The sequence below is a fragment of the Kribbella sp. NPDC020701 genome (assembly GCF_055562215.1).
In genome coordinates, this window is the sequence record NZ_JBVHFT010000008.1 from 219,917 (window position 1) to 273,396 (window position 53,480).

54 protein-coding genes (1 of these 54 cut by a window edge) are annotated in these 53,480 nt (G+C 69.1%); 31 read left to right on the plus strand and 23 right to left on the minus strand.

Annotated elements, in window-relative coordinates; all coding sequences use genetic code 11:
- Both ACZ3HV_RS21010 and ACZ3HV_RS21015 read left to right on the plus strand, forming a co-directional pair.
- Window positions 1-168, plus strand: partial view of a sugar-binding transcriptional regulator gene (locus tag ACZ3HV_RS21010; RefSeq protein ID WP_465686659.1) — the 3' portion only. 786 nt of this gene lie to the left of the window's left edge; 168 of the gene's 954 nt are visible here — the last part of the coding sequence; the start codon falls outside the window, past its left edge; it ends in the stop codon at window positions 166-168.
- Window positions 169-174: 6 nt separating this feature from the next.
- Window positions 175-963 carry a phosphotransferase gene (locus ACZ3HV_RS21015; RefSeq protein WP_465686660.1) on the plus strand — a complete coding sequence of 263 codons (789 nt, stop codon included), beginning with the start codon at window positions 175-177 and terminating at the stop codon, window positions 961-963.
- An 85-nt stretch (window positions 964-1,048) separates the two neighbouring features.
- Here the strand turns inward: ACZ3HV_RS21015 and ACZ3HV_RS21020 are convergent, their stop codons facing one another.
- Together ACZ3HV_RS21020 and ACZ3HV_RS21025 are read right to left on the minus strand one after the other, a co-directional pair.
- Complete coding sequence (locus ACZ3HV_RS21020; protein WP_465686661.1) at window positions 1,049-2,308, minus strand: sensor histidine kinase; 1,260 nt, start codon at window positions 2,306-2,308, stop codon at window positions 1,049-1,051.
- Entirely contained in the window at window positions 2,305-2,997 is a 693-nt protein-coding gene (locus tag ACZ3HV_RS21025) for a response regulator transcription factor (protein ID WP_360363263.1), read from the minus strand. Before ACZ3HV_RS21025 ends, ACZ3HV_RS21020 begins: the two co-directional genes overlap by 4 nt.
- A gap of 124 nt (window positions 2,998-3,121) precedes the next feature.
- Here ACZ3HV_RS21025 and ACZ3HV_RS21030 point away from each other — a divergent pair, with 124 nt between their 5' ends.
- From ACZ3HV_RS21030 to ACZ3HV_RS21060, 7 genes are all read left to right on the plus strand, one after another.
- On the plus strand, window positions 3,122-3,373 hold the full coding sequence (locus ACZ3HV_RS21030) for a hypothetical protein (RefSeq protein ID WP_465686662.1): 252 nt from the start codon (window positions 3,122-3,124) through the stop codon (window positions 3,371-3,373).
- Window positions 3,370-4,356, plus strand: coding sequence for an AAA family ATPase (locus ACZ3HV_RS21035; RefSeq protein ID WP_465686663.1), 987 nt, complete (start codon window positions 3,370-3,372; stop codon window positions 4,354-4,356). The genes ACZ3HV_RS21030 and ACZ3HV_RS21035 overlap by 4 nt, the downstream gene beginning before the upstream one ends.
- A complete protein-coding gene (locus tag ACZ3HV_RS21040; RefSeq protein ID WP_465686664.1) occupies window positions 4,356-5,294 on the plus strand; it encodes a DUF58 domain-containing protein in 939 nt (312 codons plus the stop codon). The genes ACZ3HV_RS21035 and ACZ3HV_RS21040 overlap by 1 nt, the downstream gene beginning before the upstream one ends.
- Window positions 5,291-6,229: a VWA domain-containing protein gene (locus tag ACZ3HV_RS21045; protein WP_360381236.1), complete on the plus strand. Its 939-nt coding sequence runs from the start codon at window positions 5,291-5,293 to the stop codon at window positions 6,227-6,229. The genes ACZ3HV_RS21040 and ACZ3HV_RS21045 overlap by 4 nt, the downstream gene beginning before the upstream one ends.
- Before the next feature lie 18 nt (window positions 6,230-6,247).
- Complete coding sequence (locus ACZ3HV_RS21050) at window positions 6,248-7,189, plus strand: S1C family serine protease (RefSeq protein ID WP_465686665.1); 942 nt, start codon at window positions 6,248-6,250, stop codon at window positions 7,187-7,189.
- Between the two features lie 108 nt (window positions 7,190-7,297).
- Entirely contained in the window at window positions 7,298-7,987 is a 690-nt protein-coding gene (locus ACZ3HV_RS21055) for a neutral zinc metallopeptidase (protein ID WP_465686666.1), read from the plus strand.
- 39 nt (window positions 7,988-8,026) lie between these two features.
- Window positions 8,027-8,533, plus strand: a complete 507-nt coding sequence (locus ACZ3HV_RS21060) for a YkvA family protein (protein ID WP_465686667.1) — start codon at window positions 8,027-8,029, stop codon at window positions 8,531-8,533.
- A gap of 249 nt (window positions 8,534-8,782) precedes the next feature.
- On the opposite strand, the gene ACZ3HV_RS21065 is transcribed toward ACZ3HV_RS21060, so the two are convergent.
- Window positions 8,783-9,526: a sulfite exporter TauE/SafE family protein gene (locus ACZ3HV_RS21065; protein WP_465686668.1), complete on the minus strand. Its 744-nt coding sequence runs from the start codon at window positions 9,524-9,526 to the stop codon at window positions 8,783-8,785.
- Between the two features lie 82 nt (window positions 9,527-9,608).
- On the opposite strand from ACZ3HV_RS21065, the gene ACZ3HV_RS21070 reads away from it, so the two are divergent.
- Window positions 9,609-10,484, plus strand: a complete 876-nt coding sequence (locus ACZ3HV_RS21070; RefSeq protein WP_465686669.1) for a LysR family transcriptional regulator — start codon at window positions 9,609-9,611, stop codon at window positions 10,482-10,484.
- Here ACZ3HV_RS21070 and ACZ3HV_RS21075 read toward each other — a convergent pair.
- Window positions 10,481-11,185, minus strand: a complete 705-nt coding sequence (locus ACZ3HV_RS21075; RefSeq protein WP_465686670.1) for a TetR/AcrR family transcriptional regulator — start codon at window positions 11,183-11,185, stop codon at window positions 10,481-10,483. The genes ACZ3HV_RS21070 and ACZ3HV_RS21075 overlap by 4 nt on opposite strands.
- Window positions 11,186-11,267: 82 nt before the next feature.
- Between ACZ3HV_RS21075 and ACZ3HV_RS21080 the strand changes: the two genes are divergently transcribed.
- From ACZ3HV_RS21080 to pepN, 3 genes are all read left to right on the plus strand, one after another.
- Entirely contained in the window at window positions 11,268-12,359 is a 1,092-nt protein-coding gene (locus ACZ3HV_RS21080; RefSeq protein ID WP_465686671.1) for an FAD-dependent oxidoreductase, read from the plus strand.
- Window positions 12,360-12,593: 234 nt separating this feature from the next.
- Entirely contained in the window at window positions 12,594-12,983 is a 390-nt protein-coding gene (locus ACZ3HV_RS21085) for a hypothetical protein (protein WP_360377864.1), read from the plus strand.
- Entirely contained in the window at window positions 12,961-15,402 is a 2,442-nt protein-coding gene (pepN, locus tag ACZ3HV_RS21090) for an aminopeptidase N (RefSeq protein ID WP_465686672.1), read from the plus strand. The genes ACZ3HV_RS21085 and pepN overlap by 23 nt, the downstream gene beginning before the upstream one ends.
- Here pepN and ACZ3HV_RS21095 read toward each other — a convergent pair whose 3' ends face one another.
- Window positions 15,403-15,942, minus strand: a complete 540-nt coding sequence (locus tag ACZ3HV_RS21095; protein WP_465686673.1) for an RNA polymerase sigma factor — start codon at window positions 15,940-15,942, stop codon at window positions 15,403-15,405.
- 56 nt (window positions 15,943-15,998) lie between these two features.
- Between ACZ3HV_RS21095 and ACZ3HV_RS21100 the strand changes: the two genes are divergently transcribed.
- Both ACZ3HV_RS21100 and ACZ3HV_RS21105 read left to right on the plus strand, forming a co-directional pair.
- Window positions 15,999-17,015, plus strand: a complete 1,017-nt coding sequence (locus tag ACZ3HV_RS21100; protein ID WP_465686674.1) for a serine/threonine-protein kinase — start codon at window positions 15,999-16,001, stop codon at window positions 17,013-17,015.
- 17 nt (window positions 17,016-17,032) lie between these two features.
- Window positions 17,033-17,284: a hypothetical protein gene (locus tag ACZ3HV_RS21105; protein WP_465686675.1), complete on the plus strand. Its 252-nt coding sequence runs from the start codon at window positions 17,033-17,035 to the stop codon at window positions 17,282-17,284.
- Window positions 17,285-17,801: 517 nt separating this feature from the next.
- On the opposite strand, the gene ACZ3HV_RS21110 is transcribed toward ACZ3HV_RS21105, so the two are convergent.
- From ACZ3HV_RS21110 to deoC, 4 genes are read right to left on the minus strand one after another with little or no spacing between them, the layout of a single operon-like run.
- Complete coding sequence (locus ACZ3HV_RS21110; protein WP_465686676.1) at window positions 17,802-18,815, minus strand: S66 family peptidase; 1,014 nt, start codon at window positions 18,813-18,815, stop codon at window positions 17,802-17,804.
- Window positions 18,816-18,854: 39 nt separating this feature from the next.
- Complete coding sequence (locus ACZ3HV_RS21115; RefSeq protein ID WP_465686677.1) at window positions 18,855-19,730, minus strand: aldehyde dehydrogenase family protein; 876 nt, start codon at window positions 19,728-19,730, stop codon at window positions 18,855-18,857.
- A complete protein-coding gene (locus ACZ3HV_RS21120; RefSeq protein WP_360377845.1) occupies window positions 19,720-21,156 on the minus strand; it encodes an aldehyde dehydrogenase family protein in 1,437 nt (478 codons plus the stop codon). The genes ACZ3HV_RS21115 and ACZ3HV_RS21120 overlap by 11 nt, the downstream gene beginning before the upstream one ends.
- A 3-nt stretch (window positions 21,157-21,159) precedes the next feature.
- Complete coding sequence (gene deoC / locus ACZ3HV_RS21125; protein WP_465686678.1) at window positions 21,160-22,116, minus strand: deoxyribose-phosphate aldolase; 957 nt, start codon at window positions 22,114-22,116, stop codon at window positions 21,160-21,162.
- A gap of 46 nt (window positions 22,117-22,162) precedes the next feature.
- On the opposite strand from deoC, the gene ACZ3HV_RS21130 reads away from it, so the two are divergent.
- The 4 genes from ACZ3HV_RS21130 (at window position 22,163) to ACZ3HV_RS21145 (ending at window position 25,293) form a co-directional block, all read left to right on the plus strand.
- The gene (locus tag ACZ3HV_RS21130) at window positions 22,163-22,723 is read left to right on the plus strand and encodes a PH domain-containing protein (protein WP_465686679.1); all 561 of its coding nucleotides are present in this window, start codon (window positions 22,163-22,165) and stop codon (window positions 22,721-22,723) included.
- Complete coding sequence (locus ACZ3HV_RS21135) at window positions 22,723-23,625, plus strand: alpha/beta hydrolase (RefSeq protein ID WP_465686680.1); 903 nt, start codon at window positions 22,723-22,725, stop codon at window positions 23,623-23,625. Before ACZ3HV_RS21130 ends, ACZ3HV_RS21135 begins: the two co-directional genes overlap by 1 nt.
- A 111-nt stretch (window positions 23,626-23,736) precedes the next feature.
- Window positions 23,737-24,672: a neutral zinc metallopeptidase gene (locus ACZ3HV_RS21140; protein ID WP_465686681.1), complete on the plus strand. Its 936-nt coding sequence runs from the start codon at window positions 23,737-23,739 to the stop codon at window positions 24,670-24,672.
- A 168-nt stretch (window positions 24,673-24,840) separates the two neighbouring features.
- Window positions 24,841-25,293 carry a hypothetical protein gene (locus tag ACZ3HV_RS21145; RefSeq protein WP_465686682.1) on the plus strand — a complete coding sequence of 151 codons (453 nt, stop codon included), beginning with the start codon at window positions 24,841-24,843 and terminating at the stop codon, window positions 25,291-25,293.
- A 37-nt stretch (window positions 25,294-25,330) separates the two neighbouring features.
- Here ACZ3HV_RS21145 and ACZ3HV_RS21150 read toward each other — a convergent pair whose 3' ends face one another.
- Together ACZ3HV_RS21150 and ACZ3HV_RS21155 are read right to left on the minus strand one after the other, a co-directional pair.
- Window positions 25,331-26,968 carry a phospho-sugar mutase gene (locus ACZ3HV_RS21150; protein WP_465686683.1) on the minus strand — a complete coding sequence of 546 codons (1,638 nt, stop codon included), beginning with the start codon at window positions 26,966-26,968 and terminating at the stop codon, window positions 25,331-25,333.
- 13 nt (window positions 26,969-26,981) lie between these two features.
- Window positions 26,982-27,443, minus strand: a complete 462-nt coding sequence (locus tag ACZ3HV_RS21155; protein WP_360377827.1) for a gamma-glutamylcyclotransferase — start codon at window positions 27,441-27,443, stop codon at window positions 26,982-26,984.
- A 31-nt stretch (window positions 27,444-27,474) separates the two neighbouring features.
- Between ACZ3HV_RS21155 and ACZ3HV_RS21160 the strand changes: the two genes are divergently transcribed.
- From ACZ3HV_RS21160 to ACZ3HV_RS21170, 3 genes are read left to right on the plus strand one after another with little or no spacing between them, the layout of a single operon-like run.
- Window positions 27,475-28,866 (plus strand): NAD(P)H-quinone dehydrogenase, encoded by a 1,392-nt coding sequence (locus tag ACZ3HV_RS21160; RefSeq protein ID WP_465686684.1) that lies wholly within the window; start codon window positions 27,475-27,477, stop codon window positions 28,864-28,866.
- Window positions 28,863-29,141 (plus strand): muconolactone Delta-isomerase family protein, encoded by a 279-nt coding sequence (locus ACZ3HV_RS21165; RefSeq protein WP_465686685.1) that lies wholly within the window; start codon window positions 28,863-28,865, stop codon window positions 29,139-29,141. Before ACZ3HV_RS21160 ends, ACZ3HV_RS21165 begins: the two co-directional genes overlap by 4 nt.
- A 46-nt stretch (window positions 29,142-29,187) precedes the next feature.
- Window positions 29,188-29,607 (plus strand): helix-turn-helix domain-containing protein, encoded by a 420-nt coding sequence (locus tag ACZ3HV_RS21170; RefSeq protein WP_465686686.1) that lies wholly within the window; start codon window positions 29,188-29,190, stop codon window positions 29,605-29,607.
- Here ACZ3HV_RS21170 and ACZ3HV_RS21175 read toward each other — a convergent pair.
- The 9 genes from ACZ3HV_RS21175 to ACZ3HV_RS21215 all read right to left on the minus strand — a co-directional run bounded on the left by ACZ3HV_RS21175 (window position 29,559) and on the right by ACZ3HV_RS21215 (window position 37,372).
- Complete coding sequence (locus tag ACZ3HV_RS21175) at window positions 29,559-30,251, minus strand: DUF6390 family protein (RefSeq protein ID WP_465686687.1); 693 nt, start codon at window positions 30,249-30,251, stop codon at window positions 29,559-29,561. The two genes, ACZ3HV_RS21170 and ACZ3HV_RS21175, sit on opposite strands and share 49 nt — an antisense overlap.
- A complete protein-coding gene (locus tag ACZ3HV_RS21180; RefSeq protein ID WP_360377814.1) occupies window positions 30,248-30,466 on the minus strand; it encodes a HypC/HybG/HupF family hydrogenase formation chaperone in 219 nt (72 codons plus the stop codon). Before ACZ3HV_RS21180 ends, ACZ3HV_RS21175 begins: the two co-directional genes overlap by 4 nt.
- 105 nt (window positions 30,467-30,571) lie before the next feature.
- Window positions 30,572-31,078 carry a hydrogenase maturation protease gene (locus ACZ3HV_RS21185; protein WP_465686688.1) on the minus strand — a complete coding sequence of 169 codons (507 nt, stop codon included), beginning with the start codon at window positions 31,076-31,078 and terminating at the stop codon, window positions 30,572-30,574.
- A complete protein-coding gene (locus tag ACZ3HV_RS21190; protein WP_465686689.1) occupies window positions 31,075-32,361 on the minus strand; it encodes a hypothetical protein in 1,287 nt (428 codons plus the stop codon). Before ACZ3HV_RS21190 ends, ACZ3HV_RS21185 begins: the two co-directional genes overlap by 4 nt.
- On the minus strand, window positions 32,358-32,990 hold the full coding sequence (locus ACZ3HV_RS21195) for a DUF6084 family protein (protein ID WP_465686690.1): 633 nt from the start codon (window positions 32,988-32,990) through the stop codon (window positions 32,358-32,360). Before ACZ3HV_RS21195 ends, ACZ3HV_RS21190 begins: the two co-directional genes overlap by 4 nt.
- Window positions 32,983-33,654 carry a DUF5947 family protein gene (locus ACZ3HV_RS21200; protein WP_465686691.1) on the minus strand — a complete coding sequence of 224 codons (672 nt, stop codon included), beginning with the start codon at window positions 33,652-33,654 and terminating at the stop codon, window positions 32,983-32,985. The genes ACZ3HV_RS21195 and ACZ3HV_RS21200 overlap by 8 nt, the downstream gene beginning before the upstream one ends.
- Window positions 33,651-34,490, minus strand: coding sequence for a NifU family protein (locus ACZ3HV_RS21205; protein ID WP_465686692.1), 840 nt, complete (start codon window positions 34,488-34,490; stop codon window positions 33,651-33,653). The genes ACZ3HV_RS21200 and ACZ3HV_RS21205 overlap by 4 nt, the downstream gene beginning before the upstream one ends.
- 1 nt (window position 34,491) lies before the next feature.
- The gene (locus ACZ3HV_RS21210; RefSeq protein ID WP_465686693.1) at window positions 34,492-36,297 is read right to left on the minus strand and encodes a nickel-dependent hydrogenase large subunit; all 1,806 of its coding nucleotides are present in this window, start codon (window positions 36,295-36,297) and stop codon (window positions 34,492-34,494) included.
- 4 nt (window positions 36,298-36,301) lie between these two features.
- Window positions 36,302-37,372 carry an NADH-quinone oxidoreductase subunit B family protein gene (locus ACZ3HV_RS21215; RefSeq protein ID WP_360377798.1) on the minus strand — a complete coding sequence of 357 codons (1,071 nt, stop codon included), beginning with the start codon at window positions 37,370-37,372 and terminating at the stop codon, window positions 36,302-36,304.
- Between the two features lie 185 nt (window positions 37,373-37,557).
- Between ACZ3HV_RS21215 and ACZ3HV_RS21220 the strand changes: the two genes are divergently transcribed.
- The 5 genes from ACZ3HV_RS21220 (at window position 37,558) to hypE (ending at window position 42,884) form a co-directional block, all read left to right on the plus strand.
- Complete coding sequence (locus tag ACZ3HV_RS21220; RefSeq protein WP_465686694.1) at window positions 37,558-38,022, plus strand: helix-turn-helix domain-containing protein; 465 nt, start codon at window positions 37,558-37,560, stop codon at window positions 38,020-38,022.
- Window positions 38,023-38,102: 80 nt separating this feature from the next.
- Window positions 38,103-40,379, plus strand: coding sequence for a carbamoyltransferase HypF (hypF, locus tag ACZ3HV_RS21225; protein WP_465686695.1), 2,277 nt, complete (start codon window positions 38,103-38,105; stop codon window positions 40,377-40,379).
- A gap of 15 nt (window positions 40,380-40,394) precedes the next feature.
- Complete coding sequence (locus tag ACZ3HV_RS21230; RefSeq protein ID WP_360377791.1) at window positions 40,395-40,709, plus strand: HypC/HybG/HupF family hydrogenase formation chaperone; 315 nt, start codon at window positions 40,395-40,397, stop codon at window positions 40,707-40,709.
- Window positions 40,706-41,824: a hydrogenase formation protein HypD gene (hypD, locus tag ACZ3HV_RS21235; protein WP_465686696.1), complete on the plus strand. Its 1,119-nt coding sequence runs from the start codon at window positions 40,706-40,708 to the stop codon at window positions 41,822-41,824. Before ACZ3HV_RS21230 ends, hypD begins: the two co-directional genes overlap by 4 nt.
- Window positions 41,817-42,884: a hydrogenase expression/formation protein HypE gene (gene hypE / locus ACZ3HV_RS21240; RefSeq protein WP_465686697.1), complete on the plus strand. Its 1,068-nt coding sequence runs from the start codon at window positions 41,817-41,819 to the stop codon at window positions 42,882-42,884. The genes hypD and hypE overlap by 8 nt, the downstream gene beginning before the upstream one ends.
- Here the strand turns inward: hypE and hypB are convergent.
- Window positions 42,881-43,669: a hydrogenase nickel incorporation protein HypB gene (gene hypB / locus ACZ3HV_RS21245; RefSeq protein WP_465686698.1), complete on the minus strand. Its 789-nt coding sequence runs from the start codon at window positions 43,667-43,669 to the stop codon at window positions 42,881-42,883. The genes hypE and hypB overlap by 4 nt on opposite strands.
- A gap of 1 nt (window position 43,670) precedes the next feature.
- Entirely contained in the window at window positions 43,671-44,000 is a 330-nt protein-coding gene (locus tag ACZ3HV_RS21250) for a hydrogenase maturation nickel metallochaperone HypA/HybF (protein WP_360377779.1), read from the minus strand.
- Window positions 44,001-44,296: 296 nt separating this feature from the next.
- On the opposite strand from ACZ3HV_RS21250, the gene ACZ3HV_RS21255 reads away from it, so the two are divergent.
- A complete protein-coding gene (locus ACZ3HV_RS21255; RefSeq protein ID WP_465686699.1) occupies window positions 44,297-48,406 on the plus strand; it encodes a S8 family serine peptidase in 4,110 nt (1,369 codons plus the stop codon).
- A gap of 65 nt (window positions 48,407-48,471) precedes the next feature.
- Here the strand turns inward: ACZ3HV_RS21255 and ACZ3HV_RS21260 are convergent, their stop codons facing one another.
- On the minus strand, window positions 48,472-49,308 hold the full coding sequence (locus tag ACZ3HV_RS21260; RefSeq protein WP_465686700.1) for a hypothetical protein: 837 nt from the start codon (window positions 49,306-49,308) through the stop codon (window positions 48,472-48,474).
- 162 nt (window positions 49,309-49,470) lie between these two features.
- Here ACZ3HV_RS21260 and ACZ3HV_RS21265 point away from each other — a divergent pair, with 162 nt between their 5' ends.
- The 3 genes from ACZ3HV_RS21265 to ACZ3HV_RS21275 all read left to right on the plus strand — a co-directional run bounded on the left by ACZ3HV_RS21265 (window position 49,471) and on the right by ACZ3HV_RS21275 (window position 53,309).
- The gene (locus ACZ3HV_RS21265; RefSeq protein WP_465686701.1) at window positions 49,471-50,859 is read left to right on the plus strand and encodes an N-acetylmuramoyl-L-alanine amidase; all 1,389 of its coding nucleotides are present in this window, start codon (window positions 49,471-49,473) and stop codon (window positions 50,857-50,859) included.
- Window positions 50,856-52,079 carry a SpoIID/LytB domain-containing protein gene (locus ACZ3HV_RS21270; RefSeq protein WP_465686702.1) on the plus strand — a complete coding sequence of 408 codons (1,224 nt, stop codon included), beginning with the start codon at window positions 50,856-50,858 and terminating at the stop codon, window positions 52,077-52,079. Before ACZ3HV_RS21265 ends, ACZ3HV_RS21270 begins: the two co-directional genes overlap by 4 nt.
- A gap of 78 nt (window positions 52,080-52,157) precedes the next feature.
- Window positions 52,158-53,309, plus strand: a complete 1,152-nt coding sequence (locus tag ACZ3HV_RS21275; protein WP_465686703.1) for a glycoside hydrolase family 76 protein — start codon at window positions 52,158-52,160, stop codon at window positions 53,307-53,309.
- Window positions 53,310-53,480: the final 171 nt, after the last annotated feature.

Genomic DNA, 53,480 nt, shown 5'->3' on the forward strand with positions numbered 1-53,480 from the left:
GTGATCGCGATCAACGCCGAGCAGATGGACAAGATCGACGAGGTGATCGCGATTCCGTACGGCCTGGCGAAGGTCGACGCGGTCCGGGCCGCGCTGCGCAGCGGCCTGGTGAACGGGATCGTTACCCACTCACCCCTGGCGAAGGCGCTCCTCGACGAGACACACTGACCGGCGATGCCCTCTCAGGTGGAGACCCCGCTGCTCGGCGGTACCGCGAACCGCGGGTTGGTCGTGCGGGTCGGCGATACAGTCCGCCGGCCGCTGCGCGCCAGTAGCACCGCCACCCACGCGCTGCTGCAGCATCTGGAACGGGTTGGATTCACCGGTGCGCCGACGTTCCTGGGCATCGATTCCCAGGGGCGCGAGGTGCTGTCGTATCTGCGCGGGGAGACGGTCACGGCGCCGTACCCGGCCTGGTCGATGACGGATGAGGCGCTCGACAGTGTCGCTGTGCTGCTGCGCTCGTACCACCAGGCGGTCGCGGACTTCACGCCGTCCGGGCTGGACTGGGCCGAGCCGGTGCCGTCGGCGTACGTGTCCGGCCTGATCAGCCACAACGATCCGAACCTCGACAACGTCGTCTTCCGGGACGGCGTCGCGATCGCGCTGATCGACTTCGACCTGGCCGGCCCGGGGTCGGTGCTGTGGGACGTCGCCACCGCGGTCCGCCTGTGGGCCCCACTTCGGCCCGACGCCGACATCGCCGACGTACGACGAGGCCGCACGGTGACCCGCCTCCGGCGTTTCGCGGACGCGTACGGCCTGACCGAATCCGACCGCCGCCGCCTGGTCGATGCGGCCGCCCACAACCACGTCTGGTGCATGGACTACGTCCGCCGCGGCGCCGAAACCGGCCACCCCTGGTTCCGCCTACGCTGGACCACCGGCGAAGCCGAACTCACCGACCGAACCAACCACTGGTTCAAGACCCAGGCGGATGCGCTTCGTCAGGCTCTGCTCTGACAGCCGCGATCTCCCGCTCCGCGTCGGCGACGCCGTCGTAGTACGACTCCTGCTGCCTGCGGATGAAGTGGGGGGTTGGCGTTACTCAGGCGCGCGGGCCTAGGGGGTCTTCGTCGGGTGGGGTGGGGGTGCGGCGGGTGGTGTTGGTGAGGGAGCGTTCGGGGAGCCAGAGGATGAAGGTGCTGCCGACGCCGAGTTCGGAGTGGAGGGCGACGGTTCCACCGTGGGACTCGGCGATCTGGCGGACGATGGCGAGACCGAGGCCGGCCCGCCGCTGACCCGTCGACGGGACGGTCGCGGGATGTTGCCGTTGGCCCGCGCGGAAGAAGCGGTCGAAGACCCGGTCGGCGTCGTCGGCCGCGATGCCCGGACCCTCGTCGCGGACCGCGATCCAGGCCCAGCCGTTGCGACTGCCGACGGCCAGGACCAGTTCGCTGCCACCGCGGGCCAGCCGGACCGCGTTCGAGAGCAGGTTGTCGACCGCGCGCCGCAGCGCCGACGCGTCCCCGGCCGCGGTCGGTCCGGGGGAGAGACGTCGTACGACGTGCAGCTCGCGATCGGCCGCGAGCAGTTCGTACTCCTCGGCCGCTTCGCCCGCGATCGCGGCCAGATCCACGTCCGCGTCGACGAAAGCCGGTGACGACCGCCGCGCCGAGGCGAGCAGATCCTCGACCAGCCGCGTCATCCGCTGGATCGCGCGGCTCACGATCGCGGTCGCCTGGGCGCGGTCCTCCGGTGGGGTGTCGTCATGCGCGAGTACGGCGTCGACGTTCGCCTGGATGACTGCCAGCGGGTTGCGCAGCTCGTGGGACGCGTCGTCGACGAGTTGGCGTTGCGCCACGAATGCGGATTCGAGCCGGCCGAGCATGTCGTCGACGGTGTCGGCCAGGTTCCGCAGTTCGTCCCGCGGTCCGTCCAGCGCGATCCGGCGGGACAGATCGGTCGCCGAGATCTCCTGGGCGGTCGCGGTGATCCGCCGTACCGGCCGGAGCGCCCGCCCCGACAACCACCAGCCAGTGCCGAGGCTGACCAGGAACAGACCGGCCATGCCCGCGGCCGAGTAGTTCCGCAGGCTCTGCAGGGTCTGGTAGTTCACCGCGGACTGGAGGCTGGAGATCTCGGCGGCCTGGATCACCTGGCCCTGCTTGAGATGGAGATTGCCCTGCGGATCCTTGTAGTACTTCTGGACCTCGATCTGGTTCAGCGGCTTCGGGTCGAGAATCTGCGACAGCGCGAGGTACACCCCGCCGAGCAGCAACGCCGAGAGCACGATCAGTACGGCGGAATACGTCACCGTGAGCCGGAACCGGATCGTCTGGGTCCACGGCGGCCGCTTGAGTTTCATGCGTCACCTCTGAGTCGGTAGCCGCGGCCGATGACGGTTTCCAGCACGGGTTCTTCGCCGTCCTGGGTGAGTTTGCGGCGCAGGGTGCCGACGGTCACCCGGACGCTCTGGGTGAACGGATCGGCGTTCTCGTCCCAGACGTGCTCGAGCAGTTCCTCGGCCGAGACGACGTGACCAGGCCGCGACATCAGATACCGCAGTACGCCGAACTCCTTCAACGTCAGCGGGAGCTCGCGACCGGATCGGGTGGCGAGGTGGCGGGACGAGTCCAGGACGAGGTCGCCGACGTGCAACTGCGTGCTGCCGTTGGTCACGTCGCGGCGGAGCAGCGCGCGGATCCGGGCGAGCAGCTCGACCAGTGCGAACGGCTTGGTCAGGTAGTCGTCCGCGCCTTCATCGAGCCCGCGGACCCGGTCGGCGAGGGAGGCACGGGCGGTCAGCATCAGCACCCGCAGCTCCCGGCCGGACGCCACCTCGATCTCGCCCCGCCGGACCGCGCGGCACAGGTCCAGGCCGTTGGTGTCCGGCAGCGTGATGTCCAGGATCGCCAGGTCGTACGCCGTGGTCGCGAGCTTCTCCATCGCCTCGGCCCCGGTCGTCGCCGCGTCGACGGCGTACCCGGCCCGGCCGAGTCCGGAGCGCAACGCGCTGACCAGGCCTTCCTCGTCCTCCACCACCAGTAGTCGCACGCAACCAAGGTAGCGAAGCGGCCCTCGTGATCCGGCCTGCTCTTTCGGCGGACTTTCGATCTGCTTTCCGGTCGTTTTCGCACCCACTTGATGAGCTGAGCACCAATCGATCGAAGGAGATCCGATGAAGAAGCTCATCCTCGGTACAGCAGTCGTCGTCGCAGCTCTCGGTGCCGGTGGGGTCGCCTACGCGGCCGGCAACGACCCGGCACCCGAACAGGGGTACGTCACCGTCGACGAGGACGCCACCACACCGTCGCCCCAGCAGCAGAACGGGACTCGGGAGGACTGCCCCGAGAAGAACGGCGGTCAGGGCCAGGGCACCCAGGGCGAGCAGCCGGCCCAGCCTGAGCAGAACCCGGCCGGGAACGCATGACAGCGGCAACGCTCGAACATGCGTTGTTCGAGGTGAAGAAGGTCGTTGTCGGCCAGGATCACCTGGTCGAGCGGATGCTGGTCGGTTTGCTCGCCCGCGGACACTGTCTGCTCGAAGGTGTGCCCGGTGTCGCGAAGACGCTCGCCGTACGGACGCTGGCGGAGGTGATCGGCGGGAAGTTCGCACGGCTGCAGTTCACGCCCGACCTGGTGCCCGGCGACATCACCGGCACCAGGATCTGGCGGCCGTCGGCCGAGGGGTTCGACACCGAGCTCGGCCCGATCTTCGCCAACCTGGTGCTCGCGGACGAGATCAACCGCGCACCCGCCAAGGTGCAGTCCGCCTTGCTGGAGGCGATGGCCGAGCACCAGGTCAGCATCGGCGGCACCACCTACCAGTTGCCCGAGCCCTTCCTCGTCCTCGCGACGCAGAACCCGATCGAGTCCGACGGCGTCTACGCGCTGCCCGAAGCGCAGCGGGATCGGTTCCTGCTGAAGATCACGGTCGACTACCCGAGCCCGCTCGAGGAGCTGACCATCCTGCAACGGATGAGCGCGCACCGGCCGCACGCCAACGCCGTACTCAGTCCGGAGCAGGTCGCACAGTTGCAGGAGGCAACGGACGACGTCTTCGTCCACAACGCCGTGGCGGAGTACGTCGTACGCCTGGTGCATGCGACCCGGGTGCCGGCGCAGTACGGGATTGACGATCTGGCCGGCGTACTGGAGTTCGGCGCGAGCCCGCGGGCCACGCTCGGCCTGGTCGCGGCCGGGCGGGCGCTGGCCTTGCTGCGCGGTCGGGACTACGTCCTGCCGGCCGATGTGTACGACGTCGCCCTCGACGTGGTGTCACACCGGCTGGTGCTGACGTTCGATGCGCTCGCCGACGGGGTCGACCCGCGCGCGGTGGTCGCCCGGATCCTGCACACCATCGAACAACCCCACGTGGTTCCGGCCGACGACGCGCAGGGCTCCGCGGCGTGATGAGCGGTCCTGATCTGCTGGCCGGTCGCGAGCGGGCGTTGCGTGCGCTGGAGTTGTCGGTGAAGCGCAAGCTGGAAGGGTTCCTGCACGGCGAGATCACCGGCCTGCGCAGCGGTCCCGGCACCGAGCCCAACGAGGCGAGGCCGTACCAGGCGGGCCAGGACGACGTACGACGGATGGACTGGAACGTCACCGCCCGCTCACTGGAACCGCACGTACGGGCGCCGTTGGCCGAGCGTGAGCTGGAGACCTGGGCGCTGCTCGACGCGTCCGCGAGTATGGACTTCGGCACCGCGCTCAGCGAGAAGCGGGATCTCGCCATCGCCGTGGTCGGGGCGGTCGGGCTGCTGGCCGATCGCCCCGGCAACCGGCTCGGCGTACGCGTTGCGTTAGGCAACGAGCTGCGCCGGCTTCCGGCCGCCGGCGGCGCTGTGCAGCTCCGGCGGTCGTTGCGGACCTTGCTGTCGTTGCCTAGGGCAAGTCCGGGCGAGTATCCGCGGACCGACCTCGGCGCCGCGATCACCCGGCTGAACCGTGAGCATCCCCGCCCCGGGCTGCGGGTCGTCGTGTCCGACTTCCATGAGGACGGCTGGGCGGAACCGCTGCGCCGGCTGGCGGCGCGGCACGAGGTGATCGCGGTCGAGGTGCTGGACCCGCGCGAGCTCGAACTGCCCGAGGTCGGCCTGCTCACGCTGGTCGATCCGGAGACCGGCCGGCGGCGCGAAGTCCAGACCGCCGGCAAGAAGCTGCGGCGCCGGTACGCCGAGGCGATGACCGCGCACCGTGAACAGACCAATCAGGCGATCCGGGCCGCCGGTGCCGCGCATCTCGTACTGCGCACCGACACCGACTGGGTCCGTGACGTCGCCGCCTTCGCCACCGCCCGCCGGCGGGCCGGCACCCGGCGGCACCCGACCGGGAGGACCGGTATCCGATGAGATTCGAGCAACCACTGTGGCTCTGGCTGCTGGTGCTGGTCGCCGCACTGGTCGCGGCGTACCTGATCGCCCAGCGCCGGCGGACCAAGTACGCCGTACGTTTCGCGACCCTCCCGATGTTGGAGAAGGTCGCCCCTACGCGGCCCGGCTGGCGCCGGCACGCGCCGGCCGTGGCCTTCCTCGCGGCACTGACCGTGCTGACGATCGCGATCGCGCGGCCGGTCGCGGACATCCGGGTCCCGCGGGAGCGCGCGACCGTGCTCGTCGCGATGGATGTGTCCAACTCGATGGCGGCGACCGACGTGGCGCCGAACCGGTTCGAGGTCGCCAAGCAGGCGGCGGTGGAGTTCGTCCAGGACCTGCCGGCGAAGTTCAACGTCGGGCTGGTGTCGTTCGCCCGGACCGCGACGGTGGTCGCGGCGCCGAGTACGAACCACCAGGCGACCGTGGACGCGATCAACCGGCTGGAGCTGAGTGACAGCACCGCGATCGGGGAGGCCGTCATGACGAGCCTGCAGGCGGTCCGGACGATCGATCCGGACGACCCGCCGCCGAGCCGGATCGTGCTGCTGTCCGATGGCGGCAACACGGCCGGGCGGCCGATCGACGAGGCGGCTCAGGCGGCGGAGCAGGCCGGCGTACCGGTGTCGACGATCGCGTACGGGACGCCGCAGGGCACCGTGAACCTCGAGGGCCGGACCATCCCGGTCCCCGCCGATACCGAGGCGCTGCAAGGCCTCGCCGACGCGACCAGCGGGTCCTTCTACGCCGCCGAGAGTGACGAGCAACTACGCGACGTGTACTCCGATCTGCAGTCCTCCATCGGCTGGACCACCGAACCGCGCGAGATCACCAACCTGGTCGCCGGCATAGCCCTGGCCGCAGCCCTCCTGGCCGCCCTCGCCTCCCTCCTCTGGTTCTCCCGCCTCCCGTAAGCCGTGAAGGAGCCAGCCATGAGCCCTCACCTCGGAAACCCGTTCCGCGGCCCGGATTACGTCCCCGGCCCGCCCCCGGCTTCGCCGTCGTCCGGCTCGCCGGCGACCCCTCCGCCCACCTTCCCCGTCACCCCGGTTGCCGCTTCGGCTCCCCCCTCTCCGGCGGCGGCACCTCCGGCCGGGGTGACGGCCCCTCCCTTCCCTCCCACCCCGGCGAAGCCGGGGCGCCGCGGTGGCCTTGTCGTCGGCACGCTTGCTTTGGCCATCGTCGCGGGTGGGCTGGCCGGCGCGGTGACCGGTTCACGGGATCCGCAGTCCGGGGTGGAGTTGCCGCAGGTGGGGGCTCCGCCGGCGGCGGCGGAAGGGTCGATCTCGGCTGCGGCGGCGAGTGTGTTGCCGGGCGTGGTGTCGGTGCGGGCCGGGCGCGCGACCGGGTCGGGGTTCGCGATCGACCAACAGGGGCACGTAGTCACGAACGCGCACGTGGTGGAAGGAGCGAGCGATGTATCCCTGGTCCTGTCGAACGGACGTACCGTCGACGCGGATGTCATCGGATCCGACGAGAACAACGACCTCGCCGTACTCCAGGTCCCGGCAGCCGACACCGAGGGACTGCGTGCGCTCACGCTCGGCCGGTCCGCACAGTTGCGGGTCGGTGACCCGGTGCTGGCCGTCGGGTCACCGCTCGGGCTGGAAGGGACGGTGACCGCCGGCATCGTCAGCGCGGTCGACCGCCAGGCCCGCTTCGGCGACAACGGCACCCGGCAGTCGGCGATCCAGACCGACGCCGCCATCAACCCCGGCAACTCCGGCGGCCCGCTCGTCAACGCCGCCGGTCAGGTCGTCGGCGTCAACACCGCGATCGCGACCCTCGGCACCTCCCGCTCCGGCAACATCGGCATCGGCTTCGCCATCCCGGTCGACCGGATGACCACGATCGTCGAGGACCTGTTGGACTGACAGCCGCCGGGATCGGACATCTCGTCCTGCGCGGGTGACGCCGGGGCGCCGGATGGCCAGCACAGTGGGCCGGTAACGGCTCGACCAAACCCGGAGGGCGAGATGGGGATGCGCAGGTTCGCATGGCTGCTCCTGGTACCGGCCGCCGTGGGTTGCCAGATCACGACCCCGACCGCCGAAGAGCCCGCGCCCGTGCAGACCACGCCCGCGCCGACCACACCCGCGTCGCTCGACGAGGTCGATCGCGGGGCGATGACCGAGGACGAGCGAGCGGCGGTCGACGCGGTGGACGGATTCTGGCGACGGCACTCGGCCGAAATCCTCGACGAGCCGTATGTCGCGCCGCGCGTCGCCGGTGCGTACGTCGGCACCGACGGACCTTCGTGCGGCGGCGAGCCGTCCGTGGCCTTCAACGCGTTCTACTGCCACCCGGGCGACTTCCTCGCCTGGGACGAGAACCTGATGGCGGCCGGTTACAACCAGATCGGTGATGCCTGGGTCTATCTGATCATCGCCCACGAGTGGGGACACGCCATCCAGGCACGGCTGAACTCCGACCTGGTCTCGGTGCAGGCGGAGCTTCAGGCGGACTGTTTCGCCGGAGCCGCGCTGCAGGGTGCGGCCGACGACGGAGTGCTCACCTTCGAACCTGGCGACGCCGAAGAGCTCGCTCAGACGCTCGCGGCGGTCGCGGATGATTACCCCTGGACGACGGAGCGAGATCACGGCAACGTGCAGCAGCGGACGCAGGCGTTCAGTACTGGCGCCACCGGCGGAGTCACCGCCTGCATTCCGTGATACCCGGCGCGTTCAGGCCGTGCGCCCTACAGTTGGAGGATGGTGTACTTCGGTGGAGTGCTGGGGCTGATCGGGATTCTGACCCTGGTGTTCCGGGACGGGGATGTTGCCGGGCTGCCGGCCGCCGGGGTCGGCGGAGGCCTGCTGGTGCTGGGCCTCGGGATCGGCGCCCTGGGAGTGGTCTGGCGGCGGCGGGCGCGGCGGAAGAAGATCGCGCGGGGCGAACCGGTGCCGGAGGGGGACATCTTCCAACGGGCCCGGGCGCTGCCCCGGCTGCTGCGAGACGTCCGGCAGGGGACGTACGCCGACCTGCCGAAGAACCGGACGTTCCTCTGGGTGCTCGCGATCGTCTACCTGATCTCGCCGATCGACATCCTCCCGGACCTGCTGCCGATCATCGGTGTGACCGACGATGCCGGCGTGCTGGTCTGGCTGCTCACGAGCGTGTCGACGGCGACGGGTCTCTATCTCCACAAGGAACGCGAACGTCAGCGGGAAGGTCTGCCGGGTCCTCGGGATTTCGGTAGCGGCGGAGCCAGTCGGTGATGTCGGCCGCGGCCTCCTCGGGGTGCTCGTAGGCGAACGACTGCAGCGGATCCGTCGACGCCACGGGCTCGACGAGCCGGGCCGCGGCGGGCTCGCCGAGCCGCGTCGCGGCGGCCAGGAGTCTGCCCGCCGCCGCGAGTACCCGCTCGGCCTGGGCCAGCGCCTCGGCCGGATCGTCAACGCTCACAGCGGAAGCGGCCAGATCGGCGACCTCGCAGGCTTGATAGGCCATCGCCAACTGCGCCCGGTTCATCGGAACGCCCGGACGAAGAACAGCGCGGTCATGGCGACGGCCGTGATCAGAACCAGCGTCCGAAGGAAGGGCGCGGGGAGGCGCCGGACCAGGTGGGCGCCGGCGTAGCCGCCGAGGACGGCGCCGGCCAGCAGGGCCACCAGCTGGACAGGTTGGGCGAGGACGTCGGCGGCGAAGACGAAGATGATGGCCGCGGTCAGGTAGACGGCCGCGACCTGGATGACGCGCAGCGGGTTTCCCCGGGCCGGGTCGAGTGACGTGGTCGCGGTCCAGAACGCCAGCATCATCAGGCCGACCGCGCCACCGAAGTACCCGCCGTAGATCGACAGCACGAACTGCCCGGCCAGGATCGCCGCCGGCCCCGGCGTACCGAGCCGCAGCGCTTGGGTCAGTCGCTTGCCGAACGCGAGGACGACGGTCGCGAACGCCAGCAGCCACGGGACCGCGGCCTCGAAAGATGCCGATGGCAACAATAACAGCAACCCGGCGCCGATCGCCCCGCCGAGCACGCTTGCCAGGGTCAGCCGGAGCGGAGATGGCCGGGCGAAGCCCTCCACCTCACGCCGGTAGACCCAGGCGCTGGTCGCGTTACCCGGCAGCAGCGCGACGGTCGTGGTCGCGTTCGCGGTGACCGGCGGCATCCCGGCCGCGACCAGGGCGGACAGGGCCACGAAGCTCCCGCCACCGCCGACGGCGTTCAGCGCGCCGGCCGCGACACCGGCGAGGAGGATCAGCAGCATCCTTCGAGGATCACGGCTCGGCGCGTACTCCACAATGCGCGATCCCCGTAGCCAGCCTCAGGCTGAGACGTAGGCTGAACGCATGCGGTACGACCTGGACGACCTCCGGCTCTTCACCCACGTCGCGGCGGAAGGCTCGATCACCGCCGGCGCGCGGGTGATGCACCTCAGTCTGCCTTCGGCCAGTGCGCGGGTCAGAGCGCTCGAAGCACAGGCCGGCGTACCCCTGCTGGTCCGCGAACGCCGTGGCGTCCGGCTCACTCCCGCGGGCGCCACCCTGGCCCGGCACGCCCGCGAGGTCCTCGCGGAGACGACCCGGCTCGACAGCGCGGTCGCGTCGTACGCCGTCTCCCGGTCCGCACCGATCCGCCTGGTCGCCGGCGGGTCCGCGATGCACCAACTCGTCCCGGTCGCGCTCGCCACGTTCCTCCGCGACCATCCGGAGTACGACGTGAACGTCAGCGAACGCCGCACAGTTCGCAGCGTCCGCATCCTCGCCGCCGGCGAGGCCGACCTCGGCGTCATCCTCGACGACGAACCGACGCCCCTCCCGACCGAACCGCTCGCCGACGACTCCCTGGTCGTGATCGGCCAGGCCGGCGGCATCCTCTCCGGCCGCACCTCGATCGCGTACGCCGAAGTCGCCGAACACCCCCTGGTCGGGCTCGACCGCAACTCCCCACTCACCCAGTGGATGGACGAACGCCTCGGCCCGCACGCCCCGGCACCCCGCTACCGCACCGTCGTACCCACCCTGCACACCCTGATCACGCTGGCGACCGCCGGCGCGGGTCTCGCGATCGTGCCTCGCCGAGCCGTCGACGCCAACACCGCCGTCGAGATCTGCCCGCTGCAGGATTCGTGGTCCACCCGGGCACACCTGCTCTGCTACTCCGCGAACGCTCCTGAGTCCGCCCACCTCCTGGCCGACCACCTGCACGCGGCGGCAAGCCGCTAGCGCTGGAGGCGGCGCGCCATGCCGTCCAGGAGGTAACCCAAACCCAGCTCGAACACCTCGGCGGCGGACCGGTGGCGGGCGTCGTGGATGACCTTCTCGAGGGTGGGGTAGTGCCCGGCCGCGAACGCCCGGGCCAGGTAGGGGAAGGTCTTCGCCTGCCATTCCCGCTCGTCCTGGCCGGTGGCGCGTTCGGCCCTGCGCTCGGTGATCTCCTTGCGCACGGCGCCGATCAGGTAGAGGTCGAGCGCCTCGAGCACGCCCATCATGGTGTCGAGGTCGTCGATCCCGGCGGTCCGGAGCGCGGCCAGGGAGCTCTCGGTGTGCGCGAGGGTCGCCGGGCCGAAGTGCGGGCGGCCACCGAGCAGGTCGGCGAACCACTCGTGCCGCAGGGCAGCGTCCCGGATCCCGTTCGCGATCGACCACAGCACGTCGGCCCAGGTCGGACCCGTCGGCGCCGGGAGCTCGCCGTACACGGCGTCGACCATCAGCTCGAGCAGCTCTTCCTTGGTGTCGACGTACCGGTAGAGCCGCATCGGGCCTGCGTCGAGCGCGCCGGCGACCTTCCGCAGTGACACCGATTCCAGGCCCTCGGCATCGGCCAGCGTGATGGCGGCACGCACGATCCGCTCCCGGCTCAAGGGGCTCGGTGCACGTCGCTCCGGCGGCTCGGGCCGCTCCCAGACGAGTGGGCTGTCTGTCACCTCATACCTCCGAGCCTTGAACAATACACCGCCTCAAGCGATACAGTGTATCGAAAAATACGGCGTATCGAACGGAGTCATCATGATCGCGATCATCGGAGGTGGCCCCGGCGGCCTCACCCTCGCGCGGGTTCTGCACGTCCACGGCATCGACGCCGTCGTGTTCGAGCGCGACGCCGGACCTGAGGCCCGTGCCCAGGGCGGCATGCTCGACCTGCACACCGACACCGGCCAGGCCGCTCTGCGCGCCGCCGGCCTCGAGCAGCAGTTCCTCGCGGTGGCGCGCCGCGAAGGCCAGGACATGCGGCTGCTGGATCACACCGGCACGCTGCTGCTCCAGGAGGACACCCCGGACGATGCGCCGATGGCCCGCCCGGAGATCGACCGGGCGGATCTGCGAGACCTGTTGCTCGCCTCGCTGCCGCCCGGCAGGGTGCGCTGGGGCAGCGCCTTCGACCGCGCGGAAGCACGGGCCGGTGGGTACGTCGTGTTCCTCGACGACGGCAGCGAGGTCGAGTGTGACCTGCTCGTCGGTGCGGATGGCGCCAACTCCCGCGTTCGCCCGCTGGTCACCGATGCCCGGCCCGTCTACGGCGGCAGCACTGCGATCGACAGCGCCATCCACGATGCCGACCGCACCCAGCCCGAACTAGCCGCGATGGTTGGCCGCGGCAACTACTGGGTGTTCGGCCAGGACCGGCACCTGGCCGCCCAGCGCAACGGCGACGGCACCATCCGGGTCGGCATCTCGCTCCAAGGCACTCCCGATCTCGACAGTGACCTGCTCGACGGCTGGCATCCTCGGTTCCGTCGACTGTGGGCCGCTCGTGACGAGCCGGTCGTGGTGCGGCCGGTCAACGTGCTGCCGATCGGCCTGACCTGGCCGCGCCGGCCCGGTGTCACCCTGCTCGGCGACGCCGCCCATCTGATGCGACCGGTCGGCCAGGGGGCCAACCTGGCCATGCTGGATGCCGCCGACCTCGGCCGGGCCATCGCAGCACACCCGGGCGATCCGGATGCCGCGGTGGCGGACTACGAACCGGCGATGCTGTCCCGCGCCGCCGAGACCGCGAAGCGGTCGGCAGCGGTCTCGGAGCTGATGATCGGCCCGGACGCAGCGCAGAACATACTGCGATTCTTCCAGCCGGACCCGTCGACTAGCGTGCAGGCATGACTGTGTCATTGCCGCGCCTCCGGCGCGGCGGGTCATGGGGCTTTGACTCCCGCCCTTCCCTCGTCGCTCCAGTCGCTGCGCTCCCTACGCTCCTCAGTCCAGGGCGGGAGGCCCCATGACCGTGTCATTGCCGCGCCTCCGGCGCGGCGGGTCATGGGGCCTTGACTCCCGCCCTTCCCTCGTCGCTCCAGTCGCTGCGCTCCCTACGCTCCTCAGTCCAGGGCGGGAGGCCCCATGACCGGGGACATCCCCTTGCAGGCGTTCAGTGTGTTGCTGCACAGCAGCAACATCGCCACGGTCTGCCGGGCGCTGAACATGTACCAGGTGGCCGCGGCCTACACGCGGTTGAGCGGCGGGAACCCGCTGGAGCCGCTCGGCGGTGAGGTACGGGTGGTTGCCCGGGAGATCTTGTCCCGCCCACCGGCGGATGACCCGGATATCCAAGCGGGGTTCGACCATCAGAGTGCGTTGAACGTGCTCACGAGTCTTGCGCAACCCGAGGACGCCGAACTGATCGCTCACGTCCTCGAAACCACTACCAGCGCCGAGGTCAAGGCAGTCGCACAGCTCGCCGCCGCGGCCGTACCCACCGAGGAGAACCATGCCCGCCCTGACAGTGAGTGAAGCCCGCGAGCGCGCGGCCGGAGTGACCGTGCGCTCGGCCGAGGTCGCCTTCGATCTGACCGATGGCGGGACGACCTTCGGCGTGGTGAGCACGCTGAAGTTCGCGGCCACGGCCGAGGTGAGCTGGGTGGACGTGAAGCCGGAGCGGCTGATCAGTGTCGTGCTGAACGGGCGGAAGTTGGACCCGAAGCTGTTGGACGACGGCCGTTTTCCACTGAGCGGGCTGCAGGCGGAGAACGAGCTCGTGGTGACTGCCGAAATGAGGTACTCCGCGGACGGCGAAGGCTTGCAGCGGTCCGTCGACGCCGCTGACGGGCGGGTCTACACCTACGGCATGTCGTCGCTGGAGTCGGCGCCGCGCTACTTCCCGTGTTTCGATCAGCCTGATCTGAAGGCGCCGTACGCGATCTCGGTGACGTGCCCCGAGGACTGGGTGGTGATGGGCAACGGCGCTGCCACCCGGACCGCTCCGGGGGAGTGGACGCTCGCGGAGACCAAGCCGCTGTCGACGTACTTCGTCACGATCGTCGCCGGCCACTACCACCAGATCAGGAGCGAGTACGACGGGATCCCGCTCGGACTCGCCTGCCGACAATCGCTGAAGGAGTCCCTCGAGCGGGACGCGGACGACCTGTTCCGAACCACCCGGGAGGCTTTCGACGAGTACCACCGGATGTTCCGGCAGCGGTACCCGTTCGGTGAGTACTGGCAGGCGTTCGTACCGGACTTCAACCTCGGCGCGATGGAGAACCCGGGCTGCGTGACGTTCGCCGACCACCTGGTCTTCCGCAGCCAGGCGACCGAGGCCGAACGCAGTACCCGCGCCCGGATCATCGTCCACGAGATGGCGCACATGTGGTTCGGTGACCTGGTCACGATGAAGTGGTGGAACGACATGTGGCTGAACGAATCGTTCGCGGAGTACATGGCGCACCGTGTGTCGGAGGACGCGACCAGCTACGGCGGCAACTGGACAGACTTCGCCTTCGTGCGTAGGTGGTGGGGACTGCAGACGGACCAGAGCAGCTCGACGCACCCGGTCGCGCCGGACAGCCTGAAGGACGCGCGCCAGTCGCTCGACGACTTCGACGGGATCTCGTACGCCAAGGGCGCCGCAGTGCTCAAGCAGCTGGCCAAGTACCTCGGCGACGACGTGTTCCTGAAGGGTGTCAACGCGCATCTCGAGGCCCACGAGTACGGCAACGCCGACCTGCACGAGTTCATCGAGAAGCTCACCGAGGCCGGCGCGAAGGACTTGGACAACTGGTCCGCGCAGTGGCTGCGGACGTCCGGCCTGGACACGATCACGGTCGAGCGCACAGCCAAAGGCGGCGTCCTGCACCGCGAGAGCCCGGACGGCTCGCGCCGGCTGCACAAGCTGAGCGTCGGCGGGTACGACGAGAGCGGGGCCGCGTCGATCGTCGACGTCGTCCTCGACCAGGATGCCGTGGAAGTTGCGCTCGGCAACGATCTCGCGGTGATCGTGCCGGACGCGAACGACGACACCTGGGCGAAGATCCGGCTCGATGCCACGAGCCTCGCGAACCTCCCGGCCGTGCTGCCGAAGATCGCCGACGGCACCACCCGCGCCGTGATCTGGAACGCGATCCGTGACTCCACGATGAGCGCCGAGCTGGACCCGCGCCAGGCCCTCGAACTGTTCATCACGGCACTGCCGCACGAGGACAGCGACATCGCCGTCGGCTCGCTCGCCCGCTGGGTCGAAGAGCGGCTCCTCGGCAGCTACCTTCCGTACGACGAATTTCGCGGCCCGGTCGCCGATGCCCTGAGCAGCAAGCTGGCGAGCACCGCGCCAGGCAGTAGCCTGCAGCTGGTCACCGCGCGCGGGGTCATCGCGACCACGGACGACGCGGACCTGCCGAGGTCCTGGCTCGAGGGCTTGGAGGTCCCGGCCGGCCTGGAGATCGACGCGGATCTTCGCTGGTCGCTGGTTCTTCGGCTCGTGCAGCTGGGGGCGTACGGCGCGGCGGAGATCGATGCCGAACTCGCCCGCGACACGTCGACCGAGGGCGTCAACCAGGCCGCCCGGTGTCGGGCCGCCTTGCCGGACGGCAAGGAAGCCGCGTGGACGCGGATCATGACGGACCCGGCGATCGGGGTGAAGGAGTTGCTGGCCACGGCCGAGGGCTTCTGGCACCCGGGTCAGGCCGCGATCACCGCGCCGTACGTGCAGCGGTTCTTCACCGACATCCCGCGGACCGTCGAGATCCGGTCCGGCATGGTGGTCGGGCTGACGGTGCACCGGATCGCGCCGCGGTACGCGATCGACGCGGACCTGATCGCCCCGGCCGAGGCACTGATCTCCGACGAGAGCGTCGGTCCGGCCATCCGCCGGCAGACCGCCAACTTCCTCGACGATCTGCGCCGGGCGGTGGAGGTACGCCGTACGTTCGGTTAGTCAGCGCACCGTGAGGCGTTCGGCGACGGCCTTGCGGGCCTGGTGGATCCGGGCCTTGACCGTGCCGAGCGGGACATCGAGCTCGTCCGCGATCTCGGCGTACGTCAACGCGCCCAGGTCGCGCAGTACCAGCGGCTGGACCAGCTGGGGATGGCTGGACTCGAGCGACTCCAGCGCCTCCAGCAGGTCCAGCCGGGAGCCCGCGATCACCGAGGTCGTCCGTGGGTCGGCGGACTCGGGCAGGACCTCGGCGGACTGCTCGACCGAGCGCCGCTTCAGCGAGCGGTAGGTCTGCCGGGCCTGGTTGGTGGCCACGATGGTGACCCAGCCGGCGAACGTGCCGGTGCCCTTGAAGGTGTGGATCTTGTTGGCCACCTGGAGCAAAGTGTCCTGGACCGCTTCCTCGGCGTCCTCGCGGTACGGCAGGAACTTGGCCACCCGGCGCTGCACCTGCGGCCGGATCGCCTGCAGGAGTTGCGGCAGGACGGTCTGATCCCCCGTGGCGGCACGGGTGGCCAGATCTTCCAGCTCCTCGTTCATGCTCCCCCAGTGTCTGTTCCCACCAATGAACTCGGCTGTGCACGACAATAGCCGGGATGGATGCCATCGGCAGGTACCGGCTGCGGGACCAGATCGGCGCGGGCGCGTTCGCGACCGTGTGGCGTGGGTACGACGACGACCTCGACGTGGACGTGGCCGTCAAGATCCTCGCGGACAACTGGGCGTCGCGTGCCGACGTGCGGGAACGCTTCCTGTCCGAGGCGCGGCTGATGCGCCGGATCGCGAGCGACCGCGTGGTCCGGGTGTTCGACCTCGGGAAGCTCCCGGACGGACGCCCGTACTTCGTGATGGACTACGTCGGCGGTGGCACGCTGGGCGACGTTCTGCGGCACGGACCGTTGGACCCCGTGGACGCGTTGTGGTGGGGTGCGGACCTGGCTCGCGCGGTGGCGGCCCTGCACAGCGAGGGCGTCGTACACCGCGACGTCACCCCGGCGAACTTGCTGCTCCGGCCCAACCAGGGCGACGAGTCCGGTGGTGGTACCCACCGGATCGTGCTGGCCGACCTCGGGCTGGCGAAGCGGGCTGCCGAGGCGTCCGGGCTGACCCAGGCCGTCGGCACGCCGTCGTACATGGCTCCTGAGCAGGGGCGCGCCGATGGCGGGTTCGACGAGCGGGCGGACATCTACGCGGTCGGTGCGGTGACGTACGCATTGATCACCGGGCATCCGCCGTACGCCGCTGCCTCGATCAGCGATGTGCTCAATCGCGACCCGGACCTGCCGCCGCCGAGCTTGCGGACCGCGCTGCACGACTCGATCGGGCAGGTCGACGACATCATGGCCCGGGCGCTGGCGTATCGGGTCCCCGAGCGGTGGGAGCGAGCCGACACGCTCGCCGACCGGCTCGAGGCCGAGGCGTACCGGCTGGAGCAGGAGGCGCCGCTGCGAGCGGTGGAGCGGACCAGCATCACCGACGACGAGCTCCCGACGATCGTCGCCGCCGACCCGCCGGTACGTCGCCGGCGGCGGAACCGGGCGTGGTTCCTGCTCGCGCTGCCGGTCGTCTTCGTGCTCGCCGGCGCGGGCGGCTGGTTCCTGTTCGGCCGATGACTGCATAGAGTAGTTTCGTGGCTACTTACCGCAGTCTTGTGGTTCTTGCCCTCCTCCCACTGCTGGTCGTCGTCTCTGGAGCCGAGGCGGCCGTGCCTACCGCGAGCTATGCCTGCCGCGCGAACACCAAGTTCGGTCAGCACACGCTGTCGTTGCGGCAGGCGGTGGATGCGAAAGCGCCGACTGCCGTGGGTCCCAACACCCGTTTCACGATCGCGGTCGACCTCAAGCCCGGCTCTACCAGCTGCCGACACTCGCTGTCCGGCTGAAATCCGGCCGCCGCGGCACGACCATCGAGACCAGGCTCAAAGGCACCAGCTACGACGACCCCGGCCTGACCCTCCAAGCCAAAATCAAATGGAAATTCCTCACCACCACCGCCCCCATCACCTGCTACCCAAACCCGAATCCCGCCCTGACCACCACGCTCATCCGCTCACCGGCAGCCGGAAGCGCGGCCGTCGTGGGGGGCTTGGACAGGTTGTGGTGGGGTTGGACCTGTTATTACTTGTCTCCGGCCACCGGTGGGGGTCCTGGCCCACGGCGGTTGGCCTCGTTGGTCCGGATGGCGGGACTGCCGGTCTCGCGGGTCGGCAGTCACTTGAAGCTCGGACGACTGCGGGGGTCGGCGGTTGGGTGGTGTACCGACGGACGGGTAGTGGTGTGCCTGGCGGCAGGTGGACGGCGGGTGCCGCCCAGCGGGAGCGGTGAGGTGAGCGACCACTACCCGTTGTTCGGTACGTGCGAGCACGCGGACGACCCGAGCTGGGGTGCTGGGTGTTGGGGTTAGTAGGTGACGGTGATGCGGTTGGTGGCTGGGGTGATCTGGGCTTGGCCGCCGTAGGGGAGGACTTGCTGGGGGTCGGTGTGGCCTATGTCCAGGCCTTTGACGACGACGGCGGTTGGGTTGTACTCCGTGAGGGCTCGGTCTACCGCTAGGTATTGGGCGGTGACGTAGGCGACGGATTCCGCTGGGGTGAAGTGGTGTTCCAGGGACCAGGACTTCGGGCGGCCCCACAACACTGCGTCGAAGCGTTGGAGGAGGCCGCGTTCGCCGAAGGTGCGGAGGATCCGGTAGACCGTTTCGGCGGTGGGGAGTTCTTCGCTGGTTTCGAGGAAGAGGATGCCGTCGTAGGAGTCCGTGGGGAGCATCCACCGGTTGGCGGAGAGCTGCCAGTCGAGGATCTCCAAGTTGCCGCCCCACAAGCGCCCGCTGACGGGTTGCGTACCTTGCCAGGTCCAACCCGTGCCGGGGAAGAGTGGTGGCTCGGTCTCCAGGTTGGCGGGGACGGCCCAGTCGTGGTCGTGGTCGGTCCAGGCCTCGGCCGGCGTCAGCTCGAACTCGCCGGGAGTGAAGAGCGCGGCGCGGAGGGAGCGCTCGGAGTCCGGGTGCATGGCGCCGCCGCGGCCGAACTGGACCATCACGCTGCCGCCGTGAAAGGCCGGCAAACCCAACGAATACAGGAAGTTGAGCAGGTTCGTGTTGTCGCTGTACCCGAAGAAGGGCTTCGGGTCTGCCTGGAAGACTGCGGGGTCGAGGTGCTTCAGCACGGTGAGCTGGTCGTCGCCGCCGATGGTCGCGAGCACCGCGCGGATCGACGGGTCTGACCAGGCTGCGTGCAGGTCGGCGGCCCGCGCCTGCGGGCTGGCCGCGAGCACGCGGGTCGTCGGGTACTCGACCGGGATCAGGCCGAAGTCGTCGCGCAACCGTCGCAGGCCGAGCTCGTACGGGCCCGGGAAAATCTCCGGCAGACCACGCGACGGCGAGACGATTGCGACCTTGTCACCAGGCTGGACCATGCGGCGACTGTACGACGCCTCCGGCCTGAACCCGAGTGATTAAACGCCGATCGGGTGCCAGACCGTCTTCAGTTCCAGGTACTGCGTGAGGCGGGACAGGCCCGGGGACTCGGTCCAGTCCTCCTCGGCAGGACGGCGTACCCGCTTGAGGTTGTCGGCCGCCGCGGCCTCCAGGTCGCGGGCCTCGTCCAGGTCCTCGATGCCACAGAGATCGATGGCGTTGACGTCCATGTGCGAGGCCAGCCACGGGCCGATCTCCGACGCCGATCCGGTGAGGAGGTTGACCACGCCACCCGGTACGTCGGAGGTCGCCATCACCTCGCCCAGCGTGATCGCCGGCAGCGGACGTTCGTACGACGAGACTGCGACGACCGTGTTGCCGGAGACGATCGCGGGGGCGATCACGCTGGTCAGGCCGAGCAGGCTGGAGTCCTGGGGCGCCAGCACCGCGACCACCCCGGTTGCCTCGGGCAACGAGAAGTCGAAGTACGGGCCGGCCACCGGGTTGCTGGAGCCGACCACCTGGGCCAGTTTGTCGGCCCAGCCGGCGTACCAGACCCAGCGGTCGATCGCCGCGTCCACGACCGCGCGGGCCTTGCTGATCGACAGGCCCTCGGACAGCGAGACCTCCGAGCTGAACTGCTCGTGCCGGCCCTCCATCACCTCGGCGATGCGGTAGAGCACCTGGCCGCGGTTGTACGCCGTGCGGGCCGACCAGCCGCCGAAGGCCTTACGGGCGGCCACGACCGCGTCCCGGGCATCCTTGCGAGAGGCCTGCGACGCGTTGGCGAGAAACTTGCCCTTGGCATCGGTCACCACGTAGGAGCGGCCCGACTCGCTGCGCGGGAAGGCGCCGCCGATGTAGAGCTTGTACGTCTTGCGCACCTCGAGCCGCACTCCATCCTTAGTGGGCAAGGTAGGCCTCCAGACCATGGCGGCCGCCCTCGCGGCCGTAGCCCGACTCCTTGTAGCCGCCGAACGGCGAGGTCGGGTCGAAGCGGTTGAACGTGTTGGCCCAGACCACGCCGGCGCGCAGTTGGTTGGCCATCCAGAGGATCCGGGAGCCCTTGTCGGTCCAGATCCCCGCCGACAGCCCGAACGGGGTGTTGTTCGCCTTCTCGACCGCCTCGGCCGGGGTCCGGAAGGTCAGCACGGACAGCACCGGGCCGAAGATCTCCTCGCGGGCGATCCGGTGCGCCTGGGACACCCCGGTGAACACGGTCGGCGGGAACCAGTACCCCTGCGGCGGCAGCTCGCACTCCGGCGACCACCGCTCGGCGCCCTCGTCCTCGCCGATCTGGGACAGCTCGCGGATCTTGGCCAGCTGGGCGGCGGAGTTGATCGCGCCGATGTCGGTGTTCTTGTCCAGCGGGTCACCGACCCGCAGCGTGCCCATCCGGCGCTTCAGCCGGGACAGGACCTCGTCGTACACACTCTCCTGGACCAGCAGCCGCGAACCCGCGCAGCAGACGTGACCCTGGTTGAAGAAGATGCCGTTGACGATGCCCTCGATGGTCTGGTCGATCGGCGCGTCCTCGAAGACGATGTTCGCCGCCTTGCCGCCGAGCTCCAGCGTGATCGCCTTGTCCGAGCCCGCGACCGACTTCGCGATCGCCCGGCCGACGGCCGTCGACCCGGTGAACGCGACCTTGTTCACGTCCGGGTGCTCGACCAGCGCCTGCCCGGTCCGGCCGGCGCCGGTGACGATGTTCACCACGCCCGGCGGCAGGTCCGCCTGCTGGCAGATCTCCGCGAACGCCAGCGCGGTCAGCGGAGTCGTCTCGGCCGGCTTCAGTACGACGGTGTTGCCGGCGGCCAGCGCCGGGGCGATCTTCCACGCCAGCATCAGCATCGGGAAGTTCCACGGGATCACCTGACCCGCGACCCCCCACGGCTGCGGGTCGTCGCCGACCCCGGCGTACTCGAGCTTGTCCGCCCAGCCGGCGTAGTAGAAGAAGTGCGCGGCCACCAGCGGGATGTCGACGTCGCGGGACTCGCGGATCGGCTTGCCGTTGTCCAGCGACTCCAGCACCGCCAGCTCACGCGACCGCTCCTGGATCAGCCGCGCGATCCGGAACAGGTACTTGGCCCGGTCCCGGCCGGCCATCGGCCCCCAGACCTTGTCGAACGCCTTCCGCGCGGCGCGCACCGCCTTGTCCACATCCGCGGGACCGGCTTCGCTGACCTCGGCGAGCACCTCCTCCGACGCCGGCGACACGGTCTTGAACGGCTTCCCGTCCGTCGCGTCGGTGAAGGCGCCGTTGATGAAGAGCCCGTACGACGACTTGATGTCGACGATGGCCCGTGATTCCGGGGCCGGTGCGTACTCGAATCTGCTCATGCCTCAGTCCAGCGTGAAGTAGTCGGGGCCGGGGTAATGCCCGGTGGCCAGCTTGGTGCGTTGCATCAGCAGGTCGTTCAGCAGGCTGGAGGCGCCGAAGCGGAACAGCTCCGGGTCCAGCCAGTCCGGTCCGGCCGTCTCGTTGACGGTGACCAGGTACTTGATCGCGTCCTTCGCGGTCCGGATCCCGCCGGCCGGTTTGACGCCGATGTGCAAGCCGGTCGACTCGTGGTAGTCGCGGACCGCCTCCAGCATCACCAGCGTCACCGGCAGCGTGGCCGCCGGGGACACCTTGCCGGTGGAGGTCTTGATGAAGTCCGCGCCGGCCAGCATCGCCAGCCAGGACGCGCGCCGGACGTTGTCGTAGGTGACCAGCTCGCCTGTTTCCAGGATCACCTTCAGGTGCGCGTCGCCGGCCGCCTCACGGATCGCGGTGATCTCGTCGAAGACCAGGCCGTACCGCCCGGACAGGAAGGCACCGCGGTCGATCACCATGTCGACCTCGTCGGCGCCGGCCGCGACCGCGTCCTTGGTGTCCTGCACCTTGATCGCGAGGCTGGAACGCCCACTGGGGAAGGCGGTTGCGACACTCGCCACATTGATGCCGGAGCCGCGCAGTTCGTGCTTGGCCGTGGCCACCAGGTCCGGGTAGACACAGACCGCGGCGACCTGCGGCGCGCTCGGATCGGCCGGGTCGGGCCGCTTCGCCTTCGCGCACAGGGCCCGCACCTTGCCGGGGGTGTCCTGCCCCTCCAGCGTGGTCAGGTCGATCATGCTGATCGCCAGGTCCAGCGCGTACGCCTTGGCGGTGGTCTTGATCGACCGGGTGCTCAGCGTGGCGGCCCTGGCCTCGGCGCCGACCTGGTCGACGCCCGGCAGGCCGAGCAGGAACCGGCGCAGCCGGTCCTCGGACGAGGTCACGTCGGCCAACGAGTCGACGCCGCTGTCGAGAGTGGTCACCCTGGGCAGTCTAGTGCTGTTCTGGACGGCCAGTTACTTTGTGCTGGTGAAGTCGAAATCGCCGGACACCGAGCGGTACCTGTCCACGACCAACCGGATCACCGGAGGGCTGGTGGTGGCGGTCGGCGTGCTCGGGCTGCTCGACATCGTGGTGGAGTGGCGTACCGCGAGCGGTCTGCTGGTCGCGGCTGTGATCGGCATCCTGATGATGCTGGCCTACGTCGGCCTGATCCGCCCGAGCGTCACCCTCAGCCCCGAGCACATCCTGCTGCGTAACCACCTGCGCGACCACGAGATCCCGTGGGGCAAAGTGAGTGGCGTCGATGTCACCGACATCCTTCGCGTGCACGCCGGCGACAACAAGTTCCGCGCTCCCGGCGTCGTACTCGTCATGCGTGACCTTCGCAAGCAACGGGTCGGCGGTGGCAGGCTCGGGCCGGAGAGCTCGGTCTCCCGCGCGGACTTCGTGGTCGACCGGATCGAGTCCCACATGGAGCAGTACGGCGCCAAGTCCGACGGCGACGTGCGTACCACCTGGGCCCGCCCGGAGCTGATCGTCATCGGCGTACTCGCGGTCGTCGCCATCGTGGCGGCCGTGCTTCGCTGATGCCGTTGGTGTCCCGCCGGGCGCTCCTTCGCACGGCGGCGGCCGCGACTGTGACGGGCGCCGCCGCCGTTGCCGCGTTGGAGACCGGTGTGGTCCCCGGCCGCGCGCGAGTCCACGACGTCCTCGGCCTGACCGGCCCGGACGGCGTCGTACCGGATGTCCCACCCGGCCCAGTCGTGTCGGGCACCTTCGCCTCGGCAGCACGTCGTACGACGGTCGGCTACAGCGTCATCTATCCCCACGGGCACTCGCCATCCGCGCAGTTGCCCGTCGTGCTGGTGCTGCACGGACGGGGTGGCGATCACACGTCGGCCGTCAACGACCTCGGCATCGATCGCTACCTGACCGCCGCCGTGCAGGCCGGTACGTCGCCCTTCGCGCTGGCAACCGTGGACGGCGGGCGGGACAACTACTGGCATGCCCGGGCGAACGGGGACGACCCGGTGTCCATGCTCGACCAGGAACTGCTGCCGCTGCTGGCGAAGCGAGGACTGCGCACCGAGAGATATGGCCTCCTTGGTTGGTCGATGGGTGGATTCGGCGGCCTGCTGTTCGCGACGAGCGACTTCTTCCAGCGGCAGGTCCCGGCAGATCGGACGGCGGTCGCGGTAGGCGCGATGAGCCCGGCGCTCTACCGGCACTTCGAGGACGCGACGGCTGGTGCGTTCGACGGCGCGGGGGACTTCACGGACAACCAGGTGCTCGGCCGCCGCGACGACTTCAAGGATGTTGCTGTGCGCATCGATTGTGGGCGGGACGATCCCTTCGCGGGGGCGGCGAAGGAGTTGCGGGAGGAGTTGCGTGCGGCGGGTGGGGAGCAGGCCGGGGCGCACACCGCTGGTTACTGGCGGCGCATGCTTCCTGACCAGTTGCGGTTTCTCGGCGGGAAACTCGGAGGTTGAGGGGAACTCCTTCGCGGATCCTGGCGTCAGAGCCCCTGTCCGCCCCGGATTGACACCCTGTTCACTCCAGGATGGGCACGCAACGTCCCTTCATCATCGAGAGTGGAGCTCATGGTCAATCTCTCCCGTACCACCCTGCGTGGCCTGGCCGGTGTCGCCGCCCTGGCCAGCCTCGCAGTCGCGGCGCTGCCGAACGCCCAGGCCGCGTCCTCGGCGTCCGGTGCGGTCGTCCCGCCGACCCCGGTAGCCGGCAAGACCGCCGAGGTGGTGACGAACCCGCCGAAGGCCGACGGCACCGTCACGGCGCTCAGCTCGACGACGAACGTCGTCCGCTACAACCGGCTCTACACGACTCCGGCGATCACGCCGTCGAGGTGCAAGGAGGTCAACGTCTCCCTGCGCACCACCGAGGGCGTCGTGGCCTACGACACCCAGCTGTGGAACTGCCTGTACTGGTCCTGGGCCAACACGCTGTTGGCGGCCGGCGCGGCCCCCAAGGTGAAGCCGCAGCTGATCATCCACAACCACACCAAGCTGACCACCTACTGCGGAGTGATCAGCGGCGGCAACTCCTACTACTGCGGCTACGGGAACGGCTACATCTACATCCCGGCTTACACCATCGTGAACATGTGGAAGCAGAACCCGACCTACGCCAGGGCGTACGCGACCAACACGATCGCGCACGAGTACGGTCACCACATCCAGTACCTGACCGGCATCCTGAACGCGTCCTGGGCGCGCCAGCGGGCCTTCACCACCAACGACGCGAAGCTCGAGGAGAGCCGTCGCCGGGAGCTGCAGGCGTCCTGCCTCGGCTCGGCCTCCATCGGCGCGAACAAGCGCTACTACCCGATGAGCGGCGGCCTCTACACCCAGTGGGTGTACCTGGTCGACCACTCCGGTGACCAGCCGGGCTACCCGCGCGACCACGGTTCGCTGAAGAACCACAGCTTCTGGTCCAAGGCCGGCTTCTACGCGGAGAGCACGAAGACCTACGCTGGCCGCTGCAACACCTTCAAAGAGCCCTCGGTGTACGTCGCCTGAGCTCGTTCGGTGTCCTGACGTAACTCAGCTGCCCGGTACGCGTTGCCGTACCGGGCGGCTGTTGCGTTTTGGAGACACCTGCACGATCTGCGATCGTGTGGTTACTTGTTTCGGGCCGCACGCCTTAGAGTTTCCGAGTCGAGCGTCGAACGGCAGGAGTCAAGGACAGTGAACTACGACGAGTTCAACACCGAGTACGCGAAGGTGCTGGACAAGATCAAGAGCGGCCGGTGCAGCTGGTCGGAGCTGTCGGGTCACGTCACCCGGCTGCGCCAGGCGACCGCCGGGATCACCGGGCCGGTGGAGCGGACGCAGGTCGACCACGACCTGGCCGCGCTGAGCCAGATGGTCGACATGTCCCGGCGTACCAACGACAAGGAGGACGTCTGGACGGTCACGTCCGACGCGATCCGCCGGGCCAGCAGCCAGGAGGGTTCGGTCGCGGACCGGATCGCCCGGATCGAGGGGAGCATCAACGAGATCTCCAACCTCGCCAACCGGAACCCGGACGAGCGGGACGCGCTGATGCAGTCGACCAGCACCCTGCGGATCCTGCACTCCTCGCTGCAGAGCTCGCTGCGCGCCGAAGAGGCCGAAGCCGCGGCGGCCGCGGCCCGCTGACACCCTCCGGGGAGCTACCCGCCAGGTGCCCCCGGAGTCAGATGCCGAGCGCCGTGGAAAGCGCCTGCTTGATGCCGGTCAGGTCTTCTCCTGCCCGGCGTCGAGCACTCGCGACATCGGTGCCGGTCACCGGGACGACGACCTCCAGGTAGCACTTCAGCTTGGGTTCCGTGCCCGACGGCCGGACCACCACGCGAGCACCCTCGGACAGCGTGTAGCGCAGGCCGTCGGTCGGCGGCAGTGTCTCCGTACCCTCGCTCAGATCGTCGACCCGCTCGACCGTGTGACTGCCCAACGAGATCGGGGGAGTGCTGCGGAGCCCGTTCATCGCGGTCTGGATCAGGGACAGATCCTCGACCCGCACCGAGAGCTGGTCCGTGGCGTGCAGGCCGTACTTGACCGCCAGGTCGTCCAGCAGATCCAGCAGCGTGCGCCCCTCGGACTTCGCCAGCGCGGCCAGCTGCAGCACGCGCACCAGCGTGGAGACCCCGTCCTTGTCCTTCACAGCCACCGGGTCGACGCAGTACCCGAGCGCCTCCTCGTAGCCGAAGACCAGGTCCGGGACCCGCCCGATCCACTTGAACCCGGTCAGCGTCTCGACGTACCGGACGCCGTACGACGCGGCGATCTTGCCGAGCAGGGACGACGAGACGATCGAGCACGCCGCGACTCCGTCCGGCTGTGACGACAGCAGGAACTCACCGAGCAGCCCGCCCAGCTCGTCCCCGCGCAGCATCCGCCAGCCGCCCTCGGCCGAGGCATCGGGAACGGCGACCGCGCACCGGTCCGCATCCGGGTCGTTCGCGACCGCGATATCGGCGTCCACCGACCGGGCCAGCTCGAGCGCGGCGTCGATCGCGCCCGGCTCCTCCGGGTTCGGGAAGGAAACGGTCGGGAAGTCCGGATCCGGGTCCGCCTGCGACGCCACCACCGCCGGTACGGCGAACCCCGCGCGGGCCACCGCGTCCTCGACCAGCGTCCGTCCGACCCCGTGCAGCGGTGTGTAGGCGACGTTCAGCTCGCGTGGCGCGTCAGCCGGGACCAGCTCGGCGATGCGGTCCAGGTAGGCGTTGAGCAGGTCGTCGCCGGTCGTCTGCCAGTCCTCGCCGCGCGGGACCTCCGCCAGCGGCCCGACGGCGGCGATGGCGGCCGCGATCTCCGCGTCGGCCGGCGGCACGATCTGCGAGCCGTCGCCCAGGTAGACCTTGTAGCCGTTGTCCTGCGGCGGGTTGTGCGACGCCGTCACGACCACCCCCGCGACGGCCTGGAGGTGCCTGATTCCGAAGGCGATGACCGGCGTCGGTGTCGGACGATCCAGCAGTACGGCGTCCAGTCCGGCGCCGCGCATCACGGCGGCGGTGTCCTGCGCGAACACGTCGGACTTGTGGCGGGCGTCGTACCCGATCAGGACCGGGCCGCCGGTGCGTCCGTTCGCCTTCAGGTAGGCGGCCAGGCCGGCGGCGGCGCGGATGACCACGACCCGGTTCATCCGGTTCGGCCCGGCGGCGACGGCGCCGCGGAGTCCCGCCGTACCGAATTCGAGGGTGCCGGCGAACCGGTCGGCCAGCTCGGCGGTGTCCCCGGAGTCGAGCAGCGCCCGCAGTTCGGCGCGGGTGTCGGGGTCGGGGTCTTCGCTCAGCCAGGCTTCGGCGGCGCTGCGCAGGTGATCGTTCACATGCGCACGATAGCTAATGCCCGGACGACTGGCAGGGTCTTGCGCGGAGGTCGGCGACGTAGTCGTCGGGGGCGCCGGCGGCTTCGGCGGCCTCGGCGAGGATGCCCAGGTAGCGGGCCGAGGGCAGGCCGCCCTCGTAGGCGTTCAGCACGTACATCCAGGCCAGCTGCTCGCCGTCCAGGGACTGCACCCGGACCTGGATCTTGCGGTAGACGCCCTGGTCGATCCACTCCCACTCGTCCAGCCGCTCGACGTCCTTGGGGTGGATGTCGTACAGCGCGACGAAGACCTGGTTGGTCGGGTCGGCCGGGTCCTCGACCACGGTGGCCATCGCGCCCTCCCAGCCGAGCTCCTCGCCACCGAAGGTGAGGCGCCAGCCGGCGATCCAGCCGGTCCCGCGCAGGGGCGAGTACGGGCACCGCTCGGCCATCAGGTTCGGGTCCAGATTCGACGCAAACGCGGCGTACAGGGTCACGACGACACAGGATACGGAAGAATGACCTCCCGTGGCGCGAGTTGTGATCATCGGAGGCGGTCCCGGCGGGTACGAAGCGGCCAGTGCGGCTGCCCAACTGGGAGCGGAGGTGACGGTCGTCGATTCCGACGGGATCGGCGGTTCTGCCGTGCTCACCGACTGTGTCCCGAGCAAGACCTTGATCGCCACCGCGGAGGTGATGACCGAGGTGGAGGAGGCCGGCGAACTAGGCGTCAGAGTTACAGGCGACGGCGCCGGCGACGATTCAGATCCGGCGAACTCGGTGCGAGTCGACCTCTCCGTTGTCAACAAGCGGGTCAAGGCACTGGCCACCGCCCAGTCCGAGGGCATCACCCGGCGGCTCGAGCGGGACAAGATCCAGATCATCCAGGGCCGCGGCCGCCTGGACGGGCCGGAAACGGTGGTTGTCGGCGACGAGCGGCTGGACGCCGACGTGGTCCTGATCGCCACTGGAGCAAGGCCGCGCATCCTCAAGGGCTCGGAGCCGGACGGCGAGCGGATCCTGACCTGGGAGCAGGTCTACGAGCTCGAGGAGCTGCCCGAGCGGCTGATCGTGGTCGGCTCCGGCGTCACCGGTGCGGAGTTCGCCAGCGCGTACGACGCACTCGGCAGTGACGTCGTCCTGGTGTCGTCGCGGGACCGGGTCCTCCCGGGCGAGGACGCGGACGCGGCGGCCGTGCTGGAGGACGTGTTCAAGCGGCGTGGACTCACGGTCCTGGGCAAGTCCCGGGCCGAGTCGGTCAAGCGGGACGGCGACGGCGTCGTGGTGACGCTGACCGACGGCCGGATGGTCGAGGGATCGCACGCGCTGCTCGCGGTCGGATCGCTGCCGAACACCGATGACATGAATCTGGTGGAGTCGGGCGTGTCGCTCACCGACGGCGGCTTCGTCCAGGTCGACCGGGTCTCCCGGACCACGGCCCGCGGGGTGTACGCGGCCGGCGACTGCACCGGGGTCCTGATGCTCGCCTCGGTCGCCGCCATGCAGGGCCGGATCGCGATGTCGCACGCGCTCGGCGACGCGGTCATCCCGCTGGACCAGTCGACTGTGTCCTCGAACGTCTTCACCGCCCCCGAGATCGCCACAGTCGGCCTGACCCAGGCGGTCGTCGATGCCGGCGGCAGTACGGCGATGGTCGTGAAGGTGCCGCTGGCCGACAACGCCCGGGCCAAGATGCAGGGCGTCCGCGACGGTTTCGTGAAGCTGTTCTGCCTGCCCAACACCGGCATCGTGGTCGGCGGCGTGGTGGTCGCGCCCCGCGCCAGTGAGCTCATCCACCCGATCTCGCTCGCCGTCGGTGCCCGCCTGACCGTCGACCAGGTCGCCCATGCCTTCACCGTCTACCCCTCGGTCTCCGGCTCGGTCGCCGAAGCCGCCCGGCGACTGCACCTGCGCTCATGAAGTTCCTGGTGCTGTGGCAGATGGAGCTGAGCCTGCTCTCCCCGGAGATGGCCCGGGCCGTCGGCGCGATGCCGGACTACGGCGAGCGCCTCGAGCGCGAGGGAAAGGTGCTGTCGCGGTATCACGTGGTCGGATCGCACGGTGGGGCGTGGATCTACGACGTGGAGTCGCACGAGGAGTTCGAACGCTTGCTGGGGCGGGCGCCGGTGTTCAACTTCGCGCGGTACACGGTGCACGCACTCGCCGAGATGGATTCCGGCCGCCCGGGCGATTGACGCGCTCGCGGTGCCGGGCCACCCTGGGCTCCAGGGGGCGAGGCGCATGTTCGAGGACCGCAGCGACCTGGCAGTCGACCGTCATCTGGTCGTCAGCCATCGGTTGCGCGCCCGCAGACTCCAGCTCGGCCTGACCCAGAAGCAGCTCGTCAGCCGGCTCGCCCGGCGCGGGATCCGGACCACCAACAAGACCCTGTCCAGCTTCGAGCACGGCGCGGGCGTCGACGTGGTCCGCCTGCCCGAGCTGGCCGCCGCGCTCGACTGCACCGTGACCTACCTGCTGGGCCTGACCGAGGACCCGGCCCGTTGGGAGCCCGACCGGTTCTCCACCGCTCCGGACGACCACCAGGTGCCTCGGCCTGCCGTTCTGAACTCACCTGGCATCCTGAAGTCACCCAGCGTCAACCACCCGGACGGTCACTGGATCCTCGGCCCGGACATCCCGGCCCGCCCGCCCAGACGCTGATTGACCAGCCGCAGGTGGTACGCCGAATAGTGGCGTAAGGCAACCAATTGGGCCGGGGACAGGGTGTCGCAGACCCATTCCCAGTGCAGTGCGACCCAATCGCCCTGGTGCAAACGCTCGATCAGGTGCACGCCGTCGAAACCACGGATCGCGGTCTCCTGCCGCGGTACCCCCAGAGCGAGCTGCGTGCCGTCCCACACCAGCGGCTGCGACTCCACCACGACCTGCTCGCCGGTGTCCGCGATCACCCGTCCCCAGCGGATCCGGCACTGATCGAGCACGTTGAGGGCTTGCGTCGTACTGCGTTCCTCGCCGAGCAGCGCGGCCCACGGGTAGCAGCAGAACACCAGGAAGCTGTGGTGCGGCAGGCCACCCTCGCTGTCGCCGGCCCGGTCGAGCAAGCGGTTGCCGATCCAGTAGGCCTCGACCACCTCGCGGTCGAGGGGATCCGCCGTACCGCTGGCCGCGGCGATCCGGCGCAGTTGCGGCCAGGCGCCCTCGAACTGCTGGGCCAGCGCGCGGAACCCGTTGTCCGCCCGGCCCAGAGCGCCGTACTCGAGGAGCGCGTCGGCGTCGGCGGGACCGCAGTACCCGAGCCGGTTCGGCGCGAACGCGTACCGGACGAACAGGGCCGGTCCGGTCACCGGTCGGCCCCGAAGAACGCGAGCGCGTCCGCGGCCCGCTCCGGCGACATCCGCTCGATCGCGAAGCCGCTGTGGATCAGCACGTACTCACCGGGGACGAACGGGCCGTCGAGCAGGGCCAGGTTGATCTCCCGGACGACGCCGGCCACCTCGACCAGGCCGAGGTCCGCGTCCTCCGGACAGTCGACCACGCGACCCGGGATCCCCAGGCACATCCGGCTACATTTCCCTGAGCCGGCGGTAGCGGCGGACGTCTTCGATCCCGTAGTACCCCAGCCCGACGAGCACCAGCAGCACGACTGCCAACAAGATCCAGCGCATCAGCTCTCCCCCTCCGTCACGCCGACCGGCCGGTCCGCCGGCCCGGCGACCTGTCCGGTGACCAGGTCGATCACCATCTGTACGGCGGTCCCGACCGAGTCCTGCACGGCCGGGGACAACCCGATTCCGGCATCGAGACCGGCCGGCTCACAACCGACCACCACCACAGGTCCCACGGTGCCACCTAGTCGCGGGACAAGCGAGAGGACGGCGTCCGGTCCGAGGTCGTGGGCATCCATGATCACCTCCTCCCCGGGCTCGGCGCCCGGCTCGGCCTCGATCACGTAGACCGTCCCCGGTGGACCGTCCCGCTGGACCGCATCGACCAGAACGACCAGGTCGTACGGCTCGAGCAGTTGGTAGGCCAGGTGGATGCCGCGGATCCCGAAGTCGCGCACCTCCGCGTCCGGCGGCAGGTCGCGCTTGGCCAGTTCCTCGACGACCGCGACACCGAAGCCGTCGTCACTGCAGAACACGTTGCCCAGCCCGGCCACCAAAACGGTCATTCCGCACCCACCAACGGCTCGATCTCGTCCGGGCTGAAGTACAGGTAGCGGCCGTGGGACCGCTGGACCTCGCCTTCCTCGCCGTCCAGCGCGACCGCGACGTGCGTCTCGCCGTCGACGTCGGACAGGACGGCGACCACCGTGCCGAGGCGCCCGGTGAGGAACATGTCCTGCGCGTCGGCGCGCCGGATCCCGGGCCGCAGCCGGACCCGCGAACCGTTGCCGACCGGAACGTCGCCGACCATCACCGTGTCGGTCTCCGGCGAGACCGAGCCGTCGCTGCCGGGATCCCACCAGGGCTTCTCGTCGGGCTCCGGCTCGGTCACCCTGCGCAGGTAGCGGATCGTGCCGTGCAACCGGTCCATGAACTCCGGCGGCATGGTCTCCACCCGGGCCAGCAGTTCGGCCGCGCGCGGGTCGGTGCCGCGGACCTCGCGCTTCTCGTCGTCGGTCAGCGTCATGGTGCGCAGGCTGAGGATCTCGTCGATCTCGGTGGCGTCGAACAGATCCCCCTGGCTCTCGGGCGCGATCTGCGGGTGGTCGTACAGGATGATCGGCGACGACAGCAGCAGCCCGCCGGCCAGTACCGGGTAGACGCCGATGTTGTCGCAACCGGCGGCGAACGCGGCGGCCCACTCGGGCGGATCCAGCAGCGAGACGAACCGGCAGCCGGCGGCGGCCACCATGACGTGGTGGGCGATCAGCGCCTGACGCAGTGCTCCGACGCGTTCCGAGCTGCTGTCGGGCGTGGTGTTCCCGACCCGGATCCGCAGCCGGACCGCGCCGTACGGGCCGGGCAGCGGTTTGATGCTCAGGGCAACGGTTCCGGTGATCGGCAACCGGGACCGGCGGAGGAAGCCGGCCGAACCGATCGCCTCGGTGTCGGTACTGCCGGAGATCTTGAACGGAACCTCGCGGGGCAAGCTGTGCAGGTTCGTCGTGAGGTCCACGGTCCGCACCACCGCTTCGTCCCACGGCACGTACGTCGCGTCCTCGGTCTGCAGCGCGGCGACCTCGACCTGATCGGCATCGAGGACGGTACGCCGTTGGGCCTGCAGGAATCGCACGCGGACAGTGAGCACGGCCTCGTTGCCGTCGAGCAGGCCCTCGGTCTGCGAGAAGCCACGTTCGGAGGGATCCACCACGCAGTAGTCGGGTGGCATCAGGACGCCGAACTGCCAGCGCACCCGGTTCTTCCCCTCCGACGCCCGGTAGGGGTAGAGCACGTAGCCCTCGAACAACAGCGCGTCCGCGACCTGCTGGACCGCGTCGAACCTGTTCATTCCAGCTGTTCCTTCAGGAGTCGCTCGATCGCGTCGTCCCAGCCGGGCAGGGCTTCCCGCGTGCGGTACCGGTACAGCCGGTCGAAGGTGTCGCGCCGCAGCCGCAGCCAGGTGGCACCCGGGAAGTGCTGGTCCATCGCCTCCCGCCACGCAGCCACCGGCAGCAGGTACGACGTCTCCTTCTGCCAGGCGACCGGTGTCACCGAGAGGGTGCCGGGACGGCCGGTGAAGATCGTCCCGTTGAACAACAGCAGCAGCGGTACGCCGTCCTCGCGCACGGCGTACAGATATTTGTGGGCAGCGACGTCGAAGTCGTAGCTGCAGGGCAGCTGCAGGTCGACCTCGGTCGCGCCGGAGAAGCCAGGCACCATCTGGGTGACGAACGCCAGTTGCAGCGGCTTCAACGTCTCACCCCACCGGGCCCGGTCGCCGAACAGGTCCGCGAGTCCTTCGGCTTCCTCGTCGTTGTAGCGCCGCCGGATCGGTTCGATCCTGATCTGGCAGCGCAACGCCAGCGCGTGCACCGCCGTACCGGTCGTCTCCTCGATCCGCAGGTGCAGGCGGATCAACGGCGTCGCGGCGTACCGATCGGCCTCCGCGCCGGTGCAGGTGAAATCGAGGTCAACCACGGCTGCGCTCCCGGATCCCCGCGAAGAAGTCGTCGATCCGCCGCCAGACCTCTTCGCCACCGGCGAAGCCTTCCCAGTACTGCCGGACGATCCCGACCAGCTCGTAGCACGCGTCGATCGGGACCAGGTGGCACTCGAACCCGTCGTCGAGCCGGCGCAGCAGCACGGCCTCGACATCCGGGATGACCTCCTGCAACAGGGGATCGCCGGCCACCACCTCGTCCCAGGCGGCCAGGTCGAGCAGTGACTCGGTGGCACCGCCCGGGCTCGGGTAGAAGGCGACGTACCGGCTCTGGTCGGACTGGTAGAAGAGGAACGCCAGGTTGACCGGGATCCCCATCGCGTCCCACTGCGCCGCGGACAGCCTGAAGTCCGGATTGGATCGGTAGCGTTCGGGGACGGTGCGGTAGTGCCCGTGCGATGCGCCACCGTCGGTGAACAACAGGTAGCAGGAGCGGCACGCGCAGAGCAGCCGATGGCCCTGGATGTCGGCCAGGTGCGAGTGCTCCGGTCCGATCGGTACAGCGCACATCTCGCACTGCTCACCAGGTGCGCCCTGCTCGCGAACGCCACCGGTGAACTCACGGAGCACCGCGACCGGGTCCACTACAGGACGGGCCTTGTCTTTTCGCGCGAGTGAGCGCAGCGTCGGCGACGGTCTCACGCAGGCTGCACCCCCGGGATGGCCACCTTCCATCCAGCGCCGTCGGGCAACAGCGGCAGCGCCTCGAGGGGTGGTGACCCTTCCGGTGCGAGCGCGCGCCCGGCCAGGCGTACGTCGTACTCGGCCGTGCAGCGTGGACACGTGAGCCGGTCGCCGTCCAGCCGCCCGTGGTGCAAGGCGGACGAGCACCTCGGACAGTTGTTGCGGTAGGCAAAGAAAGTGCCGGCCAGGTTGGCCACCAGCAGGTCCATTCCGGCGACACCGAGTTGCTGGACCTGGTCGGGGGGTGTGACCAGGTCCAGCTGGTGCCAGCCGTCCCGGTGGGGACGGAACGGCTCGATGGTCAGCAAGCTCTGCTTCTCCTTCACCATGCCGGCGACGTCGACCGCGATGGCCTCGGGCGCGGCGTCCAGGACGGCGTTCTCGACCGTGAGCCGGACGGTCGCGGTCGAGCCGGGACAGCCGTCGCAACTACCCTGCAGGCGCAGGTGGACGACGCCGTCGTCGTCGATACCGAGGTAGTCGATGCCGCCGGCATGGGAGCCCAGGTACGGGCGGACGTCGTCGAGGGCGCGCTGGATCCGGGTCGCGACGTCGTCGGGGTGGAGGTCGTGCAGCAGCAACAGCCCGGCGACCAGATCGTCCCCGGCCAACTGCCGGACCTGCGGCTCGTCGAGCAGGTTCAGCAGTTGCCCGAGGCCGGCGCCGTGCAGGGTGAGCACCGCGCGGACCAGTTCCTCCACTTGCTGAGCGAGCGCGGGGTCGGCGCGCCGCTGGACCTCGTCCAGCAGGACGTCGATCCGTTCGCTCAGCTCCTGAACGTCGTGCCGGTCCATCTCAGTACGGCTTGACCGCGATCGTGGGTGAGTGCAGGTGGGTCTTCTCCTGGCCGTTGCCGACGTACATGTGCACACCGCACGGCAGGCACGGGTCGAAGCTGCGCACGGCCCGCATGATGTCGATGCCCTTGAACCGGTCCGGCGGGTTCTCCTCGAAGATCGGTGTGTTCTGGACGGCGTCCTCGTACGGGCCGGGGGTTCCGTAGCTGTCCCGGACGCTGCCGTTCCACGGGGTCGGCGGATACGGGTGGTAGTTCGCGATCTTGCCGTCGCGGATCACCATGTGGTGCGAGAGCACGCCGCGGACGGCCTCGGTGAAACCGCACGAGATCGCCTCGTCCGGCACCTTGAACGGCGTCCACGTCTCGGTGTGCCCGCCGCGGACCTCGTTCATCGCCTTCTCGCAGAAGTGCAACGCGAGCGCGGCCGCGTAGGCCTGGAAGTAGGTCCGGGCCCGGTTCCGCTCGAGCGCGTTGCTCCAGCGCGGGATCTTCCACTCGTACTCCACGGCCGGCTTCAGCGCGGTCCGGGGCAGCTGGATCTTCACGCTGTTCCCGGTGGCCTGCACGTTCGGCGTGTTCACCAGACCGGACAGCGCGGTCGACCACAGCCGGGCGATCGGGCCGCCGCCGGTGTCGAGGGCCAAGTGGTCCTTGCCGTCGAACCACCGCGGTGACATGGTCCAGCTGTAGGCGTTGGAGAAGTCACGCTTCTGCGGCTTCGGCAGCGTGTGCTGGTTCCACGGGTGCCGGACGTCGATCGGGTTGCCGAGCGGGTCGATGTCGACGAACTTCTCGTGGCTGCCGTCGGCCCAGTCGTCGTAGTACGAGCTGCCGAGCAGGATGCGCAGGCCGAGGTTGATGTCGACCAGGCTGTTGGTGACCAGTTCGCCGTCGACGATCACCCCGGGCGTGACGAACATCCGGCGGCCCCAGGCCTCCATGTTCTGGTAGGTGAAGTCGCAGATCGCCGGGTCGTTCAGGCTGCCCCAGCAGCCGAGCAGGATCCGCCGCTCGCCGACGTGCTCGTAGCCCGGCAATGCCTCGTAGAAGAAGTCGAACAGGTCGTCGTGCAGCGGCACGACCTTCTTCATGAACTCGATGTAGCGCATCAGCCGGGTCAGGTAGTCGGTGAAGAGCTGGATCGTCGCGACCGTGCCGACCCCGCCGGGGTAGAGCGTCGACGGGTGGACGTGCCGGCCCTCCATCAGGCAGAACATCTCCCGCGTGTAGCGGCTGACGTGCAGCGCCTCGCGGTAGAAGTCGCCCTCCAGCGGGTTCAGCGAGCGCATGATGTCGCCGATGGTCCGATAGCCGTGGTCACCGGCGTGCGGCGCCTCGGTCCGGTTCGCCAGCTCCAGCACGCCCGGGTTGGTCTCCTTGACCATCCGCTCGCAGTAGTCCACCCCGACCAGGTTCTCCTGGAAGATGTTGTGGTCGAACATGTACTCCGCGGCCTCGCCGAGGTTGATGATCCACTCGCCGAGGTGTGGCGGCGCGACGCCGTACGCCATGTTCTGCGCGTAGACCGAGCAGGTGGCGTGGTTGTCACCGCAGATGCCGCAGATCCGGCTGGTGATGAAGTGTGCGTCGCGCGGGTCCTTGCCCTTCATGAAGATGCTGTAGCCGCGGAAGATCGACGACGTGCTGTGGCATTCCTGGACGGTCTTCTGCTTGAAGTCCACTGATGCGTAGATGCCCAGGCTGCCGACGATCCTGGTGATCGGGTCCCACGCCATCTCGACGACGTCGGAACTCTTCGACTCGCTACTGGCGGGCGTGACTTTGGTTTCGGTGGTGGTCATGGCCCTACCAGACCTTCTCGTAGCCGGTGGCGAGCTCCTCGCCCTTGCGTCGCCACTTGGGTTCCTTGTTGCTGGTGTTCTGGGTGAACTTGCGCAGCCGGCGGATCACCGTGCCGTAGACCATGCTCGCGGCGGTGGACACCTTGCTGCCGGGCGGCTCGTCCATGAACGGCATGAACTTGTCCGGGAAGCCGGGCATCGTGCAGGCGATGCAGATCCCGCCGACGTTCGGGCAGCCGCCGACGCCGTTGATCCAGCCGCGCTTGGGCACGTTGCAGTTGACCACCGGACCCCAGCAGCCCAGCTTCACCAGGCACTTGGGGGAGCCGTACTCCTTGGCGAAGTCGCCCTGCTCGTAGTACCCGGCCCGGTCACAGCCCTCGTGCACCGTCCGGCCGAACAGCCACTGCGGTCGCAGTTCGGCGTCGAGCGGGATCATCGGAGCCTGCCCGGCCACCTGGTACAGCAGGTACACGAGCGTTTCGGACAGGTTGTCGGGGTGGATCGGGCAACCTGGCACGCAGACGATCGGCAAACCGGCCTTGGACTTCCAGCTCCAGCCGAGGTAGTCGGGCACGCCCATCGCGCCGGTCGGGTTACCGGCCATGGCGTGGATGCCGCCGTACGTCGCACAGGTGCCGACGGCGACCACCGCGGTGGCTTTCGGGGCCAGCCGGTCCACCCACTCCGACGTCTTCATCGGCTGACCGGTGGCTGGGTTGTTGCCGAAGCCGGCCCAGTAACCGTCACCGTGGATCGCCTCGTTCGGGATCGACCCCTCGACCACCAGGACGAACGGCTCCAGCTCGCCGCGGTCGGCCTTGTGCCACCACGCGATGAAGTTGTCCGCACCGGTCTCCGGGCCGCACTCGAAGTCGATCAGCGGCCAGTGCACCGCGATCCGGGGCAGCCCGGGCAGGGCACCGAGGACGATCTCCTCGATGCTGGGCTGGGTGGCGGCGGTCAGGGCGACCGAGTCGCCGTCGCAGCTCAGTCCGCCGTTCATCCAGAGGATGTGCACCACGCCCTCGTCGGTCTCCTGCTGCGACTGCTCCGGCTCCAGCGTCGTCGACACGACCCTGCCCTCCCTCTGACCGTTACCGGGATTCGACCCCGATCTTTTGACCGTACGTCGGTCCCGGCTGGTCCGACAGACACTTGTGTCGGCTATTAATGGCGGCGTCGGGAAGTCCGGGATTCGGCGATTCCAAGACAATCCGGGACCGCTTTCGCGCAGTGTTGCGCCGGTATTCTTGGCCAATGGACGGTCCCGGCCGCGAGGTCTTCGTCTCGCCCGTGGTCGTAGCCTCGCACGCCTTTCCGGCCCGGCCGGGATCGCTGCCGGACGCCGAGCAGTTCGTCCGCGAGGCACTCGAGCCGGTCACCCTCGACACCGAGGAGAGCCAGGCGCTCTACCACGCGATCACCACCGCGCTGCTGGCCGCCGCCGGGCCGCAGGATGGCGTGTTCGACGTGACGGTGCGGATCTTTCCCGACGGCGTGGAGGTCGAGGTCCTGCACGGCACCGGCGTGCACCGGGTGCAGCCCGCGGCCGAGCCGTTCGCCGACTGGCTGAACGGCGTGCTGCGCGGTCAGGGCCTGTCCCAGCAGGACGCCGCGCAGCGGATCGGGGTGTCGGTGCGGACCATCAGCCGATGGCTGCGCGGCGACACCGAGCCGCGGATGCGGGACCTGCGCCGGGTGCACGAGATCTTCGGGCCGTGATCTGGCATGGTCCGGGGCCTGGGTTTAGTGTGCGAATTGTCCGCTGATCGCCGAATTCGTCATTTCTTTCGCCCGGCGGGGTGAGCATCACGAACGAACCGGAACGTGTCCGAACCCGGGTCCTGGTGACCGGCGTCGTGCAAGGCGTCGGCTTCCGTCCGTTCGTGTACTCCCTGGCCCGGGAGCTCGGCTTGTCCGGGCAGGTCGGTAACACCGCGGCCGGAGTGGTCGCCGAGGTCGAGGGGCCGGCCGCCGCGGTCGCGGCCTTCGGTCGCCGCGTCCGCACCGACGCTCCGCCGCTGGCCGCGGTCTCGACCGTGACGCCGGAGTCCTTGGCGCCGCGCGGCGGGACCGAGTTCGTCATCCTCGACTCGACAACCGGACCGGGCCGGACGCTGGTCTCGCCGGATGTCGCGACGTGTGCGGACTGCCTGGCCGAGTTCGCCGATCCGTCGGACCGGCGCTACCGGCATCCGTTCGTCAGCTGCACCAACTGCGGGCCGCGGTTCACGATCATCACCGGCCTGCCCTACGACCGGCCCGCCACCACGATGGCGGACTTCCCGCTCTGCCCGGACTGCGCCCGCGAGTACGCCGATCCCGCCGATCGCAGGTTCCACGCGCAGCCGATCGCCTGCCCCGCGTGCGGTCCCCGGCTGCAACTGGTCCAGCCCGGCCTCGAGACGGCGTACGACGAGGACGCATTGGCGATCGCGCACGGACTGCTGGTCGACGGCGCGATCCTCGCGGTGAAAGGACTCGGCGGATTCCACCTGGTCTGTGATGCCGGAGACCAGGCGGTGGTGACCACGCTGCGCAAGCGCAAGGATCGCGGTGACAAGCCGTTCGCCGTGATGGCCGCCGACCTCGACGCGGCCCGGCGGATCGCTTTGATCGACGCGGAAGACGAAGCGCTGCTGACCGGGAGCCGGCACCCGATCTTGCTGCTCCGGCGCCGGCCCGGAGCGGCCGTCGCCGAAGCCGTTGCCCCCGGCAACCCTGACCTCGGCGTGATGCTGCCGTACACGCCCGTGCACCACTTGCTGTTCGACCAGCCCGGTCCGTGTGTGCTGGTGATGACGAGCGGCAACCTGTCCGACGAGCCGATCGTGACGACCGACGACGAGGCCACGACCCGGCTGGCCGGCCTGGCCGACGCGTGGCTCGGTCACGATCGCCCGATCCACGTGCCGTGCGACGACTCCGTCGTACGGATCGTGGACGGGATCGAGCTACCGGTGCGCCGGTCCCGTGGGTATGCGCCGTTCCCGATCGACCTGCCTGTCCCCGTCCGGCCCGCGCTGGCGGTCGGCGGAGATCTGAAGAACACGTTCTGCCTCGGGGACGGGCGGTATGCCTGGCTCTCGGCGCATGTCGGGGACATGGACAACCTCGCGACTCTGCATGCGTTCGAACGGGCCGAGCGGCATCTCGAGCAACTGACCGGGGTCCGGCCTGAGGTGATCGTGACGGACAAGCATCCGTCGTACCGATCCCGGCAGTGGGCTCAGTTGAACGCGGCCGGCCGGCCGGTGGTCGGCGTACAGCATCACCATGCGCACATCGCGTCCGTCCTCGCCGAGCATCGGTACGACGGCGACCCGGTGATCGGGTTCGCCTTCGACGGGACCGGGTACGGCGACGACGGCGCGGCGTGGGGCGGCGAAGTGCTGGTGGCCGACTACGACGGCTTCGTCCGGGAGGCGCATCTCAAGTACGTGCCGTTGCCGGGCGGCGACGCGGGAGTTCGCAATCCCTGCCGGATGGCGATGTCGCACCTGCGCGCCGCGGGGCTGCCGTGGCATCCCGCTCTGCCGTCGGTGCGCGCGTGCCGTGGGCCGGAGCTGGAACTACTGCGGGTACAGCTGGACAAGGACATCGCGTGTGCGCCCACGTCCAGCATGGGAAGGCTGTTCGATGCGGTCTCGTCGCTGGCCGGAGTGTGTCACCGGGCCGGGTACGAGGCACAGGCCGCGATCGAACTGGAGGGACTGATCTCGTCCGGTCGCGGGCTCGGTGCTTACGAGTTCGCGGTCACGGGGGACGAGATCGATCCGGCACCGGTGCTGGCCGGGGTGGTGCGGGATGTGCTGCGCGGGGTCGAGCCGGGAGTGGTGAGCGCGCGCTTCCACCAGGGCCTTGCCGATCTGATGGTGACGCTGGCCGAGCGGATCGGCGCCGCCCGAGGACTGACCACCGTCGCGCTGTCCGGCGGCGTGTTCGTCAACAGAGTGTTGCTATCAGCAACTACCAGGGCGTTGACCGGGGCCGGGTTCACCGTCCTGCGGCATCGCCGGGTGCCGCCGACCGACGCCGGGCTCGCCCTCGGGCAGCTGGCCGTCGCGGCACGGGCCTAGCAGGGAGGGATCAGCATGTGTCTTGCGGTACCGGGAAAGGTCGTGGAGATCCGGGAGGAAGACGGCACCCGGATGGGCATGGTGGACTTCGGCGGCGTGCTCAAGGACGTCTGCCTGGAGTACCTGCCGGATCTGCAGGTCGGTGAGTACACCATCGTGCACGTCGGCTTCGCGCTGCAGCGACTCGACGAGGAGTCCGCGATGCAGTCGCTCGCGCTGTACCGTAAGCTCGGCGCGCTCGAGGAGGAGTTCGGCGACCAGTGGGGCCTGGCCGCGCAGCAGGCCGGAGAGCGCCGCCCGCCCGGCACCGAGTGGGAGGCGGCGAGATGAAGTACCTGGCCGAGTTCAGCGATCCGGTCCTGGCCAGGAAGCTGGTCGACGAGATCCACGCCACGGTGACGAAACCCTGGGCGATGATGGAGGTCTGCGGCGGTCAGACACACACGATCGTCCGGCACGGGATCGACCAGTTGCTGCCGGACGGCGTCGAGATGATCCACGGCCCGGGCTGCCCGGTCTGCGTGACGCCGCTGGAGATCATCGACAAGGCACTCGAGATCGCCGCCCAGCCCGACGTGATCTTCTGCTCGTTCGGCGACATGCTGCGGGTGCCCGGCAGCGGTCGCGACCTGTTCCGGATCAAGAGCGAGGGCGGTGACGTCCGCGTCGTCTACTCGCCGCTGGACGCACTCCGGCTGGCGAGTGAGAACCCGGACAAGCAGGTCGTGTTCTTCGGTATCGGCTTCGAGACCACCGCGCCGCCGAACGCGATGACCGTCTACCAGGCGAAGAGACTCGGCATCCCGAATTTCAGCCTGCTCGTCTCGCACGTCCGGGTGCCGCCCGCGATCGAGGCGATCATGCAGTCGCCGGTCTGCCGGGTTCAGGGTTTCCTCGCGGCGGGCCACGTCTGCAGCGTGATGGGTACGGCGGAATACCCGGAGCTCGCGGACAAGTACGGCGTACCGATCGTGGTCACCGGTTTCGAGCCGCTGGACATCCTGGCCGGGATCCTGCGCACGGTGAGCCAGCTCGAGAAGGGCGAGCACGTGGTCGAGAACGCCTATCGGCGGGCGGTGCGCGACGAGGGCAACCCGGCGGCGAAGGCGATGCTGGCCGACGTGTTCGAGACCACCGACCGGTCGTGGCGGGGGATCGGGATGATCCCGCAGAGCGGTTGGAAGTTGTCCGAACGCTACCGCGAGTACGACGCCGAGTACCGCTTCCAGGTCCGCGACATCGACACCCAGGAATCGACCGTGTGCCGCAGTGGCGAGGTCCTGCAGGGGTTGATCAAACCTCACGAATGTGCCGCATTCGGGACGTTGTGTACGCCGCGCAACCCGCTCGGCGCGACTATGGTGTCCAGTGAAGGCGCTTGTGCGGCGTACTACCTGTACCGGCGCCTCCAGAGTCCCGCCGAGGTGGTGACCACCGGTGGCTGAGCAGCTGATGGCCCCGAACTTCGACGGGTGGGTCTGTCCGCTGCCGTTGCGCGATCACCCTGCGGTCGTGATGGGCCACGGGGGCGGCGGACAGATGTCGGGCGAGCTGATCGAGCACCTCTTCGTGCCCGCGTTCGCCAACCCGGTGCTCAGCGGACTCACGGACTCGGCGGTGTTCACCCTCGGGGACGCGCGGCTGGCGTTCTCCACCGACTCGTTCGTGGTCCAGCCGTTGTTCTTCCCCGGCGGGAGTATCGGGCACCTGGCCGTCAACGGCACGGTCAACGACCTCGCGATGAGTGGCGCGCAGGCGGCGTACCTGTCCTGCGGGTTCATCCTCGAGGAAGGGATCGAGCTGTCCGTGGTCGGCCGGATCGCGGAGGACCTCGGGGCGGCGGCGCGGCGGGCCGGGGTGACCATCGCGACCGGTGACACCAAGGTCGTGGACGCCGGGCACGGCGATGGCGTGTACATCAACACGGCCGGTGTCGGGCTGGTTCCGGCCGGCGTCGACATCCGTCCGCAGCGGGCGACGCCGGGCGACGTCGTCCTGGTCAGTGGGCAGATCGGCGTCCACGGGATCGCGATCATGAGTGTGCGCGAGGGCATCTCGTTCGGCACCGAGGTGGTCAGCGACTGCGCACCGCTGAACGGCCTGGTGGCCGCGATGCTCGAGGTCTGCAAGGACCTGCACGTCCTGCGCGACCCGACCCGGGGTGGCGTGGCGACCTCGCTGAACGAGATCGCCAAGGCGGCCGGCGTCGGCATCGAGCTGACCGAGACCGCGCTGCCGGTGCCGGAGACGGTCGCGAACGCCTGCGCGTTCCTCGGCCTGGATCCGCTGTACGTCGCGAACGAGGGCAAGCTGCTCGCGATCGTGCCGCGGGACCAGGCGGACGCCGTCCTGGCGGCGATGCGGGCGGATCCGCTCGGTGCGGACGCGACGATCATCGGTGAGTGCGTGGAGGCGCATCCGGGGATGGTGGTGACGAGGACCGCGTTCGGTGCGACGCGGGTCGTGGACACCCCGATCGGGGAGCAGCTGCCCCGAATCTGTTAGCGGGCTGCCAGCCAGGTGTGCCAGGCGTCGAGGCCGTCGCCGCGGGTCGCGGAGACGGGCAGCAGTTCGACGTCCGGCTTGACCCGCCGGATCAGGTCGAGACACAGGTCGACGTCGAAGTCGACGTACGGCAGCAGGTCGATCTTGTTCAGCAGGACGAGGTCGGCGGTGCGGAACATGTACGGGTACTTCGCCGGTTTGTCCGCGCCCTCGGTGACCGAGATGATCACCACCCGGGCCGCCTCGCCGAGGTCGAACAGCGCCGGGCAGACCAGGTTGCCGACGTTCTCGACGAAGACCAGCGAACCGTCGGGCGGGGCGAGCTCGGCCAGGCCGCGGTCGAGCATCTCCGCGTCCAGGTGGCAGCCGGCACCGGTGTTGATCTGCACCACCTTGGTGCCGGTGGCCCGGATCCGCTGGGCGTCCAGCCAGGTCTCCTGATCGCCTTCGATCACCAGCGTCTCGCGGCGGCCGGCCAGGTCGCGGACGGTGCGCTCGAGCAGGGTCGTCTTGCCCGAGCCCGGTGAGCTCATCAGGTTGATCGCGGTGACGGCATGCTCGGCCAGCCGGTGCCTGGTGGCGGCCGCGAGTACGTCGTTCTTCGCCAGGATGTCCTGCTCCAGGAGCACTGTCCTGGTCTCGTGCTCATGGTCATGTGGATGGTCATGTGGATGGTCATGTGGATGGTCATGGCCATCCACATGGCCGTGGCCGTGCTCGTGCCCCTCGACGAGCGTGACCCGGGTGGTGGCGTCCTCGCCCGAGCATCCACAGGTACTGCACATGTCAGGGCACCTCCACCGAGACGATCCGCAGTTCGCGGCCGGCCAGGATGTCGAGATCGGCGCTGCCGCAGTCGCACAGCATGATCGGATCGTCGAGCGCGAACTCCCGCCGGCAGTCCCGACAGTACGCCCGGCCCGGCGGCTCGTCGATGTCCAGCCGGGCGCCCTCCAGCCCGGTGCCGCCGGCCACGATCTCGAAGCAGAACCGGATCGAGTCGGTCACCACCCCGGACAGCCGGCCGATCTCCAGCCGGACGGCGGCCACCGGTCCGTCGCCGATCTTCTCGACGATCGCATCGACAATGCTCTCCGTGATGGCGAGCTCGTGCACGCTCCCGACGGTAGGCCGGGCCGTCCGGACCCAGCAAGGCCGCAAGACACGGGAAAACCTGCGGACCCGCAACGAAGGTTCGAGCACCGTGCGTGATCGGCGGAGTTGAGCGTCATTTCGGGAGAAAACGCGACTGTCCACAGGCGATCGATTTACATTGGTGACCAATAGTTACCGTTGCTGGCGGCAACCAAGGAAAACGCCTGGTGCAACCGCTATCACCGTTCGTCGGCGCGGTCTTAGGCTCCGATTGTTCAGCTTGCGGTCAGGGGGACCGCCCATGTCGGAGGGGAAGTATGAGACGACGCCTGAAGCACACTGCTGCGCTCGTTGCCCTGACCAGCCTGATCCTCGCGTCCTTGTCGGCGCCGGTGCAGGCGGCCGCCCGAAAGGATCCACCGCCGGGCCAAGCGCCGGGCGCGATGCAGGTGAAGACCGCGGCCGACGCCGCGCTGGCGAAGCTCGACCCGAAGCTGGAGGCGAAGGTCAAGAAGGGTGACACCGCCCCCGTAGCGGTGTTCGCGACCGTCCAGGGCGGTGACACCGCCCAGGCCCAGCAGGTGCTCGACAACGCGAAGGTGGCGAAGTCCGGCGACGCCGCGCTGGTGCTGGGATCGATCCCGGTCCAGGCGCTGCCGAAGCTGGCCGCCGTACCGGGGGTTGTCGCGATCCAGCCGATCGAAATGACCAAGACCGGGCAGCCGCTGACCGATCCCGACCCCGGGCTGCACCAGGCGCCGACCGCCGCCGAGAAGCACGCGGCGCTCGCGAAGGCCAAGGCCGACGACGTCCCCTACACCGAAGCCCCGCCACTGCGCGGCTCCAACTTCGAGACGCTGCGCAAGCAGAACCTGCTGGACGCCAAGACGCACAACTTCACCGGTGCCTGGAACGCGGGCTTCACCGGTCAGGGCGTGACCGTCGGCGTCCTCGACGGCGGCACCGACTGGGGCCACCCGGACCTGCTGAACACCTGGCAGACCTGGACCGGCCAGACCGGCGCGAAGGCCGGCTGGAACGGCTGGCCGAAGGCGTTCGACCCGTTCGGCACCCTGCAGTGGCTCGCCGACCCGAGCCAGGTCGACCAGGGCCTGTCGTGGTACACCAAGACCACCGCGGCGACCTGCGTCACGTCCGGCGGGACCTGCTCGGTGGATTTCGCCACCAAGACCGGACCGTCGCGCAACTTCAGTCTGCCGGCCGGGACCAAGCAGCACACGTACTCCTTCCCGGCCGGCTGGAGCAAGTCCGGCAAGGTCATGCTCGGCAGCCACCCGGACGACTACCTGCTCGACCTGTACGGCGAGCGCCCGGGCTTCCTGGTCACCGACCCGCACACCGCCGGCGTCTACGACACCGTGTACGTCGACCTGGACGACGACTACTCGTTCGCCGACGAGAAGCCGGTGACCAAGTCGTCGCCGGCGTCGTACCGGGACATGAACGGTGACGGCTACACCGACCTGTCCGGCGGCCTGATGTACTACATCTCCGACGGCAAGACCCCGATCCCGGGTGGCCTGGACGCGTTCGGCGTCGAGGACACGTCGTTCGGATCCGGCGCGCTGGTCGCGTGGACCGGTGACTTCGACCCCGGAATCGAGGGCCACGGCACGCTGACCGCGTCGAACGTCGTCGGTCAGGCGGTCATCAACGGCAAGGCGCCGACCTTCAAGGACATCCCCGGTGGCAAGTACGCCGGTGCCGTCCTCGGTGGTGCTCCGCATGCCAAGCTGGCGCCGTTCGGCGACATCTACTTCAGCCACGACTTCTCCGACCAGTTCGGCTACTTCCTGTCCACCCGGCAGGGCGTCGACATCACCTCGAACTCGTACGGCGACTCGGCCACCGACAACGACGGCTGGGACGCGGCGAGCCAGGAGGCCGACGTGATCTCCGACGGCTTCAAGACGACGGCCCTGTTCTCCACCGGCAACGGCGCTCCGGGCTTCGGTACGTCGACGGCCGCGGCGCCCTCGACCGCGATCGAGGTCGGCGCGTCCACCCAGTTCGGCGGAACCGGCTGGGACTCGATCGTGCGGACCAGCCAGATCACCGACAACGACGTCATGGTCTGGTCCAACCGCGGCTTCGGCGCGAACGCCACCAACGGCGTCGACGTCGTTGCCGACGGCTCCTACGCACCGGGTGACGCGACCCTGAACACCGTCCTCGACGGCCGGAACGCGTGGGAGACCTGGGGTGGCACCAGCCGCTCGACCCCGGTCGCCGCGGGTGCGACGGCACTGATCTACCAGGCCTACAAGAAGGCACACGGCGGTGCGGTGCCGGCCGGCTTCTACTCGACCGCGCAGGACATCCTGAAGTCGACGTCGAAGGACCTCGGGTACGACGCCAACGTCCAGGGCTCGGGTTCGATCGACGCCGGCAAGGCGGTGGCGGGTGCCCTCGGCAGCCGCGCGACCGTCTCGCCGACGGAGTGGCGGGTCGGTGACTACCGCGGCACCCAGTACCCGGTGTTCGCGAACATCATCTCGCCCGGCGGGACCGACACCCAGAAGTTCACCCTGAACGGTCCCGGCGCCTGGCAGGTCAGCGACCGGCAACTCGTCCGGACCGACAGCGACACCCTCTCCTTCAGCAGCAAGGATCTGAGCCAGGAGAGTACGTCGAACTTCAACGCACCCGACTACCTGATCGACCTGACCAAACAGGTCAAACAACACAAAGACGCCGATCTGATGGTGGTCAAACTCGAGTACCCACGGTCGCAGTTCGACGGTGACAACAACCTGACCGAGGACCAGGCCTGGCGGTTGCTCACCTACAACTGGACCGACGTCAACCACGACGGCAAGCTGTGGACCGACAAGAACCACAACGGCGTCGTCAACCACACCGACAAGACGACCAGTTCGAACATCGACGGCTTCCTCGACCTGGACTTCGCCAAGTCGGACATGGAACAGGGCGAGTACGAGCGGTTCATGTACCACCGGGCCGGCTCGAATGCACTGCAGTCGTACGTCGCCGATCCGGCGAAGCGGATGGCGGACGGCCTGTTCCTCGGCCTGCAGCACTCCACGAAGAACACGTCGATCCCGGTCACCGACTTCAAGGTCTCGATCGACTGGTACAAGAACAGCGACTGGAAGTGGGTCAGCACGCCGAAGACCGCGAACGGTTCGTTCACCGCGTCGATCAAGGTCCCGGGCAACGCGCCGTACGGGATGTACTCCGGTGCCGTCGTGCTGAACCGCGGCTCGGACTCGATGGTGGTGCCGGTGTCCGTGGCGGTCGCGGCGAAGGCGACGCAGGACGCGAGCGGCAAGATCACCGGTGCGATCACGTTCGGCGGTGACGACGTCGCGCAGTCGCAACGCAACCTCACCTACAACAACGGTTCGGTGTTCGGTGCGAACGACTGGACCTGGCGGGCCGAGTCCGGTGACTGGCGGTTCTTCTACCTCGACGTACCGAAGGCACCCGCCGAAGGCACCAAGTTCCTGGCCAATACCAGTTGGGAGGATTCCGGTCCGTACACCGACCTGGACACGTTGATCATGGGTCGCTCGGTCAACCACTTCCAGCTCGAGCCGGACTCAGTTTACGGAGCGCCGTACACGATCGACACGGTCGGGAAGAGTCCGAACACCAATGTCCGGGCGGGTGCCTGGCGGTTCGACACGGCGACCGGTGGCCCGGCCGACGTGGTGACCGCGCCGGCACAGGAAGGGCTGCAGGCGCTCGCGCTGCACCAGGTCAGTTGGCAGGGTGACAAGTTCAACACCCCGTTCAAGGTGCAGCTGGGTAGTGCGTCGGTGTCACCGTCGTCGGTCGTCCAGACCGCGACCGGGGACACCGGTGGGTTCGACGTGACGTTCTCGTCGAGCGTGCCGCTGGACGGGCTGAAGGCGTCCGCCTACGGTCTCAGCCAGCCGAGTGTGACGTCCGAGGTCGCCCACCAGGACGACCCGAACGACCCGTCCACGGCGAGTGTGAAGAAGAACCTCACGCTCTCGCACGCGTCCCGGTTGGACGTGAGTACGGCGCTGGCCAACAACGACGTGGACCTTTATGTGCTGCGGGATGCCAACAACGACGGCGTGTTCTCGCCGTCCGAGATCGTCGCGTCGTCCGCCGGTGGTACGGGCGACGAGTCGGTCGACCTGGTCAACCCGCCCGACGGCAACTACCAGATCTGGGTGCACGGCTTCGGGGTCACGGGTACGCCGTCGTTCCCGCTGACCGTCAACGCGATCCAGGGCAATGACCTGACGGTGAGCGGCCTGCCCACCGGTCCGGTCCCGGCCAACACGACGGTCACGCTGCACGTCGACTACAACAAGGCGATGACACCCGGCCAGAGCTACAACGGCGAGCTCCTGCTCGGCCCGTCCACGGCTCCGACCGCGCTGTCCGTCCCCATCAAGGTGACCAGGTAAACCCGCGCTGCTGACGACAGAGCCCCGGCGACCGTTGCGGTCGCCGGGGCTCTGGGTTGGTCGGGCTAGAAGTCGCCGCCGCCGAAGTCGCCGCCTCCGAAGTCCCAGCCGCCGGAGTCGCCGCCGCCGTCGCCCATGTTGAAGTCGCCACCGTCGCCGCCGCCATCACCGCCGTCGCTGCCGTCGGCCATGCCGGCGTCGTAGCCGGCCGCGTAGTCGCCGTAGCCGCCACCGGCGAACATGCCGCCGAGCGCCGTACCCAGGAACAGACCGGTCGCGATTCCACCGATGCCGCCGAACATGCCCTGCGCGTACGGCGAGTAGGCCGGACCGGCCTCCCAGTACGGCACCCGCTGCGGGCCGACCATGACCTTGCGGACGTCCGGATCGGCGCCGGCCTTCACCCGCTCGGCGTCGGCCGCACAGGCCGGAACCTCGCGCTGTGCGCCGCCGGGCGGTGCCCACAGGACGTCCTCGACCGACGGGCCGTGCTGCGGGTTGAAGAAGCAGGACGGGCGGCGCTGCGGCAGCGGCTCACCGGCGACCCGGGCGCGCACACACGCGGCGGCGTACCGGCCGTCCTCGAGGATCTCGATCACGTGCTTGATCTGGTCTGCCTCGGTGACCTGGCCGACCGCTTGCTTGGCCGACTCGTAGGAGTCCAGCGCACGCTGATAGTCCTGCCGGGCGCCATCGCCGAGGTCCTTGCCGACCATCTCCAGATCGAGGTCTTGCAGCTCCTCGCCGAACCGGGTGATGTCCTCGTCGGCGGTGCGCTTGACCGACTCGAGCTCACCGGCGGTGATCTCGTGCCGCTTCTTGTTCTGCAGTTGGGTCCGACGGTACGAGCGATATGCCAGAACCGCGATCACCACGACTGCGATGATCAGGATGAAGTCCATGTCGGGCCTCTTCAAACTAGGGGCTTTACGCAGAGCCTATCCAATCCCGCAAGCGAGGTCTCGCCACGCAGGGTGACGCAATGCCGGGAAAGCGGTCACCCAGCGCGCATAATCGATGAGCGCCGCCCAGCGACCGTCGTATCCCCGCCGGAAGGCTGTTGCATGGCCAAGACCTCCCGACTCCTGACTCTCGCGGCGACGGGCCTCGCCCTGGTCCTCCCCACCACCCCGGCTCCACAGTCAGATTCGTCGTACCAAGAGATCGCACTCGACGGGCAGTCAGTACAGGCGGAGACCAAACCATTCGCGATGGTCGGGATCACCTGGCCTGAAGGTTCCGGCGCTGTGCAGGCCAAGGTCCGCGTGCAGCGCGACGGGCAGTGGACCGACTGGGAGCCGCTGCACGTCGAGGACGACCACGGGCCGGATCCATCGGCGCCCGAAGGAGTTGAGCGCGCCGGCACCGACCCGCTGTGGGTCGGCGACGCGACCGGCGTCCAGGCCAGCGCCGTCACGAGCAGCGGTACGACGGTCAGTAACGCAAAGGTGATCCTGATCCAGCCCGGCGTACTGGCCACCGACACCGACGAACCGGAGGCGTCCGGTGTCATCGAGCCCGATGCGACCAGAGCGCCGTACCCGATGCCGGCCATGGTGAGCCGGAAGCGGTGGGGCGCCGACGAGCGGTTGCGCAGTCACAACGGAGCGGCTTGCGTGCGACCGAAGTACACGAGCACCGTGCTGGCCGCGTTCGTGCACCACACCGCCGATCGCAACGACTACACGCGAGCGCAGGTCCCGGCGATGGTGCGCGCGATGTACACGTACCACGTGAAGAGCCGGGGGTGGTGCGACCTCGGCTACAACTTCCTCGTCGATCGCTTCGGCCGCGCGTTCGAAGGCCGGCACGGCGGTGCGCAATTGCCGGTGCTGGGTGCGCACACCGCGTCGTACAACGCGAACTCGTTCGGTGTCGCGGTGATCGGCAACTTCGAGAAAGCCACCCCACCGCAGGCGATGCTCGAGATGACGGCCCGCGTGATCGCCTGGAAGCTGGACGCGAACTATCGGTCGCCGTTGGCAACGATCGTGCTCGACGGCAGTCGTCTGCACACGGTCTCCGGACACCGTGACACCAAGGCAACGGCGTGTCCGGGCACCGAGCTGTACAAGAAACTCGGTTGGCTGAAGCAACGAGTCAACACGCTGATCGGCGGCAGCGTCTCGACCCCGATCTACCGATTCGCGAAGAAGATCGGCTTCCGGTACGTCGGGCAGCCGTTCTGGGGTGAGCATCGGACGAAGCACGGCTGGGCGACGTACTTCGGCACCCGCGACGTCTTCTACTCCGTTGCCAGCGGCACCCATTCGACCGTCGGCGTGTTCCGGTCGCGCTATCGGCGGCTCGGTGCCGGTGACGCGCGACTCGGCCTGCCGGTCACCGAGCACTACAAGGTCAAAGGCGGCTTGCGGCAGAAGTTCCAGCGCGGCTGGCTCGTCTACGACCAGCACACAGGCAAGGTCTACCCGCGGTACGGGAGAACGTCATGAAGAAGCGTGCGATCGCCATCGTCGTACTGTCCACCACTCTGATCAGCGCGACTGCGCTGGCGAGCCCGGTCGAGCCGAAGGCCGCCGTTCCCGACACCACGATCGCCGGCCGCGGCTTCGGGCACGGTCGCGGCATGTCGCAGTACGGCGCTCAGGGCGCGGCCATCGCCGGGAAGTCGGTCAGACAGATCCTCGACTTCTACTACCCGGGAACGACCACGGGCAAGGCGACCGGGAGCATCCGGGTCCGGATCAGCGCGGACACCACCGACGGTGTCCGGGTCGGCACGGTCAACCATCTTCGCGTCCGCGACCTGGCCGCCGGCAAGGTGTACACGTTGCCCAAGGCCTCGACCCGGAACCAGTGGTCGATCGACCCGTACGGCGACCACGGCACCAAGGTCAGCTCGTTCGACGCGAAGACCCGGAAGTGGACGCTGTGGAAGACGTTCACCGGAATGACGCAGTTCGAGGGCGCCGCGGTGACCGGGCTGGTGCTGCCGAGTGGAGCGGTCCGCCGGTATCGCGGAGCGCTCCGGGCCATCGACGTGTCTGGTCGGCATCTGGACACGGTGAACGTCGTGTCGCTCGAGTACTACCTGCGGAGCGTCGTACCCCGGGAAGCCTTGTCCAGTTGGCGTCCGGCGGCCCTGCGGGCGCAAGCCGTTGCCGCGCGCACCTATTCCGTGTTCCATCGGAGCCGGGCCGCGCGGAAGGCGTACGACCTGTGTGACACCACGTCCTGCCAGGTGTACGGCGGCTATGACTCGGAGAAGGCGTCGACGAACACGGCGATCGCGGCGACCGCGGGGCAGGTGCGGCTCTACAAGGGCAAGCCGATCATGGCCGAGTTCTCCTCGTCGAACGGAGGCGCGACCGCGGTGGGTGAGGTGCCGTACCAGGTGATGAAGGCGGACGTCTGGGACGCGTATCCGGGCAACGGGAACCCGAACGTGACCTGGACCGTGACGCGGACGGCGGCGGAGGTGCAGGCGGCGTTCGACGTCGGGTCGATCCGGAGCCTGCGGGTGCTGAAGCGGACGGGTATCGGCCCGTCCGGCGGACGGGCGCTCACTGTCGAGGCGGTCGGGTCGAAGGGACGGCGGGTGCTGACCGCCGATCAGGTCCGGATCCGGCTGCATCTGCGGTCCGGCTGGATCGCGTTCCCGGTTCGTCCTCTTGATATGCCAACTGGTCCGGCCGAGGACGCTGGTCGCTGAGCCATTGACGACGCATCCCTGGGCCGGTTAGAACGTGACATCGATGTCAATCGCCACCGCCCAGGAGGAACAAGGTCGATGCCCAGGAAAATTGGTATATCAACTCGGATCGCGGCCGGCGTGCTCACGGTCGCCGTCCTCGGCTCGCTGAACATGTCCGCGGCTGACGCCGGGACGAATCCGGCGGCTCGTGCGCAGGCGTCGTACGACGCGATCAACAAGTACTTCGACGCGGGTCAGGGACTGCTGCTCGAGGAGTACCCGAACACGCAGACCAACCCGTACTCGTACGTCTGGCCGTACTCGCAGGCTGCCATCGCCGCGGAGAACCTGGCCGGTGTGCCGGGCGCCGGCCGGAAGGCGTCGGAGGAGGCCGACCGGCGGCTCGCGGCGTACGAGCCGTACTGGAACGCCGGCACGACGCCGAAGGGGTACGACTCGTATGTCCGGCCGCCGCTGGGTCAGGGTGGGGACAAGTTCTACGACGACAACGAGTGGATCGGACTGAACCTGATCCAGCGGTACAAGCGGACTGGTGACCGCGCTGCGCTGGCTCGGGCCAAGGAGATCTTCACGCTGGTCGTGCACGGCTGGGACACCGATCCGTCGCATCCGTGCGCGGGCGGGGTCTACTGGACCCAGGCACCGTGGAGCCAGGACCGCAACACGGTGTCGAACGGCCCGGGTGCCGAGCTCGGTGCGCACCTGTACCTGCTGACGCGGGACCCGTCGTACCTGACCGAGGCGCAGCGGATGTACAAGTGGGCTCAGGACTGCATGCTGGCCCCGAACGGGTTGTACTGGGACCACATCGACCTGGCCGGCAACGTCGAGAAGACCCAGTGGAGCTACAACCAGGGCGTCATGCTCGGTGCCGGGGTGTTGTTGTACAAGGCAACGGGCCGGCGCCAGTACCTGGACGACGCCAAGTCCGTCGCGAAGGCGTCGCTGGCCTTCTACAGCACGCAGGAGATGCTGGCCAAGCAGGGCGCGGCCTTCAACTCGATCTGGTTCAAGAACCTGCTGATCCTCGACTCGGTGGCGCCCGACCCCCGCTACCGAAAGGCCATGCAGGCCTACGCCGACTACAACTGGAACACCACCCGCGACCCAGCCACCAACCTCTACAACTTCAAAGCAGGCTCGGTGGAACTCCTCCAACAATCAGGAATAACCCAAATCCACGCCCTACTAGCCTGGCCCCGCTCCAAATACGGCCTCCTCGCCTGACCAACCCAGCCCCTCGCTGGGCCTGAGGAAGAGAACGGGCTTGCGATAAACACCGCGCCGCCCGTCCCCGCAGGGGACGGGCGGCGAGGTGGTTTTTGGCGGGAGTGGGGGGGTGGGGGGTTGAGGTTTGGTGGGGGGGGGGGGGGGGCGTCAGTGGGGGGGGTGTTCGGG

What these genes read in the sequence shown, in the direction of transcription:
- ACZ3HV_RS21015 (WP_465686660.1), top strand. Translation starts at nt 175, where the DNA reads ATGCCCTCTCAGGTGGAGACCCCGCTGCTCGGCGGTACCGCGAACCGC.
- ACZ3HV_RS21020 (WP_465686661.1), bottom strand. Translation starts at nt 2,308, where the DNA reads ATGAAACTCAAGCGGCCGCCGTGGACCCAGACGATCCGGTTCCGGCTC.
- ACZ3HV_RS21030 (WP_465686662.1), top strand. Translation starts at nt 3,122, where the DNA reads ATGAAGAAGCTCATCCTCGGTACAGCAGTCGTCGTCGCAGCTCTCGGT.
- ACZ3HV_RS21035 (WP_465686663.1), top strand. Translation starts at nt 3,370, where the DNA reads ATGACAGCGGCAACGCTCGAACATGCGTTGTTCGAGGTGAAGAAGGTC.
- ACZ3HV_RS21040 (WP_465686664.1), top strand. Translation starts at nt 4,356, where the DNA reads ATGAGCGGTCCTGATCTGCTGGCCGGTCGCGAGCGGGCGTTGCGTGCG.
- ACZ3HV_RS21045 (WP_360381236.1), top strand. Translation starts at nt 5,291, where the DNA reads ATGAGATTCGAGCAACCACTGTGGCTCTGGCTGCTGGTGCTGGTCGCC.
- ACZ3HV_RS21050 (WP_465686665.1), top strand. Translation starts at nt 6,248, where the DNA reads ATGAGCCCTCACCTCGGAAACCCGTTCCGCGGCCCGGATTACGTCCCC.
- ACZ3HV_RS21055 (WP_465686666.1), top strand. Translation starts at nt 7,298, where the DNA reads ATGCGCAGGTTCGCATGGCTGCTCCTGGTACCGGCCGCCGTGGGTTGC.
- ACZ3HV_RS21060 (WP_465686667.1), top strand. Translation starts at nt 8,027, where the DNA reads ATGGTGTACTTCGGTGGAGTGCTGGGGCTGATCGGGATTCTGACCCTG.
- ACZ3HV_RS21065 (WP_465686668.1), bottom strand. Translation starts at nt 9,526, where the DNA reads ATGCTGCTGATCCTCCTCGCCGGTGTCGCGGCCGGCGCGCTGAACGCC.
- ACZ3HV_RS21070 (WP_465686669.1), top strand. Translation starts at nt 9,609, where the DNA reads ATGCGGTACGACCTGGACGACCTCCGGCTCTTCACCCACGTCGCGGCG.
- ACZ3HV_RS21080 (WP_465686671.1), top strand. Translation starts at nt 11,268, where the DNA reads ATGATCGCGATCATCGGAGGTGGCCCCGGCGGCCTCACCCTCGCGCGG.
- ACZ3HV_RS21085 (WP_360377864.1), top strand. Translation starts at nt 12,594, where the DNA reads ATGACCGGGGACATCCCCTTGCAGGCGTTCAGTGTGTTGCTGCACAGC.
- pepN (WP_465686672.1), top strand. Translation starts at nt 12,961, where the DNA reads ATGCCCGCCCTGACAGTGAGTGAAGCCCGCGAGCGCGCGGCCGGAGTG.
- ACZ3HV_RS21095 (WP_465686673.1), bottom strand. Translation starts at nt 15,942, where the DNA reads ATGAACGAGGAGCTGGAAGATCTGGCCACCCGTGCCGCCACGGGGGAT.
- ACZ3HV_RS21100 (WP_465686674.1), top strand. Translation starts at nt 15,999, where the DNA reads ATGGATGCCATCGGCAGGTACCGGCTGCGGGACCAGATCGGCGCGGGC.
- ACZ3HV_RS21110 (WP_465686676.1), bottom strand. Translation starts at nt 18,815, where the DNA reads ATGGTCCAGCCTGGTGACAAGGTCGCAATCGTCTCGCCGTCGCGTGGT.
- ACZ3HV_RS21120 (WP_360377845.1), bottom strand. Translation starts at nt 21,156, where the DNA reads ATGAGCAGATTCGAGTACGCACCGGCCCCGGAATCACGGGCCATCGTC.
- ACZ3HV_RS21135 (WP_465686680.1), top strand. Translation starts at nt 22,723, where the DNA reads ATGCCGTTGGTGTCCCGCCGGGCGCTCCTTCGCACGGCGGCGGCCGCG.
- ACZ3HV_RS21140 (WP_465686681.1), top strand. Translation starts at nt 23,737, where the DNA reads ATGGTCAATCTCTCCCGTACCACCCTGCGTGGCCTGGCCGGTGTCGCC.
- ACZ3HV_RS21165 (WP_465686685.1), top strand. Translation starts at nt 28,863, where the DNA reads ATGAAGTTCCTGGTGCTGTGGCAGATGGAGCTGAGCCTGCTCTCCCCG.
- ACZ3HV_RS21170 (WP_465686686.1), top strand. Translation starts at nt 29,188, where the DNA reads ATGTTCGAGGACCGCAGCGACCTGGCAGTCGACCGTCATCTGGTCGTC.
- ACZ3HV_RS21180 (WP_360377814.1), bottom strand. Translation starts at nt 30,466, where the DNA reads ATGTGCCTGGGGATCCCGGGTCGCGTGGTCGACTGTCCGGAGGACGCG.
- ACZ3HV_RS21185 (WP_465686688.1), bottom strand. Translation starts at nt 31,078, where the DNA reads ATGACCGTTTTGGTGGCCGGGCTGGGCAACGTGTTCTGCAGTGACGAC.
- ACZ3HV_RS21190 (WP_465686689.1), bottom strand. Translation starts at nt 32,361, where the DNA reads ATGAACAGGTTCGACGCGGTCCAGCAGGTCGCGGACGCGCTGTTGTTC.
- ACZ3HV_RS21205 (WP_465686692.1), bottom strand. Translation starts at nt 34,490, where the DNA reads ATGGACCGGCACGACGTTCAGGAGCTGAGCGAACGGATCGACGTCCTG.
- ACZ3HV_RS21210 (WP_465686693.1), bottom strand. Translation starts at nt 36,297, where the DNA reads ATGACCACCACCGAAACCAAAGTCACGCCCGCCAGTAGCGAGTCGAAG.
- ACZ3HV_RS21220 (WP_465686694.1), top strand. Translation starts at nt 37,558, where the DNA reads ATGGACGGTCCCGGCCGCGAGGTCTTCGTCTCGCCCGTGGTCGTAGCC.
- ACZ3HV_RS21230 (WP_360377791.1), top strand. Translation starts at nt 40,395, where the DNA reads ATGTGTCTTGCGGTACCGGGAAAGGTCGTGGAGATCCGGGAGGAAGAC.
- hypD (WP_465686696.1), top strand. Translation starts at nt 40,706, where the DNA reads ATGAAGTACCTGGCCGAGTTCAGCGATCCGGTCCTGGCCAGGAAGCTG.
- hypB (WP_465686698.1), bottom strand. Translation starts at nt 43,669, where the DNA reads ATGTGCAGTACCTGTGGATGCTCGGGCGAGGACGCCACCACCCGGGTC.
- ACZ3HV_RS21255 (WP_465686699.1), top strand. Translation starts at nt 44,297, where the DNA reads ATGAGACGACGCCTGAAGCACACTGCTGCGCTCGTTGCCCTGACCAGC.
- ACZ3HV_RS21260 (WP_465686700.1), bottom strand. Translation starts at nt 49,308, where the DNA reads ATGGACTTCATCCTGATCATCGCAGTCGTGGTGATCGCGGTTCTGGCA.
- ACZ3HV_RS21265 (WP_465686701.1), top strand. Translation starts at nt 49,471, where the DNA reads ATGGCCAAGACCTCCCGACTCCTGACTCTCGCGGCGACGGGCCTCGCC.
- ACZ3HV_RS21270 (WP_465686702.1), top strand. Translation starts at nt 50,856, where the DNA reads ATGAAGAAGCGTGCGATCGCCATCGTCGTACTGTCCACCACTCTGATC.
- ACZ3HV_RS21275 (WP_465686703.1), top strand. Translation starts at nt 52,158, where the DNA reads ATGCCCAGGAAAATTGGTATATCAACTCGGATCGCGGCCGGCGTGCTC.